We start from the raw sequence: 57,671 nt of genomic DNA, 5'->3' as shown, positions 1-57,671 counted from the left end.
GTGGCACATTCGTTACCCTTTAGCGGATGGATCTGGGCACTTAACGGTAGCGACAACTAGACCTGAAACGATGTTGGGTGATTTAGCTGTTATGGTTCATCCTGAGGATGAGAGATATCAACACCTGATTGGTAAAAAGGTAGTATTGCCTCTATGTGACCGAGAAATACCTATTATTGCGGATGACTATGTTGATCCAGCATTTGGAACAGGTGTAGTAAAAGTTACACCAGCACACGACTTTAACGATTATGCGGTTGGTCAAAGACATCAACTCACACCGATGAGTATTCTCACTTTAGATGCCAAAATTAATGACAATGCACCTCTTACCTACCAAGGTATGGACCGCTTTGAGGCGAGAAAAAAAATTGTTAAAGACTTAGACTCATTAGGTCTGTTAGAAAAAGTGGTTGATCATAAATTGATGGTCCCTAGAGGGGATAGAACTCGCACGATTATCGAACCAATGCTAACAGACCAGTGGTTTGTAGCGATGTCTACGCCCACTCCTTTCAATCAATATAAACCAGGAGAGTCGATTGCTAGCGCAGCACTTCTCGCGGTAACTGAGGGTGATATCAAGCTTGTTCCCGAAAACTGGACTTCAACTTATTCACAATGGCTTGAAAATATTCAGGACTGGTGTATCTCTAGGCAATTATGGTGGGGTCATCAAATTCCAGCTTGGTTTTTAGACGACGGTACTTTTGTTGTGGCTAGGAATGAAGAAGCTGCTTATGAAAAAGCGCGTGCTCAAGGTTATCTTGGCAGCCTTCGGCGCGATGATGATGTCTTAGACACTTGGTTTAGTTCTGCTTTAGTCCCATTTTCATCCTTAGGTTGGCCAAATAAGACTGAACTGCTCGAGCGTTTTTTACCCTCTACTGTCTTAGTAACTGGTTTTGACATCATCTTTTTCTGGGTTGCCCGCATGGTCATGATGACCTGTCATTTCACGGGTAAAGTACCATTTCAAGATGTGTATGTGCATGGCTTAGTTAGAGATGCTGAAGGTCAGAAAATGAGTAAGTCCAAAGGAAATACCTTGGACCCAATTGATTTGATTGATGGTATTTCACTAGAAGATTTACTTGAAAAACGGACTCAAAATTTAATGAATCCGAAGCAAGCAGAATCTATTTCTAAGAAAACGACCAAAGAATTCCCACAAGGTATTCCCTCCTTTGGGACAGATGCCCTCCGCTTTACCTTTGCCTCCATGGCAACCTTGGGTAGAAATATTAATTTTGATTTAAATCGTTGTGAGGGCTATCGTAATTTTTGTAATAAGTTATGGAATGCGACTCGATTTGTTTTAATGAACTGCAATGGTAACGATGAAGACAATGGCTTCGCAAAATGTCTAGGAGACTGTGGACCGGAGGGATATTTAGACTTTTCTCCTGCTGATCGATGGATTGTTTCCCAGTTACAAAGAGTAGAAGCTGATATTGATAGAGCTTACAAAGAGTACCGGTTTGATTTAATCTCTAGTTCAATTTATCAATTTGTTTGGGACGAGTATTGTGATTGGTATTTAGAGTTGGCGAAGGTGCAATTGCAACAGGGCAGTCCGGCTAGTCAGAGGGCAACCCGTAGAACACTTTTAAGAGTTTTAGAAACGATTCTGCGCTTAGCTCACCCAATAATTCCATTTATTACTGAAGAACTATGGCAAACGGTTGCCCCTAAAGCAGGGAAATCATTACAAGATTGTCCGAAACAAAGTATTGCCTTGCAAGCTTATCCAATCTCTCAGCCTAGCAAAATTGATGAGGCTTCAGAGTTATGGGTTAAAAAACTCAAATCTTTAGTTGATGCCTGCAGAAATCTACGCGGAGAAATGCAAATTCCTCCTTCGCAAAAAGTGCCTTTATTGATTCAAGGCCCCACTGATTTCTTAGTACTTGTTAAACCTTATTTAATGAGTCTAGGCAAGTTATCTGATATCCAAATCGACACTACTGGACAACTCATTGATGCAAAGAGCGCGCAGGCACCGGTTGTAATTGTGGATGATATTCGCCTACTTTTAGAAGTCGAAATTGATGTTGAAGCCGAAAAAACGCGTATTAGGAAAGAAATGGTGCGATTGGAATCTGAGATTAAAAAAAGTTATGGTAAATTATCAAATGAAAGTTTCGTAAGTAAAGCGCCTCCTGAAGTACTTTCGCAAGAACAAAATAGGATGGCTGAGTTTAAGTCCAAGTTGGCAAGACTTTCAGATCAATGGGATAAACTATCCCACAATTAATCTATTCTTTCAAAAAACATAAACAATATGAAAAAAATTTTTAAAGCTGTTTTTCCAGTAGCTGGACTCGGTACACGATTTTTACCAGCAACTAAGGCCATGCCCAAAGAAATGCTTACCGTAGTTGATAAGCCCCTGATTCAATATGCGGTAGAAGAGGCAATTGCCTCTGGAATTACCGAACTTATTTTTGTAACAGGTCGCAGTAAAAGAGCGATTGAAGATCATTTCGATAAGGCTTACGAACTTGAAATAGAGCTTGAGAATAAAAAGAAAAACGATTTACTAGAAATCGTACGCAGTATTAAACCAAGCCATGTTGACTGTGTTTATGTTCGTCAATCAGAGGCCTTGGGACTAGGTAATGCGGTACTTTGCGCTGAAAAATTAGTTGGTAACGATCCATTTGCCATTATTCTTGCGGATGACTTATTAACCGGTCCAGTACCAACCTTACAGCAGATGATTGATGTTTACTCGCACTATCATAGTTCAGTAATCGGTGTAGAAAAAATTACCAAAGATCAAAGTCGCTCATACGGTGTTATTTCAGGTAAAAAGCTTGAAAAGAATCTTTTGAAATTAGATGACATTGTTGAGAAGCCAGCACCTGAAGATGCACCTTCTAACCTTGGTGTGGTAGGACGTTATATTTTGACTCCGCAGATTTTTTCTCATATTAAAAATCTAAAACCAGGTTCTGGTGGTGAATATCAATTAACGGATGCAATCCAAACTCTTTTACAAAAAGAGCAAGTATTAGCTTATCAATATGATGGTGTTCGTTATGATTGCGGTAGCAAATTAGGCTACCTAAAAGCAACAGTTGAGTTTGCCTTAAAGCATCCTGAAGTATCTGCTGAATTTAAAGCTTATTTAAAAGCACACAAATCGATTTCAGGCAGAACCTCAGCGGCCAAGTAACTAGCGTCTCGCTAAGTAGAAGATGAAATTTTCATCTTCTACTTCAGAATGAATCAGGTTATTTCCTGTTTGTTTTGCAAACATGGGAATATCATGCTTGGCGCCTGGGTCATTTGCAATTACTTTTAAAATCTTGCCAGTTTGCATATCGGATAGTGCTTTTTTCGTTCTTAAGACGGGCAAAGGACAAATCATCCCAATGCAATTAACTTCTTTATCAATGATGATTGCACTCATAACTTGCCTTCAACATAGTTGTTGACAGAGTTTAAGGCAGCAGGCAGGTTTTCGGGTTCCGTTCCACCTGCCATTGCTAAATCAGGTTTACCGCCACCTTTACCACCTACTTGATTGGCAACAAAATTAACTAACTCTCCCGCCTTGAGTTTGCTAATCAAATCGGGAGTTACTCCAGCAATCAGCTGTACTTTACCGTCTTGCTTACTACCTAAGACAATAACTGCAGACTTCAACTTGTTTTTAAGCTGATCAACCGTTTCTCTAAGTACTTTCGAATCTGAAACATCAAACTGTATCGCTAAGACTTGAATACCTTTGACTAACACTGCTTTCGTCATTAATTCATCGCCTTGACTAGCTGCTAATTTAGATTGAGATTTTTCAAGCTCTTTTTCAACTTCACGAAGTTGATCCAATAATTGTTGGACTCTATTTTCAAGATCGTCTGGGGTAGATTTTAAAATCTGGGCAGCAGACTGCAACTGAGATTCAATCTTTTGCATTCTGGCTAGGCTTAAATTACCCGAGATTGCCTCTATCCGGCGGATTCCAGCAGCTACACCACTCTCAGCGATTACCTTAAACAATCCGATATCGCCGGTTCTATGCACGTGGGTTCCGCCACAAAGCTCCTTAGATGAGCCAATTTCCAGGACACGAACCACATCACCATATTTTTCCCCAAACAACATCATGGCACCCGTTTTTTGCGCATCATCAATCGACATCGATTTCGCAGAGGTAGCTTGATTCTCTAAAATTTCTGCATTGACGATTTGTTCAATTTTTTCTAATTCAGCATCCGTTACAGGGCTTGAGTGGGTGAAGTCAAAGCGTGTTTTTTGTGGGTCAACTAGAGAGCCTTTTTGTTGCACATGCGCACCCAAAACTTCTCTCAGGGCTTTATGCAGTAAGTGCGTAGCACTATGATTTCTCATAATAGCTTGGCGCGAGAATACATCAACTTTGGTCTGTAATTTATCACCAACTTTGATACTACCTTCTAAAACTTTGCCGTGGTGTCCAAATACATCAGCTTGTATTTTTAAAGTATCTTCTACTTGGAACAAAAATTGCTGATTGCGCATTTCGCCACCATCACCAACTTGACCACCCGATTCGGCATAAAAAGGTGTTTGATCTAGGACGATGACAGCGTCCACGCCACTAGAAACCTCATTGACAGAACTGCCATCGATATAAAGAGCCAAAACACTCGACTGTTCAGAGTGAAGGTGTTCATAACCAATAAAGTTCGTAGCCGGACCTTGATACTCGAGACCCTGATTTACTTTAAATTTACCAGCTGCGCGAGCTAGTTCACGTTGATGTTGCATGCATTTTTCAAAGCCAGCCTCATCGACTTGAACATTTCTTTCACGACAAACATCAGCTGTTAAATCGAGGGGAAAGCCAAAAGTGTCGTGTAATTTAAAGGCGATTTCACCATCAAGAATTTGCGATGGTTTAGTCGAATCGATGTCACCAATCGCATTTTCCAAAATCTCCATGCCATTAGCAATTGTTTGAAAAAACCGTTCTTCTTCCAGCCGAATAACCTCTGAAATTTTTTCTTCATTCAGAACAAGTTCCGGATAGGCGCTGCCCATTTCTTGAACTAGGCTTTTTACGATACTAAAGAAGAATGGTGATCTAGCCCCTAATTTATAGCCATGTCGTATAGCTCTTCGCGTAATACGGCGCAGTACATAACCACGCCCTGCATTACCAGGTATGACGCCATCAGCAATCGTAAATGAACAAGCTCTTACGTGATCTGCAATCACCTTTAACGATGGGCTATTTAAATCACAGTTATTTCCTCCAGCTTGATCAACAGCTGTCTTCGCAGCGGCAATTAAGTGGACAAATAAATCAATTTCGTAATTTGAGTGCACGTGTTGCAAAATGGCGGAAATTCTTTCTAATCCCATCCCCGTATCAACGCTCTTTTTAGGGAGGGGATGCATGACTCCATTTTCATCACGATTGAACTGCATGAAAACGTTATTCCAAATTTCAATATAGCGATCACCATCTTCGTCAGGACTTCCAGGAGGACCACCTGGGATTTCAGGGCCATGATCATAGAAAATTTCAGTACAAGGTCCGCAAGGGCCTGTATCACCCATCATCCAAAAGTTATCGGACGCGTAGCGTGCACCTTTGTTATCGCCAATACGAACGACTCTCTCAGGTGGGACACCTACTTTTTTTGTCCAAATATCGAATGCCTCTTGATCTTCGGAATAGACAGTTATCAAGAGTTTTTCCTTGGGTAACTGAAATACTTCTGTCAATAACTCCCAAGCAAATTGAATGGCGTCCTCTTTAAAATAGTCGCCAAAAGAAAAATTGCCGAGCATTTCAAAGAAAGTATGATGCCGAGCTGTATAGCCGACATTATCTAGATCATTGTGTTTTCCACCCGCCCGAATACACTTTTGCGCAGTCGTAGCTCTGGTGTAAGGCCTTTTATCAAAACCTAAAAAAACATCTTTAAATTGATTCATCCCAGCATTTGTGAATAGCAAAGTTGGGTCTTCTCCAGGCACGACGGGGCTAGAGCTCACGACTTGATGGCCTTTAGAGGCAAAAAAGTCTAAATACTTTTGGCGGATTTCATTTACTTTCATAAAATATATTATCTCATCATGGTGCAAAAGGTTAATTATTTCTTAATTTTACGATTACAATTTGCAGTTATTGTTTGTTGCATCTTCATTTGAATTGCTATATGTTAGTAGGTTTTTTACTAAGTAAAAACCCTAAGATCACAATTTGAATAATCCACTTACAATGCACGTTGTTAACAAAATTAGTTAATTTTAAGAAAATAAAAATATTCGAGGAGTTTCGTTTGAAAATACGTAATCAAAAAGATTTCATGTCTGGTTTAATGTTCATAGCTATTGGAGCTTTTTTCTCCATTTTAGCTAGATCATACCAAATGGGTACCCCTGCAAAAATGGGCTCAGGCTATTTCCCTTTCTGGTTAGGAATAGTTCTCGCACTTTTGGGCTTAGCTGTTTTACTTGGTTCATTAAAATCTAGTGCCGAGGAAAGTGGTATTGGTAAATGGGATTGGAAATCTGTTACTTGGGTTACTTGCTCTGTACTCATTTTTGCGATCGCTTTACCTTACGCTGGATTAATCCTCTCATTGGTAGTTTTGATTTTTGTTTCAGCAATGGCAAGTCATGAATTTCATTGGAAAGGCACTTTAGTCAGTGCAGTGATCTTAAATGTCATCGCTTATTTTGCATTCGTATGGGGATTAAAGTTGCAGTTTCCCGTTTGGCCGAGTTTCTGAATCTAGAAAATCACTTACTAACTATTAAACAGATAGAAAAGACATAAAATGGATTTATTAAGTAATCTTTCTCTAGGCTTTGAAACAGCCTTTTCCCTCCAGAATTTAGTCTATTGCTTCATTGGCTGTGTTCTTGGTACTTTAATCGGCGTTTTACCAGGATTAGGTCCAATTGCAACGATTGCTATGCTATTACCAGCAACCTATGCATTGCCTCCAATTGCAGCGCTAATTATGCTGGCAGGTATTTACTACGGTGCACAGTACGGCGGATCAACTACTGCAATTTTGATTAATATCCCTGGAGAGTCATCCTCGGTAGTGACGGCAATTGACGGTTACCAAATGGCCCGAAACGGTCGAGCAGGTGTGGCACTCTTTACTGCAGGTATGGGTTCATTCTTCGCTGGTTGCGTAGCTACTTTAGTATTAGCAGCTTTTGCCGCACCTCTTTCAGAATTAGCTTTTAAATTCGGTCCTGCGGAATATTTCTCACTGATGGTACTTGGTTTAATTGGCGCGGTAGTACTTGCTTCTGGCTCCTTGATTAAAGCCATTGCAATGATCGTTTTAGGATTGCTCCTAGGTTTAGTCGGAACAGACGTTAACTCTGGTACTTCACGTTACGCCTTTGATATTCCTCAACTCACTGACGGACTTGGTTTCGTTGCTGTTGCAATGGGAATGTTCGGCTTTGCTGAGATTATGGGTAACCTAGAGCAAAAAGAAGAGCGTGAAACGTTCTTGAAGAAGGTTACGAATTTATGGCCTACAAAGACTGACTTCAAGAGAATGATTGCGCCGATTTTGCGTGGAACTTTGTTAGGTTCCGTCTTAGGTATTTTACCTGGTGGTGGTGCTGCGCTTGCGAGTTTCGGTGCTTATTCTTTAGAGAAAAAAGTATCAAAGTACTCAGCTGAGTTCGGTAAAGGTGCGATTGAAGGTGTTGCTGCTCCTGAGAGTGCAAACAATGCAGCTGCACAGACATCATTCATTCCATTGTTAACCCTTGGTATTCCACCAAACGCTGTGATGGCCTTGATGGTAGGTGCGATGACGATTCATAACATTCAGCCTGGTCCGCAAGTAATGACAAGTAATCCTGCCTTATTCTGGGGTTTGATTGCTTCAATGTGGATTGGTAACTTAATGTTGATCATTTTGAATTTACCAATGATCGGTGTTTGGGTTAAGTTGTTAACGATTCCTTACAGACATTTATACCCAGCAATCTTAGTATTCTGCTGTATCGGTGTTTACTCTGTAAACAACACAACTTTTGATATTTACCTCACTGCTGCATTCGGTATTATCGGATACTTGTTCAACAAGTTAGAGTGTGAAGCTCCTCCACTATTGTTAGGTTTTGTTCTAGGACCAATGATGGAAGAAAACTTCCGCCGTGCTTTGTTGCTATCAAGAGGTGACTTCACTGTATTCGTTACAAGACCATTATCTGCAAGCCTTTTATTCCTTGCTTTAATTTTAGTTGCGCTTGTTTCAGTACCAGCATTTAAGAAGACTCGTGAAGAAGCTTTCGTAGAAGATTGATATTCATTCCCAAGGCACATTACAATATGTGTCTATGTCTAAGGAATTAATTAAAACCAATGAAACCTCGGCTACCACCGAGGTTTCTAACTTTTTGCGGCAGATAATCGATCACGACTGCCTTTCTCAAACCTATTCAAATCGAGTCGATTCCAATGGCAAACTTCTGCCGTCGGTGATTACTCGCTTTCCGCCTGAGCCCAATGGCTATTTACATATAGGGCATGCTAAAAGTATCTTCCTCAATTTTGGCTTAGCGAGAGATTACGCTCATGCAATCAATGGCGCACGCTGTCATATGCGATTTGATGATACCAATCCTGCCAAAGAAGAAACTGAGTATGTCAACACCATCTTGGAATCAGTTCAGTGGTTAGGCTTCAATTGGACTTACGGTGACCAAACTTGCCTTTACTATGCAAGTGACTATTTTGATCAGTTATATCAATTTGCAGAGTTGTTGATTCAAAAGGATAAAGCTTATATAGACAGTCAGTCGGCAGATGAAATCCATAAAAGCCGTGGTAATTTTGTGGATTTAGGAGTTAATAGCCCCTACCGTAATCGTTCCATTGATGAAAACCTTGCCTTATTTAGAGCAATGAAGGATGGGCAATTTCAGGATGGGGAACATGTCCTGCGTTTAAAAATCGACATGAAGCATCCCAATTTGGTAATGAGAGATCCAGTCATTTACCGAATCCGTCACGCTCACCACCACCGAACAGGTGACAAATGGTGTATTTATCCCCTCTATGACTTTACTCACTGTATTTCTGATGCCATTGAACGTGTTTCCCACTCGATTTGTACTCTAGAGTTTGAAAACAATCGACCTTTGTATGACTGGATCTTAAATGCCCTCTGTGATGCAAGTGTCTTATCTGCTCCTTTACCGCATCAATATGAGTTTGCGCGCCTCAATTTAACCTATGCCATCACGAGTAAACGCAAACTATTACAACTTGTTCAAGATCATCATGTAGAGGGTTGGAATGACCCTAGAATGCCGACTCTTGTTGGTTTGAGACGACGTGGTTACACTGCCAAAAGTTTACAGTTGTTTTGCGACCGAATTGGCGTCTCCAAAGCCGATAGTTGGATTGAGATGAGCGTGCTGGAACAATCATTACGGGATGATCTAGATCCATCTGCCCACCGATCAGTTGCGGTCATGAAGCCCCTTAAATTAATTATTGATAATTTCGATCAAGCTCCTGAGTTGTGTTCAGCTCCCATCCACCCGCATCTTGAAGAGTTAGGTAGACGGCAGTTCCATCTGAGCAAAGAACTTTGGATTGAATCCGATGACTTTATGCAAGAACCCGTTAAAGGATTTTTTAGGCTCTACCCACCAATCAATGGTCAGCCTGGAAGCAGAGTCCGCCTACGCTATGGTTTCGTCATAGAATGCACTGGCTTTGATCTTGATGACCATGGTCAAGTGACTGCTGTTCATGCTAACTATTTTGCAGATAGTAAAAGCGGTACTGAAGGGGCTAACACTTATAAAGTCAAAGGTAATATCCATTGGCTTAGTGCAGAAGAGGCAATTGAAGCAGAAGTTAGAGTTTACGACCGTTTATTTACTGACCCAAATCCAACGGGAGGTGATAAAGATTTTTTAAACTTTTTAAATCCGCACTCCAAATCTGTCATCAAAGCTTACATTGACCCTAGTCTTGCGCTGGCAAAACCAGAGCAAAGTTTTCAATTTGAGCGACATGGTTATTTTGTTGCCGATCAATTCGACCATTCAGTGAATACGCCTGTATTCAATCTGTCAGTCGGTTTGAAAGATACCTGGAAAAAGTAATTACAGTTGTTCTAAAAAGTCTTGAACCGTTGGATAAAGAAACTGAAAGCCTATTTCCTGTAAGCGAGCATTGCTGATGCGGCGGGACTCTTGCATAAAGCTCAGTAATTGCGGACTGACCAAAGTCTTTAAGGTTTCTTTATCAACTCTTGGAGGCCTTGGTAGGTTCATTTTATCGGCCACCAAATCAAAATAATCAGCCATTTTTAGATCGCTATTATCACAAGCATTGATCACCCTTTGCGAACTTGCCCGGTACATCGATAGAATAGTTAAGCGTGCTAAATCATCTGCATGAATATGATTCGTGAACACATCCTCAGACTCTAACAGCGCTGGAGTGCCCTTTTGCAGGCGATCCACCGGTAATCGATTACCTGCATAAATGCCTGGTACGCGCAAAATAACGACACTAACGCCTAGTTTAATTGCCCATGCTCGCAGTTGTCTTTCTGCGTCGACACGGCGCACCGCCCTTAAGTTTTGGGGTTGAACTGCTTGAGTTTCCGAAATCAGTTGACCACCACAATCCCCGTAAACGCCCGTTGTACTAATATAAATAAAACGCTTTACCCTGCGCCCCTTGGAAAGCGCTTGAATTAAGGATTTAGTGCGCAGATCAGTCGTCCCATTCGGATTGGGTGGCGCTAAATGAATGACCGTATCTGCAATTTGCGATAATCTATGCAAAGTAGATTGATCATCTAAGTTACCGAATAAAGGATGCGCTCCTGCTTGTCGAAATAAAGGTAGTTTTTCGGTTTGACTCGTTAAAACATAAACTTTATGAGATTTGACTAAAATAGGTAACATCCGTTGTCCAACATCGCCACAACCTATGATGAGTAATCTGGGTTGATTAAAATGCTGTTTCATCTGGTGCATTGACATATATAGAATTGTATTAACGAAAGGGATTATTTTGGAAGATAAGCAAGTATTTTCAATTACTTTACAAAAAAGTGGCAAATCATTTTTAGTGGCTGAAGATGAGTCAATTTTAGACGCTGCCTTAAAACAAGGCATTATTCTTGCTTACGGCTGTAAAAATGGCGCTTGTGGTTCATGTAAAGCAAAAGTAATTGAAGGTGAATTCGCGATTGGTCCCCATAGTAGCAATGGCTTAACAGCAGAAGAGGAAGCTCGAAATATTGCTCTGCTTTGTTGTACTTCACCCAAAAGTAACTGCATCGTGGATGCCCGCGAAATTGATGGAGCAAGTGACTATCCGATTAAAAAAGTGCCTTGCCGAGTTGCTAGTATTCAAAAACTAACCTCCGATGTGGTTTCATTAAAACTCCAGTTACCCTCTACCGAAAAGTTTCGTTTTATTGCCGGTCAATATGTTGAGTTCTTATTGAAAGATGGAAAACGACGTGCCTACTCTATCGCTACGGCGCCTCATGAAGAAGGACCTTTAGAGTTACATATCAGACATATGCCTGGAGGGCTGTTTACGGACCACGTTTTTGGCGTTAATCCAGATCTATTCTTAAAAGAAAAGGATATATTGCGATTTGAGGGCCCCATGGGTAGCTTTTTCTTGCGTGAGGAAAGTGATAAACCAATCATTTTTATCGCCTCTGGGACGGGTTTTGCCCCTATACAATCCATTATCGAACATATCAAAGCTAACAAGATAAAACGCACAATGCATTTATATTGGGGGGGTAGAAGACCTTCAGATATTTATTATTTAGAAAAATGCGTTTCCTGGACTAAGGAACTGCCTAATTTACAATTTATTCCCGTAGTTTCTGATGCACTTCCCGAAGATCATTGGACGGGTAGAACTGGTTTTGTTCATGCTGCGGCAATGCAAGACATTCCGGATATGAGTGGCTATCAAGTCTATGCTTGTGGCGCACCCATCGTGATTAACAGTGCGTCACGAGATTTTGTTGCGAAATGTAATCTCCCAGAAGATGAGTTTTATGCTGACTCGTTTACTTCTGAGGCTGATTTAGCAAAACAATAATTAAAATTGTAATTTTTTTTAATAAACTTATTTAATTAACATTAATTTCTACTTGGACTCGCCATGATTGATGCACACTCAATAATGTATATAACAAACCGACCAGATATCACGATGGTATCTGGCGAAGGCTCTTGGCTCACTGACAATGAAGGCAAGCGCTATTTGGATTTTATGCAAGGCTGGGCAGTTAATTGTCTTGGTCATAGCAATCCCGGCATGATTGCGGCTCTTGATAAGCAAGCGCGTAAAGTAATGAACCCAAGCCCAGCTTTCTATAACGAACCGATGATTGAGTTAGCTGATTTGCTTACAGCCAATAGTTGTTTCGATAAAGTGTTTTTTGCTAATAGCGGTGCTGAAGCCAATGAAGGTGCCATTAAGTTAGCTAGAAAATGGGGTAAATTACATAAAAATAAAGCATTTGAAATTATTACCTTTGATCATAGTTTTCATGGCCGTACCATTGCCACAATGAGCGCATCCGGTAAACCGGGTTGGGATACGATGTTCGCTCCTCAAGTCCCCGGCTTTCCCAAAGCCCACTTAAATGATATCGCTAGTGTTGAAGCCCTGATTAACGAAAATACGGTTGCTGTCATGTTAGAGCCGGTGCAAGGGGAAGGTGGCGTAATTCCTGCTGAAATAGGTTTTATGCAAGATTTAAGAGCCTTAACCAAAAAACATAATATCTTGTTGATTGTTGATGAAGTCCAAAGTGGATGCGGCCGAACTGGTAAATTGTTTGCACATCAATTATTTGATGTTGAGCCTGACATCATGACACTTGGTAAGGGAATCGGTGGTGGTGTACCTCTCTCTGCCCTTTTATGTACCGATGCAGTCGCTAGTTTTGAACCAGGCGATCAAGGCGGTACTTATAACGGCAATCCGTTAATGTGCGCTGTTGGCATCAGTGTCATCACACAACTGACTGCTCCAGGCTTTTTAACTGATGTGATGGCAAAAGGTGAGTATCTCAAGAGTAAATTATTACAACTGTCTGCTGAGTTTGGCTTCGATGGAGAGCGCGGTGAAGGCTTATTAAGAGCACTCATTATGAATCGAGATATTGGACCAAGTATTGTTGATGCCGCCCGTAACATGACACCTCAAGGCTTGCTCATCAATTCCCCAAGACCTAATTTACTACGCTTTATGCCTGCCTTGAACGTAAGCACTCTAGAGATTGACCTCATGATTGAGACACTACGCACTTTAATTGCTCAAGCTCCTAAGTAAGCTGCGCTGACTCGAGGATCTTTCATGAGATCCTCGGCCCTACCTGTCATGGAAACTTGACCACTTGCTAAAACGTAAGCTCGGTCAGAGATTTCCAAAGCTCGTTGGGCATTTTGCTCTACAAGGAGGATTGTCATCCCATCCTTAGCTATTTTTTCGATAACTTCGAAGATGGTGTCTACTAAGATGGGTGAAAGTCCCATTGAGGGTTCGTCCAATAGTAATAATTTTGGTCTTGTCATTAATGCTCTTGCCATGGCAACCATTTGCTGTTCACCACCCGATAATGTCCCAGCCAATTGACTTAAGCGCTCTTTAATTCTTGGGAAAAATACATACATTTTTTCTAAATCAGATTCAATCATAGAATCTTTGCGTAAATAAGCACCCATTTGCAGGTTTTCTAAAACAGTCATACGAGTAAAAATACCTCGGCCCTCAGGCACTAGCGCCATTCCTCGTGCCAATAACTCATAGGATTTACCTGAACTCAGTACTTCATCAAACATCACCTCACCGCTTTGGTGTGTAATCATGCCAGCAATTGCTTTCAGAGTAGATGTCTTACCAGCCCCATTCGAACCAATTAAACTAACCAACTCTCCTGAATGCACTTCAAGATCAATCCCTTTGACTGCAAGAATTCCACCGTAGGAAATTTTTAATTGTTTTACTTTAAGCATAAGCTACCTAAGCTTTTTCCTTCTGATAACCTAAATAAGCTTTAATGACCGCTGGATTTTGTCGAACTTGATCTGGTAATCCAGATGCAATCACTTGTCCATAATCTAAAACACAAATTTGATCGCATAACCCCATCACAAGACGCACATCATGTTCAATCATCAAAATACTAGTTCCATCCTGTTGAATTTTTTTTAATAAATTATTTAAACTATTTTTTTCAGTTTGATTCATTCCGGCCGCAGGTTCATCTAGGGCAAGCAAGAGCGGATCTGTTGCGAGTGCTCGCGCAATTTCAAGTCGCCTTTGATCACCGTAAGATAGATTTTTCGCTTTCTGCAGAGCGAGTTCCTCACTAATTCCAACATAATCTAAAAGTTCATAAGCCCGTTGTTTGATCTGGTGCTCTTCTTGAATCGTTGAATTTGTTTTCAGAATTGCTCCAAAAAAGCCTGTATTGGTTCTTACATGCCTGCCCACCATGACATTTTCTAAAGCGGACATTTCTTTGAAAAGTCGAATATTTTGAAAGGTTCTAGCGATACCAGCCTTCAGGACTTGCTCCACATTGATAGGGTTATAGGTCTGACCATTAAAGAAGAAATTTCCTGAATCTGCAGTATATAAGCCTGTGATTACATTGAAGCAGGTCGTCTTACCTGCCCCATTAGGCCCAATTAATCCAACAATCTCTCCTTTTTTCACCACTAAATCAACGCTTGTTAGGGCTTGTAAACCGCCAAATCGTTTATTTACATTAGCGATTTTCAGTAACTCTGATGACATAGCTTCGCTCATTTTATCGACCTCTGCCATAGGCCGTTAGGTCTAAAACGGATTACTAAAATTAAAGCACTGGCGTAAAAAAGTTGTCGAATAATTTCCGCATCAATCAGGATTTTTCCGAATACCAATTTTTGTAATGGGTCCATCGAAGATCTTAGTAGCTCCGGGAAACCAGCTAATAAAAAACTACCTAAGATTACTCCTGGAATATGTCCCATACCGCCTAAAACCACCATAGCCAAAATAACAATTGACTCAGAAAGGGAGAAGGACTCAGGGGAAATAAACCCCTGAAAAGAAGCGAATAAGGCGCCAGATACACCACCAAAAGAAGCACCGATAGCAAAAGCTAGTAGCTTTAAATTTCGGGTATTTAAGCCCATTGCCTTAGCAGCAATCTCATCTTCCCGAATCGCAACCCAGGCTCGCCCAATCCTTGAGTCCTGAATTCTGGTGCACATTAAAATCACAATCATGACCAAAAATAAGAACAAGTAATAATTGAGGATGACTGAGGGTACCGACAGCTCCCCAAGATGTAAAGTTTTACCAAAACTAAGATTAGCTACCTGAACAGGATCAATGCCATTAATACCATTTGCACCATTGGTTAAATTTAATGGGCGGTCTAAATTGTTCAAGAATATACGAATAATTTCGCCGAAGCCAAGCGTAACAATCGCTAAGTAATCACCGCGCAGCTTTAATGTAGGAGCACCTAGAAGAGCACCAAAGATTGCCGCAACGAGACCGGCGATTGGGATAATAAAAAAATAGCTTAGATGTAAACCACTCGGTATCGCTTGTTTTATTTCTATAAAAGCATTCGTCAAATGCGGCGATGCTAATAAACCGGCTGCATAGGCACCGACTGCATAGAAGGCAATATACCCAAGATCAAGTAGGCCAGCAAAACCCACCACAATATTTAAACCCAAGGCTAAAAAACAATACAAAAGGGCAAAATCTAAGACCCTTACCCAATAATTACCACCCAATAAAGCGACGAGCCAAGGCATACAGAGTGCGGCAATAAAACAAGCAAGAAGTAATGCGAAACGCACTCTTTGATTGTTCATTTACGCTCTGTCCCCAGACTTTTCACCTAATAGTCCAGATGGCCTAAAGATGAGAACGCAAATCAGCACAATAAAGGCGAAGATATCTTGATAATTGGAGCCAAAAACACCCCCTGATAATTCCCCTATATAACCAGCTCCTAAAGACTCAATTAAGCCCAAAAGTAAGCCGCCTAACATCGCGCCAGGGATATTGCCAATTCCACCCAAAACAGCAGCCGTAAATGCTTTAAGTCCAGGTATAAAACCCATGTAAAAATTGACTGAACCATAGTTACTCGCAATCATTACTCCAGCTAAGGCCGCCAAGGCGCCCCCTAACATAAAAGTATAAGAAATCACACGATTAACATTGACTCCCATAATCCCAGCTACATCTGGATTCTCTGAGGTGGCTCTAATAGCTCGACCAAAGCGTGTTCGTTTAACTAAAATCAATAAGCCGAGCATGGTCACGAGCGAAGTAAAAATAATAATGATTTCTCGTATGTTAATACTCACCCCGCCATCATTGAGGGCGATGGATTTGGCAGGTATCAATTCTGGGAAATTGAGGGGTGTTCTGCCCCAAATAATCATAGCGATTGTTTGTAACAAAATAGACATGCCGATAGCGGAGATTAACGGTGCCAATCGAGGAGCGTATCTTAAAGGGCGGTACGCAATGATCTCAATGTAACGGCTCATACGTGCACAACTGGCGCTAGCGATTACGAGTGCGATCAGCAAAATAAAATAGCCCGGCATTTCAGGGAAATGTACTTGCAAGACTTTAATGACAGTTAAAGCGATGAAAGCACCAAACATCAATACTTCTCCATGAGCGAAGTTAATGATGCCTAGTACCCCATAAACCATCGTGTAGCCAAGTGCAATGAGGGAGTAGATACTCCCTAAGACGAGACCGTTAATAATTTGTTGTAAAAAGGTATCCATAAAAAACGACAGATGAATTATCTGTCGTTCCTTTGATTACTGCATGCGCATCACTTCTAAAGTAGAAATTTTATTATTTTTGTACTCATTTAAAGTAATCGCGCTATTTTTTAAATCACCCTTAGAGTCAAAGGAAACTTGACCAGAGATACCTTCATAGTTGGTATTAGGTAACTCTTTTAGAATGTCAGCGGCCATAGTTGAATTGGCTTTTTTCATTGCTTCTACAATGATCATCACTGCATCATAGGCCATCGGTGAGTAAATTTGCACTTCTACCCCAAAACGCTCTTTGTACTTTTTAAGAAATTCGCCGCCATCTTTGAGGCTTTCTTTTGGCACACCAACGGTTGAACAAATCACATTGCTTACTGCTTCTCCAGCAAGATCGTATAAGGTTGGACTACAGATACCATCACCACCTACAATTTTCGCCTTAATGCCAAGTTCTTTAGCTTGTTTCGCGAACAATCCTCCAGTTGCAGCCATGCCACCAAAAACAATCACATCAGGATTTTTGGCTTTAATATTTGTTAGGATTGCCTTAAAATCAGTAGCTTTATTATTAGTTGCCTCATGTAAAACAATATGGGCATCTTTTGCTTTTGCAGCCTTCTCAAATTCGTCAATTAAGCCTTTACCGTACTGAGTAGAATCATCGACAAGCGCAATTTTCTTACCATTTAATTTTTCAATAACGTACAAAGCTAAAGTTGGCCCCTGTTGCGCATCGGTACCAACTAAACGAAATACATTGTTGAAGTTTTGGTTCGTTAACTCCGGATTTGTTGAGGAAGGAGTAATCTGAGCAATACCGGCTTCGTTATAAATCTTTGAGGCAGGGATGGATACGCCTGAGTTTAAATGACCAACTACCGCAACGACTTTGCTATCAACTAATTTTTGTGCTATCTGAGTACCTTGTTTTGGATCCCCAGCATCATCCTCACCTAAAAGTTCCAACGTAACTTTTTTACCATTAATGGTTAAACCCTTTTGATTAATTTCTTCTACCGCAAGCCTTGCACCATTTTCATTATCTTTACCAAGGTAGGAATCACCGCCTGTTAAAGGCGCTCCATTACCAATTTTGACAATAACAGCATCTGAACCACCTGCGACACTTTTTGAATCATCTTTCTTGCCACAACTGACTAATAAACTCAACGCAAGCATGGTCATACAAAATTTCATACCATTTTTATTAACTATTGATTGATGCATCGTCATACATTTTCTCCTGTGAGATTCGGTCAAACATCTGATTTAAATTGATTTTAATTTGTTTTTAGCCCTTTAGGCAAAGCAAAAACAGTGCTTTCTTGAATACCGTCAAGTGGTCTTACGTGTTTTGGGCCGTATTCTTTAATTTTATCGATAATAGATTGAGCAAGTACTTCAGGTGCAGAAGCTCCGGCAGTTAACCCAACTCTTTTAATGCCCTCAAACCATTTAGGATCAACCTGTTCTGGGGCGTCGACCATGTAAGCAGGCACACCCATTTTTTCTGCAAGTTCTCGCAGTCTATTAGAGTTAGAACTGTTCGGACTACCTACTACGATGACTAACTCAACTAACGGTGCCATAAATTTCACTGCATCTTGCCGATTTTGAGTGGCGTAACAAATATCTTGTTTTTTCGGTTGCGATATCTGGGGATACTTTACCTTTAATGCATCAACAATATCTTTAGTCTCATCAAGCGAAAGTGTGGTTTGGGTTACATAAGCAATTTTTGTACCCTCTACATAATCAAGCTTTTGAACATCCATTAAATTTTCAATCAAGCAAATCCCATCAGGAATTTGCCCCATGGTTCCTTCCACTTCAGGATGGCCAGCATGCCCAATCATCACAATCTTAAAACCCTCTTGATGCATTTTTACCACTTCTACATGGACTTTAGTGACTAATGGACAAGTTGCATCAAAGATTTGGAAACCCAATCTTTTAGCTTCGCTTTTGATGGAAGGGGGAACACCATGAGCGCTAAAAACTAAAGTAGCGCCAGCCGGGACTTGCTTTAAATCATCAATAAAAATCGCACCTCTGGCCCGCAAATCTTCCACCACATATTTATTGTGAACGATTTCGTGTCTGACATAAATTGGCGCACCAAATTGTATGAGTGCCTCATTAACTATAGAAATTGCTCGATCAACCCCAGCGCAAAATCCTCGAGGTTGGGCTAAAAGTATTTCTGCTTCAGTATTGGCTGTAGTCATATTTTTTTACAAAATCGAAATAATTTTTACTTCAAAGGTAATGGTTTTTCCAGAGAGTGGGTGATTAAAATCAATCCAGGCTCCATCAGCATCAAATGACTGTAATATCCCCGCGTAAGTTGCGCCATTAGGTGCATTAAATTCCACCATATCCCCTATAGTATAAGTATCTTCTGGATCACTGTTGTCATTTAATGTTTTAGAAGATACATGTTGAATCAGATCAGGATTACGTAACCCAAAGCCAGCTTCAGGATCAAGGGAAAAGGTTTTATGCTCTCCGTCCTCTAAGCCAATCATGGCATTCTCAAGGGATGGGGCAAACTGCCCAGCCCCCATCAATAAGGTAGCTGGTTTATCGGTAAACGTATTGACAAGATCACCACCTTCGGGAAGGCCAATACGATAATGCAATGTCAAAAAAGAGTCAGTTTTTACAATAATTTTAGTCATCCCTCTATTGTAGCGAGGGCGCCACAGGAACGTAAACCTATTCATGCATGGCCCACAAATATGCGCCCCAGAGAAAAGCTTCTTCTTAGCGGCGCGCAAAGTCTTTCAGACCCTGAGTTATTAGCCATTTTTTTGCGATGCGGTACCAAAAATAGAAATGTTATCGAACTTTCGAGTGATTTATTAGAGCAATGTGGCGGTATTCGCGCCTTACTTCAATGTCAACTCCAGGATTTATCCCGCTTTAAAGGCTTAGGCATTGCTAAATGGGCTCAACTACAAGCAATTTATGAATTAGTGAAGCGCTCAATTGATGAGGAATTAAAAAAAATAGTTGTTATGAATTCTCCGGCAATGGTCAGAGAATATCTACAAACATCAATTGGTCACTTACCACATGAAGTTTTTGGCGTCATGTTTTTAGATCACGCGGGAAAACTCATCGAATTTAAAATCTTATTCAGAGGAACCTTTGATCAGACGACAATTTATCCAAAGGAGGTAATGAAGGAAGCAATTCAACTCAACGCTGCAGCCTTGATCATTAGTCATAACCACCCTGCAGGGCAGGCCCATCCTAGTCAAGCGGACATTGATCTAACCAATCAACTCTACCAAATCATGCAATTGATTGATATTATTTTGCTAGATCACTGCATCGTTTCGCCAAACGGATATTTTTCTTTCTTAGATGCTGGATTACTAAATTCTGCAAATTAAAGAAATTTTACTAATCTACTTGGCAATCTGATAAATAAAATGATACAATTCTCTTCTTTAGTTCAGAACAATGAGGGAGAGTGTCATGGCTCGAGTATGCCAAGTCACCGGGAAAAAGCCAATGGTTGGCAATAATGTTTCCCATGCAAACAATAAAACTAAACGCCGTTTTTTGCCTAACTTGCAAAATCGTCGTTTTTGGGTCGAATCCGAAAACCGTTGGGTAAGCTTACGCTTAACTAATGCTGGACTTCGTTTAATTGACAAAAACGGCATTGATTCAGTATTAGCTGATGTTCGTGCTCGTGGCGAAATATAATCGAGGATTATCATGGCTAAAGGTGGACGCGAAAAAATCAAATTAGAATCGACTGCAGGTACTGGTCATTTCTATACGACAACAAAAAACAAAAGAACTACTCCTGAAAAAATGGAGATTATGAAATTTGATCCTAAAGTACGTAAACACGTTGCTTACAAGGAAACAAAGATTAAGTAATTTTGTTTTACCTATAAAGAAAACCGCATTTTTCAATGCGGTTTTTTATTTGGTGTATACCACCTTGCCCCCCACCATGGTTAATTCTGCTTGAGTTTGATGAATTTGTTCAGTTGGGATGGTGAAAATGTTTTGATTGAGGATGGCTAAATCTGCATATTTACCCACCGATAATTCCCCACGGATGCTAGCATCCGGTAAAAATTGAGCGCTTCCTTTAGTGAATAAATTGAGGGCTTCAAAGGCAGTTAGTAGTTGTGAACTTTGCCGACCATCACGACCATCAATACTTTTGCCAGTGATGAGCCACTCCATCGCAACAAATGGATTAAAGTCCATCACTCGATGAGCATCTGTCCCTAAACCTACCGATAAGTTTAAAGTGATTGCTTGTCGCAAGCGTGGTGATGCTTTTAAAGAATCTTCCCCATATTTTGCTTCAAAATTTTTTGCTTGAAAATATAAAGCATTTTGTGCCAACCATCCCAGATGGTTTGTTTTCATTCTCTTTAAAGTGTTTTCGTCTATGTTATTGATGTGCGCAATAGACCAACGCAGGTCTTCAATAGAATATTTCAATTGGACTTTGTCAATGACGTCTAATAGGCGTGAGATTGATTCATTATTATTCCAATGTAATGTAACGGTAATTTTTTCTTTTGCCGCCCACTCCAGTACCTTTTGTAATGCTTGTTGATCAGACACAGAGGGAGATTCATTGTTATACATTCCCCAAGTTACATTTTCACCAATGCCATTCCACATGAGCATGGCATCGTTTTTTGGAATGACGCGAATGATTTTTTTAAAGTCCGCTAATTCCGTCCCTCTCTTTGGTGCTGAAAGGCTATAAGCAACCCTAATTGAAAGTTCTTTTTGGGACTGTAGTTTCCACAAAGGGGAATATGATTCGAGGGGGAAGTTATAACCACCAGGATCATAAACTCCTGTTACGCCTAAGCGGTTTAATTCCTTAAAAAACAATTTCGTACTTTCGTACTGTGTATTCAAGCTTGTTTTAGGTAAGTAATCAAATAAATCGCTAATGGTTCGCGCATTCCCATTTAGCCAACCGGTGGGTTCTCCTGATTTATCAAGTTCAACCTCCAGGCGGGATAACAACTCTGCATTCGCAGAAGCCGCAAGAGTTTGTAATCCATTTGGCGAAACCAATACCGAAGAGTACAGTTTTTGAATATAAAGTGGATGGCTGCCTGCTGCTTTGAGTAACTGATCCCGAGTTGGAATAATGCCATCTTGAAATTGTTCAGGCACCCATCCACCAGCAATAATGATCCAAGTTCCAGAAGGCTTTTGCTGAGAGGCGATACGAATGCGTTCTAGCCCCCGCTCAACTGTTTTGAAACCATTCCAACTAACTTCACTTTTGAAACTTAATCCGGCCCTGATTGCATGAATATGAGAATCAATTAAACCTGGAATGACTAACTTGCCCTCTGCATTAATTTTCCTAGTTTTTGGGCCAACATAGTTTTGAATTTGATCAACGGAGCCAACCGCAAGAATCTTTTGATCTTTAATTGCCAGCGCACTTACAAAGGTCTCATTATTTTGCAATATTTGAGCATTAAAGATAATGGTATCTGCGTGAGCTGCGATAGATTGAGATAAGACGTTTTGATCAATGCCGATTGACAATAAGCCTATTAGCCAAAAATAGCAAAGGGCTCTCTTACGCATTTACTCTTTTTGCATGATGCAATCAGTTTCAACTAGCTTATTGGTTTTTTGTGTTCGACGGACCAATTTAATCTGTTTATATCCGGCTCTTTCGCATGAAATTACAACAGATTCTATTTTGACATTCAAGCTGATATGCGTTCTATAAACCCCTAAAATATTAGAAACCACTTTTACACTATTAGTTGGGCTCTCTTTAAGGGTAACTGTTGCTTTGGGAAGATGGGAGCCCCGCTCATCGCGCACGAACCCAAAAAATGCTGGGCCATTTACCGAAGTATCGTCAGGGTATCCATCTTCAAGGCCACCTGCTTGAGTTAATTGCACAAAACTCATTAAGCTTAATGTCAAAAAGCAAAGTAATTTTTTTGTGGTGAGTTTTTGCATCGAATATTTCCTCAAATCTATCGCCAGTAAAACTTTAATGAATAGATCATAACCGGTATCAAGGCAACAGGTACTATCCAAGATATTGAAGAAGGTATTCTTTGAACTATTGATATCGGAGCTACTTTACTCAGAAATGAAAGAGTCATTGCAACGATGAATGAAGTAAGTAGCCAGCCATACCAATACATAGCTGGACCATCGTCCGGGGTAGATGGAGTCCACCCTAAATTTACAAGATGAGTTGCCGGGTAGTAACTAAAAATAGGGGCTTTATAGATATCTGCTATTACATAACTAACTGAAAAGCTCACAGAAAAAATAGTTGCAAAAGTCTTAGCCCTTAAGATAGATTCCTCTGCAGCAGATATCGAATCCTTATAATTCATGCGCCGTATCCTCTAACATTATTAACAATATGGCCAATCAAAAAAGCGTACCAACACACAAACGTCAAAAATAATGTGGTGTATTTTCTTAAATTAGCCAAGTCAGCTTGTTGATAATGCTTCCAAGCAAAGTTGTAGATAGGTAGCATTGCTAGGCCGAAAACTACAAGGTGCTCTTTTAATTCGAAAATACCCAAGGTTTTAAAATACTCTTGCTGCTCCATGGGAATCTTGATACTTATCCGATACTCGGTATAAATCCATCCGCCAAATACAAAGCTAATGACCCATAAAAGACAGATAGCCTTCGTATATTTTGCTGCAGCAACGCCGCGAAAATCTTCAAAAAAAGAAATTGCCGGAGCGGTCTTAACTGGACGCATCACAGCCATCAATTGATGCGTTAACGCGCCCAGAAGTGCTACGGATAGTAGCCCATGAATGATTAAAAGAAGTGTCCAAAAGGCATTAATTGAAAAAACATCTGATGTCCAATTCATTCAGAAAAACCTTTAATTCGCTGGAGCACCTTTTAAAATCCAAGCAACAATGGTATTTAGATGAGCATCAGTCGCTTCAGGATGAGCTGGCATCGGGATCTTACCCCATGAACCAGCGCCACCGTTACGAACTTTATTCACTAAAGTTTTCTGGGCATCAGCTTGACCTTGATACTTTTCAGCAATCGATTTAAATGCAGGACCCACCAATTTTTGCGACGCATTATGACAAATCAAGCAACCATTTGAGCCAGCCAGAGCTGCTGGTGATGGTTCATCGGCAGCAATTGCTGAAGTCCAAATACCGGCTAAAGAGATGAGAATGAGTAATTTTTTCATAGTTAAATATTCAATAAAAATTAATTAGCTAAAGGATTTGGACGAATTTGAACTTTAAATATTTTCGGTGGTAATTCTTTGCCGCCGTCGCCACTATGGAAATTGTTACGTGTTCCAGAAGTAGTCCAAACTGCACGACCTTTCCAACCACCATTGATATCATCAATTCGACCATCCACGTTCTTGGTAAAGAAACCTAATGGATATGGAATTCTGAGAGTAACTAACTTTCCATTCACAACCGCAATGAGGGCTTCGCCACCACTCGATGATGCAATCGGTACATCTTTACCAAGTCCAAGTGTGTTGTGTAAATCAACCCAAATATAGTAGGCGCCATCGGCACTTCCTTTAGGATCTTTAACGTTTTTAAATTGAGGGCCAGGCAAGCGATACAGCGTCCAACCTTCTGGACAATGTTTACCCTCTGCAGTAGTAGGCCCGTTTAATGGTCCTTTACATTTATTACGATCAAAACTTGCAATTTGTCCACTCGCGAGAACTGTCCAAGCTACTCCTTTAGAGTCAACATCCACACCTCTAGAACCAAAGGTGCCTTCTGGAGATTGATAGATTTCAGCAAGAGAAGTGTTGCTAGGATCCGATCCAGGCACTAAACGAATTAAATAACCAGGTTGATTTATTCTAGAGAAGCCCACATCCATTGACTGTCCCCAAATTGAATCATCTGCTGGGCTTGGTTGCATACCGTAGAACGCAGCCATCACACGCTTATCTTTAGTTGGATCTAAAGCTTGATTCGCTTCAACATACTCATCGCGCTTGCCATTACCATTGGTATCAATAATCAGCGGTGTCCATCCTTGCGATTTTTGCTCATCTTTAGTTTCTAAATACATTTTTGTATTTAACCAACCTACGACACCAGAGGCAGGAGAACCGGCGCTTGTCCACAAAGTATCATTTTTATCTCTTGCGAAATACACGTGATGCGTTGTAAAGCAGGTGTTAATCATGCTCCATTCTTTTGTTTTGGTGTCATACATTGTTAACTGACGAGCAGACTCGTTCAGTGGAACAACCTTAGCAGAGGGATGATCAGATCCTTTTTTACAAAAATCAGGATTACTACTTGGTCTAATTTTTGCAGCAAACCACAAGTTCTCTTTTTGATCCCAAATTAAATTATGAATACTTGTATGTCCATCCCAAATTTTCTCGTCACCCCAGTAGGCAGACTCTGCCTTAGGTAATTCTAGTGAAGAAGTATTTTTTGGATCAAGATAAGGCATCTTAATTTGACTGACCACATTTGTTTTAGGATCTAGCGTAGGGACTAAATCAGTACTTTCTTCGGGTGATCCGTAAATCAAACCATTTGCATTTAGAGTCGGATTACGTTTATCAGTAGAAATAGCGTCATGGAGATAGTATTTAGCTTCTGACCAGTTCCAAGAGGTATAAACAGCATTTCTTTCGATACCCTGGGGTCTAGATGGTTTTGCGAAGGGGACTTCTCCTTTAGCAATACGATCAGTCCAATCGGCCAAAATCGATAGCGTTCTTTCTGGTCCCATTCTACCTAAACCTAGTGCCATGTTCGCCATCGCTTGACCTGCTTGAGTACGATAAGCCCATGCTAACTCAGAGTCGCCGTTAGCTTTTTTGGTGAATAATTCAGGAACTTCCCGAACTCCTCTAACACCAAACGCATGGCATGACTGACATGAGTTTTTGAGTGTATCAACCCAGTAGTATTGTTTTTGCATTACTTCAGGGATACCGTTACCTTTATCTCCTGTGCCAGGAAACTCACTGGCTTTAGGAACATTAATCATCGAATACCAATACATACCCGGATAATATTGTGCTGCAGCTTTTGCTGTAGGTGCCTGTACAGCTTTAATATTCACAAGCTGCCCAGGTTTAGCATTTTGTTTAACAGAGTCAATCAATCCATAACCTCGAGCCCAAACCTGATAATTACCACTCGGCAATTCAGGAAGCAAAAATCTACCTTTGTCGTCTGTAACAACAATTTTTGCAAATTTTGTTGGTAGATCATTGGTTTCGGCAATCACCCAAACCCCAGCTTCAGGACCATTAGCCCCACTGACCGTTCCACCAATATCAGCCGCACTAATTTTTACTTGCGCTGATGCGCTAAAAGAAAAAATGGCTAGCAAGCAAGTTATAAAAAAAGCTTTAGGATTCCACTTCATGATTGTCTCCGATTTTATTAATTTTTGTAAACTCTAGTTTACTATTCTAATCAATTCACTAGGGGAGTCATCTAGGTTTTTACCCTTATTACCTTTCTAATTGTCACTGTAATTGAACAGTTAATCATCCTCAAAAAGGAGGATTCCTAGAACTAGGTTATGGTTTTATTTTGAGAGTTCGTTGAGATCGTATTAGCAAGGATACTAATTTTTTTCACCTGTTAACGTAATGCGAACAGGTGAGATAGTTGTAAATACTAGTTTAATGAGTAAAAGATAGTTTAAATTAGACTAGTTTAGGCAATTGCTCTTAAACTCATTGAGAAATTTCTTAAATACTCAGATTTACTATGTTCTGCTTTTTTACACCAAGTGTGTAACTGCTCAACTAACTGCTCTTTGGAATGATGCGTTCTAGCCCAAAGTTGAACTAGTTCTCTGCGCATATGAACCAAAGTAGCAATATGCTCATTACTGATGATTAAGCTTTCTAAACGGCACTTTTCCAATGAAGTTAATTTTTCCTCATCCTTATAAAGCCATAAGTGATTATCAGAAAAATCTTTAGCTAATATTTTCACTCCCTCTACTTCTTCAGCAAAAGCTTTGCGAAGGGTTAATGTGTATCTTGCCATTACTTCATAACGATGATGGATGACCGAGGCGAGTAACTCCGCGTTCGGAATTTGCACTGCCTGGGTTTTAATTTTAGGAATACTCTTTTTAACTTTAGCTAAATTACATTTTTCTAAAATCCGAATATATAACCAGCCGATATCAAATTCATACCATTTGCTGGATAGTTTTGCGCTAGTAGCAAAAGTATGATGGTTATTGTGTAACTCTTCCCCACCAATCAAGATGCCAAATGGAACAATATTCCTTGAGGCATCCTCACAATCGTAGTTACGGTAACCAAAATAATGCCCGATGCCATTAATAATACCTGCAGCAGTTACGGGAATCCACATCATTTGAATTGCCCAAATAAGGCCGCCAAAAGCACCAAAAAGAATTAGGTCAATCACCATCATTAAAGCGACACCTTGCCACTGATATTTCGAGTAAACATTTTTCTCTACCCAATCATCAGGTGTACCGTGACCATACTTAGTAACAGTTTCTTGATTTTTACTTTCAATTTTGTATAAATCAGCTCCGCGCCAAAATACACAGTGCAGTCCTAATACTTGCGGACTATGAGGATCTTCTTCAGTTTCGCATTTAGCGTGGTGCTTACGATGAATAGCAGCCCACTCTTTGGTAACCATACCTGTAGTTAGCCATAACCAAAATCTAAAGAAATGAGCCGGAATCGGGTGAAGATCTAAAGAGCGATGGGCCTGGCAACGGTGCAAAAAGATTGTTACGCTCGCGATAGTGATATGAGTCACAATCATCAAGTAGGCAAACATTGACCAACCGGATGCATTTAATAAACCATTTGCTAACCAGTCTGAAACAACCTGTGCTGTTTCAGAAGCCAATTCAAAAAAATTAGAATTACTTAAAATCATGTTTATTTACCTTCAACCATTGATTGCTTAGAGAGAAATTTTACTCGTTATCTTGCTTTTCCTCATGGGGAGGAGTTTTTTCGCTGATTAATGCTGATTTTTTAGTCAGAATAGCAGCAAAAAAGCCATCAGTTTCATGCTTACTTGGCCATAACTGCCACCAAGAATTATCTGCAGATGCACCAACAGGCATATCGTCAATGACTGGGAAATCACCTCGCAAGACCTCTTTGGGGTCCAACAACTCAAAATGAGGGTGATTTTTCAAGAATTCATTCACGATTGTTTGATTTTCTTGTTCCAACAAACTACAAGTAGCATAAACAAGTCTACCGCCCACTTTTAATAGTTTTGCAGCTGAGCATAAGATCGAATATTGTTTCGCTTGCAGCTCAGAAACAGATTCTAAAGTCTGACGCCATTTCAGATCAGGATTACGACGTAATGTTCCTAATCCACTACATGGTGCATCAACCAAGACTCTGTCAATTTTTCCAGAGAGGCGTTTTACTTTTGCATCATTTTCACTATCAATCCAAACTGGATGGACATTGGATAAACCGCTTTTTGCAACACGAGGTTTCAATCTAGCGAGTCTTCTTGCTGATATATCAAACGCATACAGTCTGCCCATTGATTTCATCAAGGCTCCCATGGCTAATGTTTTACCACCAGCGCCTGCACAAAAATCAACGACCATTTCACCACGTTTTGGGGCAAGTAGCATACTCAATAGTTGGCTACCTTCATCTTGTACCTCAAACATGCCATCTTTAAAGTTTTGTAAGTTTTGGAGTGCCGGTTTGCCTAGCATTCTAAAACCCAACTCTGAATAGGGTGTTGGCACGGATTGATAACGCCCACCAAGTTCATTCAGTTGAGCTAAAACATCTTCACGCTTTGCTTTTAGTGTGTTAATACGACAATCCAAGGAAGCTGGTTTTAAAAGCGCATCAGCAAGAAGTTTACGGGCTTTTGTACCTATTTGAGTTTCTAACTCTAACCACAACCACTCTGGTAAGTTAGCACTAACTTGCTCTGTAAGGCTATCCCTTGGGTAGCTTACAAATCGCTGTAACCATTCCACTTCACCAGGATGAGCCACAAAAGCCAGATCAGCTAAAGCACTCTCTAATCGATTCGCCGTTCCTAAACCACCTTCAGATAGGGACAACATCATTCCAAGGAGAGCTAATCGACGAAATAATGGACCATTACCACTTTGTGCATACTGCGCTAACTCTAATTTTCTTCTCAAAACTGCAAAAGTACTCTCAGCTATTAATGCACGATCTCGGTTACCTAATTGACTATTTTCTTTAAAGTACTTAGAAACCGTCATATCGGCTGGTGCATCAAACCGAAGAACATCTGGCAAAAGCCGAATTAAATGTTCTAAGTGAATTGGCAAGGCTTTTGCTTTTGCCATTGCTGGGTTGTAGGGTGTGGTTCTTTTTGGCGTAGAACTGCTATTGGTTTCACTAGAGGTATTTCTAGATGTAGATGCTCTATTTCTGGGATTGGGTTTATTTGCTTTAGTCATAACATTGTGATTGAACTCAATTTTGATGGGCGCATAGGCCTACGAAAAAAACTGAGATTGTGGTGGGATCACACTGACAATACCATCTTGCAGAAAAATTTGATCCTTTAAAAACCATTCAATTGCCTTAGGGTAGATTATATGTTCTATTGCCTGTACGCGGTCAGATAATGTGTCAAGATTGTCATAATTATGGACAGGAACAACACCCTGGGCCACTATTGGGCCAACATCTAGCTCTCGGGTCACAAAATGCACCGTTGCGCCGTGCCACTTGACCCCGGTTGTAAGGGCGGTTTGGTGGGTATTTAAGCCAGGAAAACTTGGTAATAAGGAAGGATGAATATTGATCAATTTACCAGCATAATAATCAACAAATTCGTGACTTAATATACGCATATACCCAGCCAATACCACTAGATCCGGTTGTTCAAGTTGAATTTGTGACAGCAAACACTGATCATAAGCATCGCGATTTATAAAATCTTGCTGATTTAGGACTGTGACAGGGACTCCAAAAGTCTCTGCAATCTCGATGCCAGGCGCATTAGGTCGATTACAAAATACACGAGTTATTTGGGCGTCCCAATGATGGTCACGCTGGGCTTCAAGAATAGCTTTAAGATTCGATCCCTTGCCTGAGATGAGTACGACAATATTTCTCAATTACCTTTTACTTTCACAATCAGTTCGAATATCCAATTTTACTATGCCTATCTGCCAAAAGTGGATTTTAAAAATCAGCAACAAATCGATCACTTCATTCATTTCTAATATAATTACTAGCAATTGTGAAAGTATTCCGCGGAACTCCCCCCTCTATAATTCATGCCCCTTGCGCTTTAACCATTGGCAATTTTGATGGTGTGCATCAGGGACATCAGGCATTATTAAAAAGACTGAGTTCTTACGCAGAGGACAATGATTTAAAAACTTGTGTTTTAACTTTTGATCCGCACCCTAAGGAATTTTTTACACCAAGTCATGCACCTAGTCGAATCTATAGTCTGCGCGATAAGCTGTTAGCTCTCAAAGATTGTGGGATTGATCAGGTGGTAGTTGAGCACTTCAATGCTAATTTTGCAAAAATCACCGCCGATGAGTTTGTGGAAAAAATCCTAATTCAAGGCCTGAATGCTAAATACATTGTGGTGGGCGATGATTTTCATTACGGCTCTAAAAGACTAGGAAATTTTGAAACATTGAGTGCTGCAGGGAAAATTTTTGGTTTTGAAGTCCAGTCTGTTAATTCCGTTTTGGATAATCAGAAGCAGAGAATCTCTAGTACCGCGATTCGAACGGCACTTAAACTGGGTGATTTAGAAACTGCAAGAAAATTACTCGGAAGGCCCTATGCTTTTACTGGTCATGTGCAGCATGGTAAAAAACTAGGCAGAACAATTGGCTTCCCTACCCTTAATTTGGCGGTCTCTAAGGAGAGTCATAAAACACCTCCGGCAACAACGGGTATTTTTATCGCTCAAGTACATGGTTTGCATGAAAACCCTTTGCCAGCCGTTGCGAGCTTGGGGGTTCGCCCGACGGTTGAGGATCAAGGTCGAGTTTTACTTGAGACACATATTTTCAATTTTAATGAAAATGTCTATGGCAAATTAATCAAAGTAGAATTGATAGAGAAATTGCGTGATGAAGCAAAATACCCCAATTTAGAAGCATTGCAAGAAGCCATTCATGCAGATGCTCAAGCTGCAATTAATTACTTTAAGAATATTTAAATGTCTGAAAACCAATACCCCGTTAATCTTCTCGATACCGAATTTCCAATGCGAGGCGATCTCCCCAAAAGAGAGCCTAAATGGATTCAAGAGTGGCAAGAAAAAAAGATTTATCAATTAATTAGAAAAGCGCGGGCGGGTAAGACGAAGTTCGTTCTGCACGATGGTCCGCCTTACGCAAACGGTAATATTCATATCGGTCATGCTGTTAATAAGATTCTAAAAGACATGATTGTTAAGAGTCGTACCTTAATGGATTTCGATGCGATCTATGTACCCGGGTGGGATTGCCACGGTATGCCAATCGAAATTCAAATTGAAAAAAAGTTTGGTAAGAACCTAGCAACCGCTGAAGTGCAAGCAAAAGCGAGAGCTTACGCTACTGAGCAGATTGCCTCTCAAAAAGAAGACTTTAAACGCTTAGGCGTGCTCGGAGATTGGGATCATCCTTATCTCACAATGGACTTTGTCAATGAAGCCAATGAGTTACGCGCACTTGCGAAGATTATGGAAAAAGGCTATGTTTTTCGTGGCTTAAAACCGGTCAACTGGTGTTTTGATTGCGGCTCTGCACTTGCCGAAGCTGAGGTGGAATATCAAGACAAAACGGATCCAGCAGTTGATGTTGGTTTTGAATTTCAAACTGAACAGTTTTCAGAAATTGCCCGTATCTTTGGTTTAACTAGTTTGCCTGAAAAAAAGGGCTCGATTGTTATTTGGACAACTACTCCATGGACCATTCCTTCGAACCAAGCATTAAACGTTAACCCAGAAATTGAATATGCATTAGTTGATACGCCCGCTCAAATGTTGATCTTAGCGAAAGATCGCGTTGAGCATTGTTTAGAAACTTATGGCTTGACAGGAGAGGTACTAGGGGTATGTAAGGGTAACGCTTTAACAACTCTTCAATTTAAGCATCCATTGTTTAATAGTGATCCAGGCTATCAAAGAATTGCTCCCGTATATTGCGCCGACTATGTTACAACCGAAAGTGGCACGGGGATTGTTCACTGTGCTCCGGCCTATGGTGATGAAGATTTTAAATCCTGTAAGGCAAATGGTATGGTTGATAAAAACATCATTAATCCGGTAATGGGTAATGGTGTTTATGCGTCAACTCTCCCTTTATTTGGCGGTCAATTTATCTGGAAAGCAAATCCAATCATCGTTGAGGCTTTAAGTGCAGCAGGATCACTAATCCACGTATATCAATTTGCGCATTCCTATATGCATTGCTGGCGTCACAAGACACCCATCATTTATAGAGCTACCTCCCAATGGTTTGCCAGCATGGATAAAACTCCAATGGATCATGGAAAATCCCTAAGAGAAGCTGCACTTGCTGGGATTGAAGCAACGAACTTTTTTCCTGCGTGGGGCAAACAACGCCTTCACAGCATGATTGTGAACCGTCCTGACTGGACATTGTCACGTCAACGTCAATGGGGTGTACCAATGGCGTTTTTTGTACACAAGGAAACGGGTGAGCTTCACCCAGATACTCCTATACACATGGAAAAAATTGCCCAACTCATTGAAAAAAATGGCATTGAGGCTTGGCAAACTGTCCACACAGAAGAGTTTTTAGGAAGTGATGCGGATTTATATGAAAAAAATAGAGATACGCTCGATGTTTGGTTTGATTCCGGGACAACCCATTGGCACGTTTTAAGGGGATCACACGCCGACACCTTTGCGGATGAAAGCCAGTCTCAACCTGAAACACGATTGGCAGATCTTTATTTAGAAGGTTCTGATCAGCATCGTGGTTGGTTTCATTCATCACTGCTAACCGGTACGATGTTAGATGGCAAACCTCCATACAAAGCCCTTTTGACGCACGGCTTCACAGTGGATGGTCAAGGTAGAAAGATGAGTAAGTCCTTGGGTAATGTCATCGTACCCCAAGAAGTTGCAAACAAGATGGGTGCTGAAATCATTCGCTTATGGACTGCATCTACGGATTACTCTGGTGAGATGACTATCTCGGATGAAATTCTCAAACGTGTGGTTGAAAGTTATCGTCGCATTCGGAATACTCTGCGTTTTTTACTTGCCAACTTAAGTGATTTTGATCCGAGTAAAGATACGATTAAACTTGAAAATCTACTCGAAATTGACCAGTACATGTTGAGTCTAAATGCACAAGTTCAAGAAGAGATTATTGATGGGTTTTTAAGATACGATTTCCATCATGTAGTTACAAGACTGCTTTCCTATTGCTCTGAAGATCTCGGTGGCTTTTATTTAGACATTCTGAAGGATCGTTTGTACACCTCAGCCCCTAACTCAGTCGCTAGAAGATCAGCACAGACCGTTCTATATCAAATAACGGCATCTTGTTTACGCTGGATGGCGCCAATTCTTTCCTTTACTGCTGAAGAAGCTTGGCAAGTCTTTCATCCGAGTACTGCTAAAGAATCTACGATCTTTACAGAAATCTATGAAAAACTTTCTATTCCAAATAATTCTGCAGAATTAATTACGAAGTGGCAAATCATTCGCGAAGTTAGGCAAGAAGTCACTAAATCGATTGAATTAGAAAGATCTGCGGGAAAAGTTGGATCTTCCTTACAAGCCGAAATCGAAATTCATGCGCCTAAAGAACAAGCAAACGTTTTGAGTTCTATCGCAGATGACTTAAAGTTTGTAATGATTACCTCTGCCGCAAAAGTGCAAGTTCAGGACGATGTTGGCACTCCTTTATCTGTTGCAGTAAGAGCTTCAGCACATCAAAAGTGTGACCGTTGCTGGCATTACAGAATTGACGTTGGGCAAAATAAAGAGCATCCTACCCTGTGTGGTCGTTGTGATGAAAACTTATTTGGTCAGGGTGAAAAGAGGGTTTTTGCGTAATTGTCGGCTAGCAAGTAATTTATTCCATTAAAGGTATTTTAGGTAGAAAATGGCAAAAAGAGGTTATCAGTCCAATCAAAGTAAGCCCTTCCTGTTGTGGATTGGGTTATCTATTGTCGTGATTATCCTCGACCAAATTAGTAAGTTAGTTGTTCTAGATACAATTCCGCATCGAAGTAGTATTCGAGTCAATGACTTTTTAAATTGGGTATTAGTTTTCAATCCTGGGGCGGCATTTTCTTTTCTGGCTGATGGCGCTGGATGGCAGAAGTGGTTTTTTATAGCAATCGGAATCATAGCGACCATCGTCATGATTTGGTTATTGTTTCGACATGCTCAGCAAAGCATTTTTTGCTTTTCTATCTCCATGATTCTGGGCGGAGCGGTAGGTAATCTTATTGATCGTTTTACCCACGGCGCGGTAGTCGATTTTATTGATGTTTATTATCGCCAGTATCATTGGCCGGCTTTCAACGTGGCCGATAGTGCTATTACTTTAGGAACTATCTTGTTAATTCTTGATGAGTTAAGAAGAGTTATTAAACAAAGGTAAACATGCTTGATACCCCAAATGAATTCTCTCTTCATCAGAAAAAAATTCTCTTAGGTATCACTGGTGGGATTGCGGCATACAAAACCCCTGAGCTCGTCAGAGCATTAATCAAAGAAGGGGCAACCGTACAAGTAGTCATGACTAGGGCGGCAACACAATTTGTGACGCCAACGACGCTGCAAGCAGTAAGCGGCTTACCTGTATTTGTTAGCCAATGGGATGATCGAATCTCAAATGGCATGCCCCATATTGAATTATCCAGAGATGCCGATTTAATTCTAGTCGCTCCTGCGAGTGCTGATTTCATGGCAAAACATTCACTAGGTCTAGCGGATGACCTTTTATCCACGTTATGTCTAGCAAGAGGCCATGAAATAAATGGCATCATTAAAGACTGTCCTTTGGTCATGGTACCCGCGATGAACCGACAAATGTGGGAACATCCTGCAACACAAAGAAGCGTTGATCGATTAAAAATTGATAACGTAACGTTATTAGGTCCAGCTAGTGGTGCTCAGGCTTGTGGTGAAGTGGGTATGGGGCGAATGCTTGAACCCTCTGAGATTTTAGAGGGTGTTATTGCCTTTTTTCAACCCAAGTTACTCAATGGTTATAAAGTCCTCATAACGGCTGGTCCAACCTATGAACCGATTGACCCTGTCAGAGGTATTACCAACTTAAGTTCAGGGAAAATGGGCTTTGCTATTGCAAGAGCGGCCCTAGAAGCAGGCGCTCAAGTTCACTTGGTGAGTGGGCCAGTATCACTGGCCACACCTCTTGAGTTTACTGGTAAGGTAATCCGAACCAATGTTCAAACCGCTAAAGAGATGATGACTGTGGTGGAAAATTCACCATGTGATATTTTCTTTAGTGTCGCAGCTGTAGCGGACTGGACAATTAAAAATAGACAGTCACAAAAAATTAAAAAAACTTCGGATTCGAGCCTACCCGTTCTGGAGTTTGAATTAAATCCTGATATTTTGGCAACTATCGCCAACTCAACTAACCATCCAAAGCCATTTTGTGTTGGCTTTGCGGCTGAATCTGAAAATATTGAAGAGTACGCCCAACAAAAACGACTTAAAAAAAATCTCCCAATGTTAATTGCTAACCATGGTCCGAGTACCTTTGGTAAAGACGAGAACCAAGTCAGTTTAATTGATGAGAATGGCATAAAGCCAATCCAAGCAAGGGATAAACTATCGATTGCAAGAATTATTATTTCAGAGTTGTCCTTAAGATTGCACCGCAAAAATAATTGATATAAAAAAATTTGACTAAAAATCACTATTTCATACAAATCACTTAGGATATAAAGATGCAAAAATTGCAAGTCAAAATACTAGATGAAAGAATGCGTGAAATGCTTCCTACCTACGCAACCAAAGGTAGTGCAGGCTTAGACCTACGCGCATGTCTTGATGAGGCAGTGGAAATACAGCCTGGTCAAACAATTCTTGTGCCAACAGGCTTGTCTATTTTTGTAGCGGACCCTAATTATTGTGCCCTAATCTTACCTCGTTCGGGTCTTGGTCATAAGCACGGTATTGTTTTAGGTAACTTAGTAGGCTTAATTGACTCTGACTATCAAGGACAGTTAATGGTCAGTACTTGGAACCGGGGTCAGCAGCCCTTTAAATTAGAACCCATGGAAAGATTAGCTCAGTTAGTTATCGTCCCGGTTGTTCAAGTGGAGTGGGATTTGGTTGACGAGTTTGAGTCGAGTGATCGTGGAGTTGGAGGTTTTGGTAGTACCGGTAAAAAATAATTAGAAATTCGTTAAGTGTATTTCAAAAAAATAATCAGAGACAGGATGAATAAATGAAGAAAATATCAGCAACGGCTTGGATTTTAATTTCCATGTCCTTAGGAATTGTCGTTGGATATTTAATCAATTCCCAAATTCAAGATAAAGATCAGATTAAATTATTAGCCGATAACTTCTCTATTCTTTCAGAAGTTTTTTTAACGCTTATCAAAATGATTATTGCCCCCCTTGTATTTTCAACCCTAGTGGTTGGTATTGCACATATGGGAGACGCGGCAGCGATTGGTCGAGTATTTTTTAAGTCCTTAGCTTGGTTTTTGAGTGCTTCACTGATTTCTTTAATATTAGGCTTAATCTTTTCCAATATTATGCAACCAGGTGCTAATTTAAATTTCCCGATACCTGATGCGCATTTGAGTGCGAATTTAGCAACTTCAGAATTCACTTTTCATGACTTTATCAAGCATCTAATCCCTAAATCATTTATCGATGCGATGGCCAAGAATGAGATTTTACAGATCGTCGTATTCTCCATTTTCTTTGGTATTGCCATGGCTTCATTGGGTGAAAAAATGAAATATCTGGTCAAAAGCATCGATGAGCTCTCTCATGTGATGCTGAAAATCACGACCTATGTCATGAAGTTTGCCCCGATCGCAGTCTTTGCCGCGATGGTCTCAACAGTAGCTGTCAATGGCCTCGGAATTCTGGCTGATATGGCTATTTTCATGGTCGATTTTTACGTTGCATTATTCTGTTTGTGGCTCGTCTTAATTTTTGCAGGTTTTATCTTTTTAGGGCCCAGAATCAAAGATTTACTGATCAATATCAAAGAAGCATTTTTGATTTCATTTGCCACGGCAAGCTCTGAAGCCGCTTATCCTAAAATTCTGGATGCATTGGATCGTTTTGGTGTGAATCGTAAAATTTCTAGCTTTGTAATGCCATTAGGATATTCCTTTAACCTTGACGGCTCGATGATGTATTGCACTTTTGCCACGCTATTTATCGCTCAAGCTTACGGTATGCACATTCCAATCGGCACACAAATCACTATGTTACTCGTGCTCATGCTCACATCAAAAGGCATGGCGGGCGTTCCTAGAGCATCGTTAGTAGTCATTGCAGCAACTTTAAATCAATTTGGTATTCCAGAGGCAGGATTGTTGATGATCCTAGGGGTTGACACTTTTCTGGATATGGGTCGTTCTGCAACCAATGCAGTCGGTAACTCTATCGCATCAGCAGTGGTTGCAAAATGGGAAGGCGGACTATTATCTAAAGAAGATGCTGCAATTAATGCCCAATTAATTGAAAATGAGGCGCAAAGCAAAGTCCATTCCATGCCTAACGAAGTATAGGTATTTTGAAGGATTAACAGTGCATTTCTTAAACGCCCCCTAAATGGAATTTAATCCTATCTAGGGGGATTTCAAACTAGTTTTCTTCTGTGATCTCAGGCGTTGCAATCTTACCCTTAGAAGTTGCTGAGCGAATATCTAGTTGAACTTCATCTTTATCATTGATATCAACCGTCACTGTTCCACCTTGCACTAGACGTCCAAATAACAACTCATCAGCTAAAGCTTTACGAACTGTATCTTGGATGAGACGTTGCATTGGTCGGGCACCCATGAGCGGATCAAAACCTTTTCTCGCCAAGTATTCACGCAGTCCAGTTGAGAAGGTTGCATCCACTTTCTTTTCATGCAATTGCTCTTCAAGTTGCATGAGGAACTTATCAACAACTCTCAGAATAATCGATTTATCTAGGGCTCTGAAAGAAACGATTGCATCAAGACGATTTCTGAACTCAGGCGTAAACATCCGCTTGATATCAATCATCTCATCTCCGGCTTCACGTGGATTTGTAAAGCCAATCGTTGACTTATTCATCGTCTCTGCGCCAGCATTAGTCGTCATGATAATGATGACGTTTCTAAAATCTGCTTTACGTCCGTTATTATCAGTTAAGGTGCCATGGTCCATTACTTGTAATAAGATGTTGAAAATATCCGGATGGGCTTTTTCAATTTCATCGAGTAAAAGAACACAATGTGGCTTTTTATTGATGCCTTCGGTTAGCAATCCACCTTGATCAAATCCAACATATCCTGGAGGGGCACCAATTAAACGGCTGACAGCATGACGCTCCATATATTCTGACATATCAAAGCGCATTAGTTCTACACCCATGATGAATGCTAACTGTTTCGCTACTTCTGTTTTACCAACGCCCGTAGGTCCAGAAAATAGGAAGGAACCAATCGGCTTATCAATATTTCCTAGACCAGCTCTAGCCATCTTAATCGATGCAGCAAGTGCTTCGATAGCGGGGTCTTGACCAAAGACAACACTCTTTAAATCACGATCTAAAGTTTGTAATTTACTGCGATCATCTACGCTAACTGACTGTGGAGGGATCCTAGCAATTTTCGAAACGATATCTTCAATTTCTACACGGCTGATTGTTTTCTTTTGTTTGGACTTTGGCAATATGCGTTGTGCCGCTCCCGCTTCGTCAATCACGTCAATCGCTTTATCAGGTAGTTGACGATCATTAATATAACGAGCAGAAAGTTCAGCAGCAGCACTTAAAGCACTTTGAGAATATTTAACACCGTGATGTTCTTCAAAACGCGATTTTAAGCCACGTAAAATTTGCACGGTTTGATCAATTGTTGGCTCTAGTACGTCAATCTTTTGGAAACGTCTTGAGAGTGCAGCGTCTTTTTCAAAAATACCACGATACTCAGTGAAAGTAGTTGCACCAATACACTTCAACTGACCGCTAGACAATGAAGGTTTTAGTAAATTACTTGCATCCAAAGTACCCCCAGATGCTGCTCCAGCGCCAATCATCGTGTGAATTTCATCGATGAATAAAATTCCGTGCGGATTTTCTTTTAATGCTTTTAAAACACCTTTTAAGCGCTGTTCAAAATCACCGCGGTATTTAGTTCCAGCGAGCAATGCTCCCATATCTAAAGAATAAACTGTCGCTTCTTTTAGAATATCTGGCACCTCTTTTTGCGTAATTCTCCAAGCTAATCCTTCAGCAATCGCAGTCTTACCAACACCTGCTTCGCCAACGAGCAAAGGATTATTTTTTCTTCTACGGCAAAGAATCTGAATTACGCGCTCTACTTCATGCTCGCGCCCAATTAACGGATCTATTTTCCCTTGTTTAGCTAATAGATTCAGGTTTTGCGTAAATTGTTCTAAAGGACTATCTTTACCATTAGCAGTTGCTGACTCTTCAGTATCACTTTGGTGTTCTTGCTTAGCCGGTTCAGCTTGATCTTTTCGAATACCATGACTAATAAAATTCACTACATCGAGTCGAGTAATTCCTTGTTGTTGCAAATAATAAACTGCGTGAGAATCTTTTTCACCGAAAATAGCCACTAATACATTGGCTCCTGTAACTTCCTTTTTTCCACTTGAAGTAGATTGCACGTGCATAATTGCGCGCTGAATAACCCTTTGAAAACCCAAAGTTGGTTGTGTATCCACTTCATCTGAGCCAGGCACGATAGGCGTATTATCGTTAATAAAATTTTTGAGGAGTGTTCTTATATCGCCAACATTTACAGCACAGGCCTTTAAAACCTCCACTGCAGTGGCATTATCAAGTAATGCGTAAAGTAAGTGTTCAACCGTAATAAATTCGTGTCTAGCAGCTCTAGCATCCACAAAAGCCATATGCAAACTTACTTCTAATTCTTGCGCGATCATACTTCCTCCATCATGCACTGCAAAGGGTGACCCGATTTACGGGAAATTTCTACTACTTGATCAACTTTAGTCGCTGCTACATCGTGTGTGTATATTCCACAAACCCCTTTACCTTCCATATGTACCTGCAACATAATTCGGGTGGCAGTTTCTTGATCCTTATGAAAGAACTCCTGAATAACCATCACTACAAATTCCATTGGCGTAAAGTCGTCATTTAATAAAACAACTCGATACAATGAAGGCGGCTCTACTTTTTGTACTTCACGGTCCATTACAACGGAACGACTATCATCCCCGTTGGGCTTCATGGGTATTGCGGCGTAGATTAAATTTTTACTCAATTTCATATTCATACATCAATTCTACTCATTTATCTATTTGCTAGTATTTTTCAGCCTATTTGTAGTACTTTTTATCAAAAATATTACTTTTTTCTTATTTAATCTACTTTAAATAAAAAAACCTTTTGAAGAGATTATATTCGTAGATACTATTAAAAATAACCTAGGAATTCAACACCTACAGAAATTTCAAAAACTCCAACTTGCTCCGCTAGAACATCAAAAACATCACCACTATTTAGATGTCAGGAATCAAAACGAGCCACAAAATATCTTTACAAATTATAAAATTAATAACGTAATATTACAGTTCCAAACTTTGGGTTTTTTACCAGTCGTAAGTATTTGTTTTACATTAATCAATATATTAATCCTTTCATTCCCATAAAATTAAAAAATGATCCCTCATCTCAAACAAATTAAAGTTCTCTTACCATTAATTGGTTTTATTTTTATAAAGTCTCAGGCAGTTGCTGCTGCTCTCCCTGTAATTGAGTTAAAAATTGGTAAAACAGCTATTCAAGCAGAGGTTGCTTCTACTCCGTCGTCTCAACAGTTGGGCTTAATGTACCGGAAAGAATTAGCTACCAATGCTGGAATGTTGTTTATATTTAATGAAAAAGCGGGTCACTGCTTTTGGATGAAAAATACTTTAATCCCTCTATCCATTGCTTTTTTAGAAGATGATGGAAAAATTATTAATATCGAAGAAATGTTACCGCAGACCGAAGAAAATCATTGCCCCATAAGGCCAACTCGATTTGCTTTAGAAATGAATAGTGAGTGGTTTAGTAATAGAAAATTTATGCCTGGCATGGTGGTAAATGGCTTACCTAAATTCTAACTAAGGCGAAACAATAAACTACTTACCTCAAAGAATTATCAACCTTTCTTTGAGGTATTGGTTCTGAAAGTCTTATCCGAAATGACACACGTAGTGCACTGGCTCTTCAGCACGAATCGTGAAATAACCGCCTGCTTCAACTTCCCAACTTGATGCTGGAGCGTATGCTTGTTCGGAACCACCATTAATACTTACAAAAGCAGTACCGTCAATTACTTCCATGACTTCTTTAGTAGATAAATCAAAGCGAAGGGTACTTGGCAAAATAACTCCGACTGATTTTCTAGTTCCGTCAGCTAAGGTTACGGTGTGCGAAACACACTTGCCATCAAAAAAAACATTCGCTTTTTTTCCAACTGTAACTTGTTCAAAATTCATTTTTTTAGTTCCTCTTTTATTATTTCAATCTTTTACGTCTAGCAATTTCGGCAATCCGCATTCTGAGAGCATTGAGTTTAATAAAACCTCCCGCATCAGCCTGATTGTATGCTCCGCCATCATCATCAAAAGTTGCAATGTTCATATCGAATAAAGTATTAACTGAATCTCTAGAAACCACAGAAACAGATCCTTTATAAAGTTTCAGTCTTACAAAACCATTGACCATTAATTGGGTATGATCAATTAAAGTTTGAAGAGCAATTCTTTCTGGTGACCACCAATAGCCGTTATAAATGAGGCTTGCGTAGCGCGGCATGAGATCATCCTTTAGATGTGCAACTTCACGATCTAATGTGATACTTTCGATGCCACGGTGCGCTTTTAAAAGAATTGTACCGCCAGGTGTTTCATAACAGCCGCGGCTCTTCATGCCCACAAAACGATTTTCAACCAAATCTAAACGCCCAATCCCGTGCTTACCACCGAGACTATTAAGCTGGGTTAGCATTTCTTTTGGTCCTAATGCTTGGCCATTGATGGAGACAGGATCGCCCTTTGAAAATTCAATATCAATAAATTCCGGTTGATCTGGTGCACTTTCTGGTGAAACTGTCCAACGCCACATCGACTCTTCAGCTTGTGCATTTGGATTCTCAAGGTGTCTACCTTCAAAGCTAATATGTAATAAATTCGCATCCATTGAATAAGGTGCACCACCTTGCTTATGCTTCATTTCCACCGGAATATCATGTTTTTCAGCGTATGCTAATAATTTCTCTCTAGACAATAGATCCCACTCTCGCCATGGAGCGATCACTTTAATACCGGGTTCTAAGGCGTAGTAGCCAAGTTCAAATCGAACCTGGTCATTACCCTTGCCTGTCGCACCGTGAGAAACTGCATTAGCATTGGTTAAACGAGCAATTTCTATTTGGCGCTTAGCGATTAATGGCCTGGCAATTGAAGTACCTAATAAGTACTCGCCTTCATAAATAGTATTGGCACGGAACATCGGAAATACAAAGTCACGAACAAACTCATCTCGTAAGTCATCAATAAAAATGTTCTCTGGTTTGATACCAAATTTAATTGCCTTTGCGCGAGCTGGTTCTAATTCCTCACCTTGGCCAAGATCTGCTGTGAACGTAACGATTTCACAATGATAGGTATCTTGTAACCATTTAAGAATAACGCTGGTATCTAAACCACCTGAATATGCTAATACAACTTTTTTAATATCTTCCATCGTCTTTACCAATTAATTTAATTTGCCACACAATAAAAATTCCATCAAAGCCTTCTGAACATGCAAACGGTTCTCAGCCTCTTCCCAAACAATACTTTGCGGACCATCAATGACCTCCGCTGACACTTCCTCACCACGGTGGGCAGGTAAACAGTGCATAAACAGTGCATCTGGTTGAGCCGCTGCCATCTTTTCTGAATCAACGATCCAATTTGCAAATGCGGTTAACCGGACACTATTTTCTTGCTCATATCCCATGCTTGTCCAAACATCAGTTGTCACTAAGTGCACACCAACGCAAGCATCTTTGGGATTTTTAAATTGTTTTAAGTGACTTTTTTCCAAATCACTGAGTCTAGTTGTATCTATCTCATATCCAGGAGGGCCTGAGAAATGCAAATCAAACCCTAAAATTGCAGCGGCCTGTATCCATGTATACGCCATATTGTTTGCATCACCAATCCATGCAACCTTTTTACCTTGGATTGTCCCTCTTGTTTCATGAAAGGTAAAAACATCCGCTAACACTTGGCAAGGATGATATTCATTTGTCAAACCATTGATCACCGGCACCCTTGAATTAGCAGCAAAGCGCTCCAAAATTTCTTGGCCAAAAGTACGAATCATAATAATATCCGTCATTCTTGAGATGACTTGCGCAGCATCTTCAACGGGCTCGCCTCGACCAAGTTGTGTATCTCTGGTGTTCAGGTAAACAGCATGTCCCCCTAACTGGTGCATTCCCGCCTCAAAAGATAACCTTGTTCTTGTAGAGTGCTTCTCAAAAATCATGGCAAGTGTTCTATCATGTAAAGGATGCCATGTTTCATAGGCTTTGAATTTGTCCTTTAAAACCTTTGAACGATTTAAAATATACTCGTATTCACTTGCATTGAAGTCAGAAAATTGAAGGTAATGACGCAGGGGTAAAGAAACTTTGGGCAAGTGGTTGTCAGCTGATGTATTCATTTTGTATCCAAAAATCTATTGTATTCAATCGTAAATTTACCCAGAATTTCTTAAGATTAACCTTAAATTCATTACCTATTCTAATTTGAAAACTATACTTCGATTAAACCTTAATCTCTAATATCTGGAAGAACTAAAAAAATCCATGACGACCAAACAATATTTAATTCATGGTGTAACTATTCATGGTAAAACTTTTAGGCCTAGCGATTGGGCTGACCGTTTATGCGGAGTAATGTCTAGATTCAGACCATCAACAGACCATAACGATCCTAAGTACACCTATTCACCCTACGTTTGCCCTGAAATGATTGCAAATATTAAGTGTGTTGTTGTCGATGAAAGGCTTCGAGATATTGATCCGAGAGCCTTGGACTTTGTTCTTAACTTTGCAAAAGATAACGAACTAGTTTTAACAGAAATGTGCGAAATTCCCATTAAATAACGATAAAAAACCCAACTGAAACTAAAAAGTCCGCATGTGCGGACTTTTTCAGTTTATCCAAGCCAATTTAACCGTTAGCAACAGCCATTGATTTAATTGCTGCAGATAAACGTGATTTTTGACGGGCTGCAGTATTCTTGTGAACAATTTTCTTGTCCGCAATCTTATCAATCGTGGATTGAGCTGCTAAAAATACTTTAGCTGCAGTTTCCTTGTCGCCAGCTTCTACTGCTTTGCGAACTGATTTAATTGCTGTTCTTAAACGTGAACGTAAGCTTGAATTGTGAGCGTTTAATTTGACTGCTTGACGTGCACGCTTACGAGCTTGAGCTGTATTTGCCATAGTTAACTCTTATTTCTCTTAAAAAATCTAATGTAAGTAATTGATAAATTCAAAATCTTGCTGATTTATTAGTTCTCTTACGATTTTAATTAAAATAATCGCTGGAAAACTTGTAATCCACAATTATATATTAATAAATAGTATTTGACTACTCCCTTTAATTAAAGGGAAAATAACTCGTGAATCTTTTAACCTCCGCCGCAAAAGTTAGTAGTATGACCATGTTATCCCGGGTTTTGGGATTGGTCAGGGAAACCCTCATAGCCAGGGCGTTTGGTGCATCGGAAATGACTGACGCATTCAATGTGGCGTTTAGACTACCAAACTTACTTCGCAGATTATTCGCCGAGGGCGCTTTTTCTCAGGCTTTTGTACCCATTCTGAGTGAATCCAATACAAAATTTGGTCCAAAAAGAAGTAAACAGATCATTAATGTGGTCTCTACCCTCTTATTTTGGGCACTGTTACTAGTCGTTTTACTTGGAGTTGTTTTTACGCCTTTTTTAGTTTTATTCGTTGCTTCAGGCTTTAAAAATCAGGGAACTTTCGAATTAAGCGTAGTTTTAACCAGAATCATGTTCCCATATATTGGCTTTATTTCGATGGTTTCACTTGCGGCAGGCATTCTTAATAGCAATAAGCGGTTTATGATCCCTGCCTTTACTCCAGTTTTACTCAATTTGGGGATGATTTTAGGTGCTTTATATATTGCACCTCAACTATCTACCCCAATTTATGGTCTCGCAATTGGTGTCATGGTAGGAGGTGTTCTTCAACTACTCTTGCAAATACCAGCGCTGCTGAAGATAGGCATGCTCCCGCAAATTGGTATTTCTTACAGAGCAGTGAAGTCAGCGATGTGCGATCCCGATGCTAAAAGAGTTCTTAAATTAATGGGACCTGCCGTTTTTGCGGTTTCGGTTAGTCAAATATCCCTCATTATTAATACGAATATTGCATCCCATTTGGCTACTGGAAGTGTCTCTTGGCTTACTTACGCAGATCGATTGATGGAATTTCCTACAGCACTTTTAGGTGTGGCTGTTGGCACAGTATTGCTACCTAGCCTCAGCAAAGCGAACGCAGCAGCTGATTATGAACAAGCCGGAAAGTTGATTAACTGGGGAATTCGTTTAACTTTTTTGATTGCAACTCCGGCCGCGATTACCCTTTTTATTTTTGGCGAACCTCTCGCGACCTCACTTTATCATTATGGAAAGTTTAGTAGTCACGATGTTGCGATGACCACTGTTGCTCTTCAAGCATATGGAGTTGGCTTAATCGGGTTGATTCTAATTAAAGTATTAGCCCCAGGTTTTTACGCCAGACAAGATATTAAAACGCCAGTCAAAATTGGCTTACTCGTTCTTGTAGTAACTCAAATATCCAATTATATTTTTGTGCCATACCTCCAACATACTGGGCTTGCTTTATCGATTGGTATTGGTGCATGTATTAACGCACTCTTACTTTGGGTGGGCCTTTATCGGCGAGGCGTAATGCAATATGGTGAGCAGCAGTGGGGGCGATTCTTTTTGAGATTATCCATTGGCGTTGGCATGTTTGGGGCTGTATTGCATGTTGGGGCTAATTATCATGATTGGATCGATCTTCAAGCAAATCCGCTCAGCAGAATTTTCTTAATGATGGGCTGGGGTACTTGTGCCGTTATTGTTTATTTCTTTACTCTGTGGATAATAGGCTTTAAGTTCAAAGAATTTTTACGCCATTCTCACTAAATTTATGCCGACAACACACTTAGATTATTTTACGTCTTTGGTCGCGGAAGATTCTCACTTCCCATTGACTGAAGCAACAATTGCTATAGGTCAACACGCCTTTCCGGATTTGGATGTCCAAGCAGTCATGGATAACATCGATACGATGGTAGTAAAACTGCAACAAAGATTTACTCCTGAAACGAGTAATTTGCAAAAGTTACAACATCTAAAGCATTTCTTTTTTACAGAAATGGGTTTTGGGCTAAATACAAATGATTACTATGATCCAGAAAATTCTTATTTACACAGCGTTCTACGAAGCCGTCGTGGAATTCCAATTTCATTAGCGATCATCATCATTGAATTAGGGACACAAATTGGATTAACCATCAAAGGGATTTCCTTTCCTAATCACTTTCTAGTTCGTATTTCATTACCTCAAGGTGAAGTAGTCATGGACCCAACAACAGGTTCGTCATTATCAAAAGTTGAATTACAAGCGATGTTAGACCCCTATTTAGAGGCACAGGGATATCGCAATGAGTTAAGCTTGCCATTAAGTCTATTTCTAAGAAGTTCTGGACCCCGTGAAATTCTGTCTAGATTTTTACGAAATTTAAAAGCTATTTATAGTCATGCAGACCGATGGGAAAGATTACTTAGCATTCAACAACGAATCGTAATTTTATTGCCGAATGAAATCGAAGAAATTAGGGATCGTGGTTTAGCTTATGCCCAACTAGATTACTTAAGGCCAGCGGTTGCAGACTTAGCAAAATATTTAGAGAGCATACCAGATGCGAAGGATGCATCTGAAATCAGAGAGCAACTAGCTGATATCGAGAAAAGCCTCAAATTCCACTAAATAATTTCAGTAAAACTGAATTTTAGTAGATAACTTTATCTTTTTTGATTAAAAATGGATTTGATAATCTTAAAAAATCCGGCTATGGTCAAAGGTACTACCGCCGCACCAATCCCTATAACCACAATTAAATCTAAATTGTCACGGATACCAGGTAAATTTCCAAAAAAGTAACCGCAGATAGTTAAGCTAAGACTCCAAAGACAGGCTCCAGCAACGTTAAATAGCTGAAACTTCGTAAAAGTCATGCCAGAAATCCCTGCCACAAACGGTGCAAATGAGCGCACAATTGGCAGAAAGCGAGCTAGGATAATTGTTTTCCCACCATGCTTTTCAAAAAATCCATGCGTTCGTAACAGCGCTTTTTGGTCAATCCATTTGGCGCTGGTAATGTCAATCTTAGTAACCAAGTATTGACCAACCCAATAATTGACTGTGTTACCTGCAATCGCCGAACCAATAATTAAAGCATTTAAGAGGACGATATTTAATTGTCCTGAGGCGCAATAAGCCCCGGCTGTAAAGAGAAGGGTATCACCTGGTAAAAAAGGGAAAATAACAAAACCAGTTTCAGCAAAAATAATACCGCTAAGAATACCGTAAGTCCACGTACCATACTCACCAATGTGATCACCGATGTGCATAATAGTTTGAAAGATTGAGATGATTTGTTCCACCGCACGATAATAACATTTAAGTATTAAATGTCCACAATCATGAGAAAATAATCTTATGGATATAAAACCGATAGAAGAACTTTCCGATCGCTTAATCAGTCAGATTGCTGCTGGTGAAGTGATTGAACGTCCTAGCGCAGTAGTCAAAGAACTTTTAGAAAATTCCGTTGATGCTGGCTCTCTAGCAATAGAGATAAGGTTAGAAGAAGGTGGTATTCAGCGTATTGTGATTACAGATGACGGGCAAGGAATTCCCGCCAAAGAGTTATTACTGGCCGTGAAACGACACGCTACTAGTAAGATCACCAGTCTAGAAGATTTAGAATCCGTTCTAACTATGGGATTTCGGGGAGAAGCATTAGCGTCCATTGCCTCAGTGTCCAAGTTAAGTATTACAACAAAAACGATCCTAGACGATCATGCTTGGAAATTAACCCACCCCAGTCACGAAATCTTGCCAGCGGCAGGAACTCAGGGATGTCGGATTGATGTTGAAGACTTGTTTTACAACACACCAGCTCGCAAGAAGTTTCTAAAATCGACGACGACTGAACTAGGCCATTGCATTGATGCAATTAAACGCGTGGCTTTAGCCAATCCGCAAATTGGTTTTGCGGTTTGGCACAACGGGAAGCCACTCCATCGATGGTTAATTGGTAGCTTAGAAACGAGAGCTAATGAAATTCTTGGCGCAGAATTCCAAGCGGCACAACTTGCTGTCGAAAACAGTTCTGAAATCATTTCTTTAACTGGTTTTATTGGGGCTCCCACTGCAAGTAGGGCCAGAGCTGACCAACAATTTATTTTTGTTAATCAACGCTTCGTCAAAGATAAGTTAATTAACCATGCTATCCGAAGTGCTTACCAAGATGTTTTACATGGTGATCGGCAACCTATCTTAGTTCTTTGTTTAAACATCCGTCCTGAATTAGTAGATGTGAATGTTCACCCTGCGAAAACAGAAGTTCGTTTCAGAGATAGTCGAGCCGTACATCAATTTATTTATCACAGTATTAAGGACCGTTTAGCTCGAGGTGCTGGACAGTCTCGTGACTCCAATCCCTCGGCATCTTCGCAAGTTAATGGGGCTAGTAGCGAGAGCATGGCTCCCACTCAATTACAAGCTGTGCCTACGCCCTACACTTTCAAAAATCTTTCGCAACCCCAATCTGTACAAATGTCTCTTTCCGTCAAAGATTCGATGCGGCAATTATTTTCCATACCTAATCCTGCTTTACAAAATACGATTGATCCTCAGTTTTCACAAGTTCATCAGGTCATCAGCCCTTCTCAAAATCTTTCCTCAGAAGATGAGTTTCCTTTAGGCAACGCCATTGCTCAATTGGCTGGAATTTATATTCTTGCTCAAAATAAGGCAGGTTTAGTGCTCGTGGATATGCACGCTGCCCATGAACGTGTTTTATATGAGCAGTTTAAAAAAGACATCGATCAACAAGTATCTATTCAAAACTTACTAGTGCCAATTGTTCTAAATATTAGCCAAGTTGAAATGGCTGCTGTAACTGAAAACCAAACTTTATTAAGTGATTTAGGTTTTGATATTAGTCCCATTGGTCCGGAGCAAATTAGCATTCGTAGCTTGCCAGCTTTGCTAAGTAGGTCAGAGCCAGCCATGCTGATGAAAGGTTTAATTACAGATTTGCATGAAATTGGTTCGGCACAACTAGTTGAGGCAGCAAAACATGAGCGATTAGCTTCTAAAGCCTGTCACAGTGCAGTAAGGGCGCATCGATTATTAACGATTCCAGAGATGAACGGCTTACTTCGGGAGATGGAAAATACAGATCGAGCCGACCAATGTAATCATGGCAGACCCACTTGGATTCAATTAAGTATCAATGATTTAGATAAATTATTTTTACGAGGAAGATAAGGTTGGAGTTACATCCGGAGCAAAATCCCGAGTCACACCCTCTAGCCAATTTAATCGCTATTGTTGGACCCACTGCTAGTGGTAAAAGTGCTTTTTCAATGAATCTTGCTCACCAAGCAAGCAAGCAAGGTCAGGCGGTTGAAATCATCAGTATGGACTCAGCCTTAGTTTACCGAGGGATGGATATTGGGACTGCAAAACCTTCAATAGAAGAGCGTCTCATAGTTCCACATCATGGGATTGATATTTTGCACCCGTGGGAATCTTACTCAGCTGCGCAATTTGCTAAAGATGTCTTGATATGGGTACAAGAAATTCGTCAGCGTGGTGCAATACCTATTATCGTTGGCGGTACGATGCTGTACTGGCGAGCCCTTATTCAAGGTTTGAGCCAACTTCCTGCAACCACGCCAGAAATCAGACAATTAATCGAAGCAAGGGCTCTTGAACTAGGCTGGGCAGGCATGTATGAGCAATTAAAAAAAGTCGACCCCATTACTGCCAATCGTTTACCGGTCGGCGATACCCAAAGGATTGGTCGCGCCCTAGAGGTATTTGAAATAACCGGGTTACCCATGTCGGAGTTGATAGCAAAGTCGCCCTATAGTGAGTCAAGGGACGATGGACGGTTTCCGCATATGCTGGTTTCTTTTGAACCAATTGATCGTACTTGGCTTCACCACCGAATTTCTGAGCGTTTTGACCTCATGTTAAAAAGTGGTTTCCTAGATGAAGTGAGGACTTTGATGCAAATTCCCCAAGTTCATCCCGATTTACCCTCTATGAGATCAGTAGGATATCGGCAAGCTTGGGAATATCTCAGTGAGCAGATAAGTTATGAGCAGTTTGTTGAGGCTGGGACTGCAGCAACGAGGCAGTTAGGGAAGCGACAATTAACTTGGTTGAGAGCAATGCCTAGTAGGCATCTAGTAAATGCCCAAGATGTCAAAGCAATCCATCAAGCGACGATAGATTGCTTAGACTATTTGAGAATTAAAACCTAAATTACGATTGTTTGATGTGCGTCAATTGGTCTTTCAACAATGTCACCAATCGACCAAGCAGTTAAACCTGATTGTTTTAAGAATTGCAGGGCTTGATTCACATGGTCAGCACTCACCACAATTGCTAAGCCAATCCCACAGTTAAATACGCGGTGCATTTCTTCATCTGCGACATTACCACCCTTTTGTAACCAACTAAACAGAGCTGGCATTTGCCAAGCATCACGTTGAAGCACTGCTTGCACGTTATCAGGTAATACTCTAGGAATATTTTCAACTAGGCCACCCCCCGTAATATGTGCCATGCCTTTTATGTTTACATTTTTTAAAAGTTCTAAAACTGGTTTGACATATATTTGGGTAGGTTGCATAACTACTTCACGCAGTGTCTTGCCATCAAAACTATCCTCTGGCTTGGCATTGGTTCTTTCGATGATTTTACGAATTAATGAATAGCCATTTGAATGGGCTCCGCTTGAAGCCACACCGATAATTTTATCTCCAGGTAGTATTTGCTTACCGGTAATAATTTTTGATTTTTCAACTACACCGACAGCAAAACCAGCCAAATCATACTCTCCTTCAGGGTACATGCCAGGCATTTCAGCAGTTTCACCGCCAATCAAAGCACAACCAGCAATTTCACAACCCTTTGCAATACCACCAATCACCCGGGTTGCAACATCGACAGAAAGTTTGCCACAAGCAAAATAATCGAGGAAAAATAAAGACTCCGCACCTTGTACCAAAATATCATTCACACTCATGGCAACCAAATCTTGACCAACGGTGTCGTGAGCTTGCCACTCAAAGGCTAACTTCAATTTGGTACCTACCCCATCGGTGCCAGAGACTAAAACAGGCTCCTGGTAGCGTTTAGGTATTTCAAATAATGCTCCAAAGCCGCCAATGCCGGCCAAAACACCCTCGCGCATGGTTTTCTTTGCAAGGGGCTTAATTCTTTCAATTAAGGCATCGCCAGCATCAATATCAACCCCAGCATCCTTATAAGATAGCCCTTGGGCTTCATTTGCATTTAAATTTGATGGATTTGTCATAAAATTCCTCAGTACTCAGTAGAATGTAGAGATTCTAATGGAAGGTTGTGCTCATGTCCGAAATTTTGATGCCTTTTTTGGCAGCTTTTATATTTGCCTATATTTTGGAACCCTTAAAGGTTCGTTTAACAATTGCCAAAATCCCTGAGGGATTAGCAGCTTTAATCGCGGTACTCATTGGTATTCTTGCTGGGGCAATGATTGTCATTCTGCTATTAAACCTACTGCAACACGAAATACCTCAAATTAGGCAGCAGTTTCCCCAATGGATCGAAAGTTTTAAGTTGTGGGTTGCTCCAAAACTCGCTACGTTTGATATTGAACTAGATTGGAAAGATATTCAAGAACAAGCGACGGCTCAAATTACGACACAACTTTCCGATAATGCCAATACCGTTGTGACCAAATCTCTAAGTACTTTAATGAGATCCTCTGGTTCTATTCTTGGCTTTCTTGCCAACATTGTTTTAGTTCTTTTTGTGCTTTTCTATTTACTTTTAGAGTGGGATCACTTTTTTAAGAAGCTTGGACGTATCATTCCGAAGAAATTACAATCCACTATTTTTCCACTTGCCATCGAAGTTGACACTTTACTTTCTCAATACCTGCGTGGTCAAATTTTAGTAATGTTATTACTTTCAGTACTTTATAGTCTGGGTCTTTATCTGATCGGCGTTAAGAGCGCTATAGCCCTCGGCACTTTTACGGGGCTAGTTGCCTTTATTCCTTACGTGGGTTTCATGGTAAGTTTATGCTTGTCTTTGCTTGCTGCGCTATTGCAATTTGGGGGCGGCAATGAAATTTTATTGGTGCTACTACTATTTTCAGTCGGGCAAGTATTGGAAGGGTTTTACTTAACACCTCGCCTAGTGGGAGAGAGGATTGGATTGCATCCGGTTGCAGTTCTGTTTGCATTGATGGTTTTTGGTAAATTATTTGGCTTTTTAGGAATTTTGTTGGCTTTTCCAATGTCTGCAATTTGTTTGGTAGGGTTGCGTTTTTTAAAGCAGAAGTACTTAAGTAGTCAATGGTATAAAACAAATTAGACCTTTGACTTTTCTATGAACTCTCCGCAATTTACTTTAGATATATTGACTTCACCTGAGCCAAGCTTAGATAATTTTATTCTGCCGGCCTTAATAGACTCGCCTCAAGTTAGCATTCTTGAGGTTTTAAAACAGATTCAAGCATTTTTAAAAGTGCACCAACCAGTTTCAGTTGATTGGAATTTAATTTATGTTTGGGGCCCCTCAGGTAGTGGCAAATCGCACTTACTCATGGCCATGCAAAAATTTTATGCTGCTTTAGGATTGCCCCATCTTTACCTAACAAGTCAGCATCATGATTGGCAATTTGCTGATATTCAAACAGGACCTAATTGCTCTGCTTATTTCATTGATGATGTCGAAAGCCTGAATACTTCTGAGGTCAACCAGTTATTTAAATTACTGGTTGATCATAAAAACGTCCCAGAAAAATTAATTTTTGTGAGTGGTTCCAAATCAAGTCATCATTTAAAAATTCGTGACGATATTTCCTCTAGATTATCAAGTGGTCTGAACTTTGAACTGAGCTTTTTAACGGATGCTGAGAAAATTTTTGCGCTTCAAGAGCTCATCAAAGCAAGGGGTTTAAACATCGCTCCAGACCTACCTCATTGGTTGTTAACCCACTTTTATCGGGATCTCCCAAGTTTAATCAGTATCATAGAGGCTGTAGACCATTACTCTTTACAAACAAAAAGACCAATAACATTACCATTATTAAAAGAATTACTCCATTCAACAACTTAAAAATGTCTTCTGTATATCACTCCATTGCCCTTTTTGACCTCGATCACACCTTGTTACCGATCGATAGTGATCATGAATGGGGTCGGTTCTTGGTTCGCCTTGGAGTGGTTGATGGCGCCTATTATGAACAAGAAAATGAGCGTTTTTATAACGATTACAAAGCTGGTAAGCTCGATATTTATGGCTTTTTGCAATTTGCCTTAAAGCCTTTGGCTAGCCATTCTAAAGAAACTCTCGATCAATGGCATCACCAGTTTATGCAAGAGGTGATTGAGCCTAATATTCGTTCAGAGGCACTTTCATTGGTGAAAAAACATCAGGACTTAGGCGATCTATGTTGTGTTGTAACCGCCACCAATAGTTTTGTTACTAGACCCATTGCAGAGCGTTTCGGAATTTCACATTTAATTGCTACGGAACCTGAAATCACGTCACCTCATCAACCCATTGCCTTCACTGGAAATGTCTCAGGCCTGCCAAATTTTAGAGAAGGCAAAGTTACCCACGTAGAGTCTTGGTTAACACGTCATGACCTATCCTGGGATACTTTGCAGAAAAGTTATTTTTATTCCGACTCAATGAATGATCTGCCATTGCTTGATAAGGTTCAAGTCCCTATAGCCACAAATCCAGATGCGAGATTACGACAGCTTGCGATAGACCGGAATTGGCAAATATTAGAATTGTTTAACCAATGATTTCAAAAATAATTCGAAAAATTCTTGGTAAACCCGTCAAAAAGTCTGTAAATGGTCCAACGAGTGGTAACGACTTACAACCTAAAAAAATCACTGTAAAAGTCCACCAGATTGATCCAAAGCTTATTTCACCGAATGCTATTAAGGTCACCCAAACCCTTCAACAAGCTGGATACAAAGCATATATCGTGGGTGGGGCTGTACGCGATCTAATTCTTGGCATTAAGCCGAAGGATTTTGATGTTGCGACTAATGCTACCCCAGATCAAGTTCAAGCTCTATTTAAAAAATCTCGTGTCATTGGTAAACGCTTTCAAATTATTCATGTCACTTTTTACAATAATTCCAGTCATGCTAGAGATCGAATGGAAATTATCGAAGTTTCAACTTTTAGGGCTTTATTAGTGGAAACTGGCAAACATATTGCCAACTCTGGACGTGTATTAAGTGACAATGTATGGGGCTCCCAAAGTGAAGATGCAACTCGCCGAGATTTTACAATTAATGCCATGTTTTACGATCCAAGCACCCAAGTAGTGCTCGATTACCATGGTGGTATGGCCGATATCGCTTCTAGAGTTCTGCGAATGATTGGGGATCCGGCGACGCGATATCGAGAAGACCCTGTAAGGATGCTCAGAGCGGTTCGTTTTGCTGCAAAAACCGGATTTACTTTAGAACAAAACACCCTAGAACCGATTTCTCAATCCGCTAGCTTAATCCATGATGTGCCGGGAGCTAGATTATTTGATGAAATGTTAAAGCTATTAATGTCTGGTCATGCTTGGTCAAGTATGACCAAATTAAGAGAGGTTGGACTAGATCAAGGTCTGTTACCCATGCTCGATGTCATTTTGGAACAGTCTGATCAAACCAGTTTTGCTAAGCTTGCTTTAGACAGAACGGATGAACGGATTCTGCAAGGAAAATCGATCTCACCAGGATTTTTATTTGCTGCTCTTTTATGGCATCAGGTTGAGCAACAATGGAAGCTCAATATAAAAGGTGGTAAACCCAGTATTGTTTGTCTTAACGAGGCAATTGATGAAGTACTGAGTGCGCAAAGAGAGGTTTTTGCCATTCAGCGTCGATTTGAAACAGATATGCGTGAAATTTGGAGTTTGCAACCTCGCTTTGAAAAACGGGTGGGGAAAATGCCCTACCGATTATTAGAATCAGCTCGTTTTAGAGCTGGCTATGATTTTCTTTGTTTGCGATGTCAGGTAGGTGAATTGCCAAGTGAGCTTTCTACATGGTGGGAAAACTTTCAAAATGGCTCACTGGAAGATCGTGAAAAACTCTTAGTTGATGTAAAAAGTGAGCGATCACCTTCAACAAGTGACATGCCAGGCAAGTCTCGTCGACGCCGACGCCGAGGTGTTAAGGGTAAAGAGGCCTTAGAAAATGATGACCAGTCTCAGCAATCTTTTTAGAAATTGATTAAAGTAGTAAGTTGGTAAGATTATAGGATTTAAATTATGGCAAGAGCCTACATAGGACTTGGTGGAAATATCGGGGATTCGAGACAAATACTGACAGATGCCGTTGTCTGCCTCGCTCAGTTTCCTTCGATTTCAATCACTGCCAGAAGTTGTTTTTATATTAGCGCCCCTGTACAAGCTTTAGGTGGTGACTATGTAAATAACGTTATTTCAGTGGATACTGATCTTGATCCTCTCGTTTTACTTCGGCTTTGTCAGTCTGTGGAACAACGTTTTGGTCGTGAACGTCCGTACGAAAATGCTCCTCGAACATTAGATATTGATATCTTAATGTATGACAATATCACGCACAATACACCTGAGTTAATTCTCCCCCATCCTCGCATTACCGAACGGATGTTTGTCCTACTGCCTTTACTTGAAATTGATAGTGAAATTGAATTGCCAAATCATGGTAAGTTGAAGGATAAATTACCAGATCTTTCCTGGCAAAAAATCGAAAAACTCCCTAATAAATATTGCCCAAATTCTATGGGGTCTAATTTGTCACACTAGTAAAAATTTTAGGTATAGTGGTGTTTTAATGTAATTAGTGTGTTGTTTGCCCATGAGCTATATCAATTTATCTGAAAACCTTGTTCCTTTGACTATTTCGAAACTCATGCAAATGAAGCTTGAGGGTCAAAAAATCACCTCACTCACTGCATACGACGCTAGTTTTGCCGCGTTATTCGATCGGGTTGGTATTGAGATTATCTTGGTTGGTGATTCTTTAGGTAATGTAATTCAAGGTCATACTTCGACCATCCCCGTTACGATACGCGATATGGCTTACCACACCGAGTGTGTTGCTAGAAGTGTAAGACGTGCATTTATCATCGGTGATTTACCTTTTGCTTCCTACACCAGTGTTGCACAAGCAGTTCAAAGCTCAACAGCTTTGATGCAAGCAGGTGCACAAATGGTCAAAATGGAAGGCGGCAGTCATTTACAGGAGATGATTAAAGTTTTAACCGATCACGGTATTCCTGTTTGTGGGCATTTAGGCTTAACTCCTCAATCTGTTAATACCCTTGGAGGCTTTAAGGTTCAAGGTAAAACTGCAGATGCGGCCAAAAAAATTCTCGAAGATGCTCTCGCATTAGAGGCTGCGGGAGCTCAGTTATTAGTCCTCGAAGCCATTCCAAGTTCATTAGGGGCTCAGATTACAGAGGCGTTAACCATTCCAACCATTGGCATTGGTGCCGGGCCAGATTGTTCTGGTCAAGTCCTAGTTATGCATGATGCGTTAGGTGCTTTCCCGGGACGTAAACCAAAATTTGTTAAGGATTTCTTAGCGACTACAGGCACCATTGAAAAAGCAATTGCACTGTATATTGAAGAAGTAAAAAAAGGGGCCTTTCCAGCCCCTGAGCATTGCTTTATATCGAACTAATTAATTAAAAAACTGTTTTACCCGATCAAACCAACCCTTTTCTTGGGGGTTATGTTTGAAGCTATCGGACTTTAAACTAGAGTCAAAATCCCGAATGAGTTGACGTTGCTGGTCATTGAGCTTGATTGGAGTCTCAACTTGAACATGCACATACAAATCACCAGGAATAGTTGATCGAATTCCCTTAATACCTTTCCCTCTCAGACGGAAAGTTCTGCCAGTTTGAGTTCCCTCGGCAACATCAAAGCTAGCTTTACCAGCTAAAGTTGGGACTTCCACAGTACCACCTAAACAGGCAGTCGCAAAAGAAATTGGCATCTGGAAATGTAAATCATCACCATCACGTTCAAATACAGGGTGCGCTTTGATATGCACTTCCACATATAAGTCGCCCGGCGGGCCTTGATTGACACCAGGCTCTCCATGACCAGACAAACGAATACGCATGCCATCTTCAATACCAGCAGGAATTTTGACTTCTAAAGTTTTTTGCTGTTTAATTTTTCCTTCGCCATTACATTTCTTGCAAGGTTTTGGAATAAATTGACCATGTCCACGACATTTTGGACAGGTCTGTTGCATTGAGAAAAATCCCT

55 protein-coding genes (2 of these 55 only partly in view) are annotated in these 57,671 nt (G+C 40.3%); 28 read left to right on the top strand and 27 right to left on the bottom strand.

The features are described from left to right. Both AOC35_RS15280 and galU read left to right on the top strand, forming a co-directional pair. On the top strand, positions 1–2,257 hold the 3' portion of the coding sequence (locus AOC35_RS15280) for a valine--tRNA ligase (protein ID WP_108648617.1). It extends 617 nt beyond the left edge of the window; 2,257 of the gene's 2,874 nt are visible here — the last part of the coding sequence; its start codon lies beyond the left edge, outside the window; its stop codon occupies positions 2,255–2,257. 27 nt (positions 2,258–2,284) lie between these two features. Next, complete coding sequence (gene galU / locus AOC35_RS15275) at positions 2,285–3,181, top strand: UTP--glucose-1-phosphate uridylyltransferase GalU (RefSeq protein ID WP_108648614.1); 897 nt, start codon at positions 2,285–2,287, stop codon at positions 3,179–3,181. On the opposite strand, the gene AOC35_RS15270 is transcribed toward galU, so the two are convergent. Then, positions 3,182–3,418: a sulfurtransferase TusA family protein gene (locus tag AOC35_RS15270; protein WP_425440634.1), complete on the bottom strand. Its 237-nt coding sequence runs from the start codon at positions 3,416–3,418 to the stop codon at positions 3,182–3,184. Next, positions 3,415–6,057, bottom strand: coding sequence for an alanine--tRNA ligase (gene alaS / locus AOC35_RS15265; protein WP_108648613.1), 2,643 nt, complete (start codon positions 6,055–6,057; stop codon positions 3,415–3,417). The genes AOC35_RS15270 and alaS overlap by 4 nt, the downstream gene beginning before the upstream one ends. 224 nt (positions 6,058–6,281) lie before the next feature. Between alaS and AOC35_RS15260 the strand changes: the two genes are divergently transcribed. Genes AOC35_RS15260 through AOC35_RS15250 form a run of 3 tightly spaced genes read left to right on the top strand, consistent with a single transcriptional unit; the run spans position 6,282 to position 10,101 of the window. After that, on the top strand, positions 6,282–6,734 hold the full coding sequence (locus tag AOC35_RS15260; RefSeq protein WP_108648611.1) for a tripartite tricarboxylate transporter TctB family protein: 453 nt from the start codon (positions 6,282–6,284) through the stop codon (positions 6,732–6,734). Positions 6,735–6,782: 48 nt separating this feature from the next. Beyond that, complete coding sequence (locus AOC35_RS15255) at positions 6,783–8,285, top strand: tripartite tricarboxylate transporter permease (RefSeq protein WP_108648609.1); 1,503 nt, start codon at positions 6,783–6,785, stop codon at positions 8,283–8,285. Between the two features lie 34 nt (positions 8,286–8,319). Further along, positions 8,320–10,101 carry a glutamine--tRNA ligase/YqeY domain fusion protein gene (locus AOC35_RS15250; RefSeq protein WP_108648607.1) on the top strand — a complete coding sequence of 594 codons (1,782 nt, stop codon included), beginning with the start codon at positions 8,320–8,322 and terminating at the stop codon, positions 10,099–10,101. Here the strand turns inward: AOC35_RS15250 and AOC35_RS15245 are convergent, their stop codons facing one another. Continuing rightward, positions 10,102–10,992, bottom strand: a complete 891-nt coding sequence (locus AOC35_RS15245) for an SDR family oxidoreductase (protein WP_342749913.1) — start codon at positions 10,990–10,992, stop codon at positions 10,102–10,104. It lies immediately after the preceding gene. Positions 10,993–11,023: 31 nt separating this feature from the next. Between AOC35_RS15245 and AOC35_RS15240 the strand changes: the two genes are divergently transcribed. Together AOC35_RS15240 and AOC35_RS15235 are read left to right on the top strand one after the other, a co-directional pair. Next, entirely contained in the window at positions 11,024–12,079 is a 1,056-nt protein-coding gene (locus tag AOC35_RS15240; protein ID WP_108648603.1) for a CDP-6-deoxy-delta-3,4-glucoseen reductase, read from the top strand. Positions 12,080–12,142: 63 nt separating this feature from the next. Next, entirely contained in the window at positions 12,143–13,321 is a 1,179-nt protein-coding gene (locus AOC35_RS15235; protein ID WP_108648597.1) for an acetylornithine transaminase, read from the top strand. Here the strand turns inward: AOC35_RS15235 and AOC35_RS15230 are convergent. Genes AOC35_RS15230 through AOC35_RS15200 form a run of 7 tightly spaced genes read right to left on the bottom strand, consistent with a single transcriptional unit; the run spans position 13,306 to position 19,484 of the window. Then, positions 13,306–14,004 (bottom strand): ABC transporter ATP-binding protein, encoded by a 699-nt coding sequence (locus AOC35_RS15230; protein WP_108648595.1) that lies wholly within the window; start codon positions 14,002–14,004, stop codon positions 13,306–13,308. The two genes, AOC35_RS15235 and AOC35_RS15230, sit on opposite strands and share 16 nt — an antisense overlap. A 7-nt stretch (positions 14,005–14,011) precedes the next feature. Continuing rightward, on the bottom strand, positions 14,012–14,791 hold the full coding sequence (locus tag AOC35_RS15225) for an ABC transporter ATP-binding protein (RefSeq protein WP_108648593.1): 780 nt from the start codon (positions 14,789–14,791) through the stop codon (positions 14,012–14,014). Between the two features lie 8 nt (positions 14,792–14,799). Beyond that, a complete protein-coding gene (locus tag AOC35_RS15220) occupies positions 14,800–15,870 on the bottom strand; it encodes a branched-chain amino acid ABC transporter permease (RefSeq protein ID WP_108648590.1) in 1,071 nt (356 codons plus the stop codon). Beyond that, positions 15,871–16,806, bottom strand: a complete 936-nt coding sequence (locus tag AOC35_RS15215; RefSeq protein WP_108648588.1) for a branched-chain amino acid ABC transporter permease — start codon at positions 16,804–16,806, stop codon at positions 15,871–15,873. 36 nt (positions 16,807–16,842) lie between these two features. Then, positions 16,843–18,036, bottom strand: a complete 1,194-nt coding sequence (locus AOC35_RS15210) for a branched-chain amino acid ABC transporter substrate-binding protein (protein ID WP_108648587.1) — start codon at positions 18,034–18,036, stop codon at positions 16,843–16,845. A 47-nt stretch (positions 18,037–18,083) separates the two neighbouring features. Continuing rightward, positions 18,084–19,031, bottom strand: a complete 948-nt coding sequence (gene ispH, locus AOC35_RS15205; protein ID WP_108648585.1) for a 4-hydroxy-3-methylbut-2-enyl diphosphate reductase — start codon at positions 19,029–19,031, stop codon at positions 18,084–18,086. A 6-nt stretch (positions 19,032–19,037) separates the two neighbouring features. Next, positions 19,038–19,484: an FKBP-type peptidyl-prolyl cis-trans isomerase gene (locus AOC35_RS15200; protein WP_108648583.1), complete on the bottom strand. Its 447-nt coding sequence runs from the start codon at positions 19,482–19,484 to the stop codon at positions 19,038–19,040. Positions 19,485–19,544: 60 nt separating this feature from the next. Between AOC35_RS15200 and radC the strand changes: the two genes are divergently transcribed. The 3 genes from radC (at position 19,545) to rpmG (ending at position 20,703) form a co-directional block, all read left to right on the top strand. Continuing rightward, the gene (gene radC / locus AOC35_RS15195) at positions 19,545–20,204 is read left to right on the top strand and encodes a RadC family protein (RefSeq protein WP_108648581.1); all 660 of its coding nucleotides are present in this window, start codon (positions 19,545–19,547) and stop codon (positions 20,202–20,204) included. 85 nt (positions 20,205–20,289) lie between these two features. Beyond that, positions 20,290–20,523: a 50S ribosomal protein L28 gene (gene rpmB, locus AOC35_RS15190; protein WP_108648579.1), complete on the top strand. Its 234-nt coding sequence runs from the start codon at positions 20,290–20,292 to the stop codon at positions 20,521–20,523. Between the two features lie 12 nt (positions 20,524–20,535). Then, complete coding sequence (gene rpmG, locus AOC35_RS15185) at positions 20,536–20,703, top strand: 50S ribosomal protein L33 (RefSeq protein WP_084282762.1); 168 nt, start codon at positions 20,536–20,538, stop codon at positions 20,701–20,703. Between the two features lie 45 nt (positions 20,704–20,748). On the opposite strand, the gene AOC35_RS15180 is transcribed toward rpmG, so the two are convergent. From AOC35_RS15180 to purN, 8 genes are all read right to left on the bottom strand, one after another. Continuing rightward, positions 20,749–22,404, bottom strand: coding sequence for an amidohydrolase (locus AOC35_RS15180; protein WP_108648577.1), 1,656 nt, complete (start codon positions 22,402–22,404; stop codon positions 20,749–20,751). Further along, positions 22,405–22,791, bottom strand: coding sequence for a carboxypeptidase regulatory-like domain-containing protein (locus AOC35_RS15175; RefSeq protein ID WP_108648575.1), 387 nt, complete (start codon positions 22,789–22,791; stop codon positions 22,405–22,407). Positions 22,792–23,176: 385 nt separating this feature from the next. Then, positions 23,177–23,680, bottom strand: a complete 504-nt coding sequence (locus tag AOC35_RS15165; protein WP_108648571.1) for a hypothetical protein — start codon at positions 23,678–23,680, stop codon at positions 23,177–23,179. A gap of 12 nt (positions 23,681–23,692) precedes the next feature. Further along, positions 23,693–24,019: a c-type cytochrome gene (locus AOC35_RS15160; RefSeq protein WP_108648569.1), complete on the bottom strand. Its 327-nt coding sequence runs from the start codon at positions 24,017–24,019 to the stop codon at positions 23,693–23,695. Between the two features lie 20 nt (positions 24,020–24,039). Beyond that, complete coding sequence (locus tag AOC35_RS15155) at positions 24,040–26,202, bottom strand: carboxypeptidase-like regulatory domain-containing protein (RefSeq protein ID WP_108648567.1); 2,163 nt, start codon at positions 26,200–26,202, stop codon at positions 24,040–24,042. A gap of 296 nt (positions 26,203–26,498) precedes the next feature. Further along, positions 26,499–27,719 carry a DesA family fatty acid desaturase gene (locus AOC35_RS15150; RefSeq protein ID WP_108648565.1) on the bottom strand — a complete coding sequence of 407 codons (1,221 nt, stop codon included), beginning with the start codon at positions 27,717–27,719 and terminating at the stop codon, positions 26,499–26,501. Between the two features lie 40 nt (positions 27,720–27,759). Then, on the bottom strand, positions 27,760–29,262 hold the full coding sequence (locus AOC35_RS15145; RefSeq protein WP_108648563.1) for an RsmB/NOP family class I SAM-dependent RNA methyltransferase: 1,503 nt from the start codon (positions 29,260–29,262) through the stop codon (positions 27,760–27,762). Between the two features lie 39 nt (positions 29,263–29,301). Beyond that, positions 29,302–29,928 (bottom strand): phosphoribosylglycinamide formyltransferase, encoded by a 627-nt coding sequence (purN, locus tag AOC35_RS15140; protein ID WP_108648561.1) that lies wholly within the window; start codon positions 29,926–29,928, stop codon positions 29,302–29,304. A gap of 125 nt (positions 29,929–30,053) precedes the next feature. Here purN and AOC35_RS15135 point away from each other — a divergent pair, with 125 nt between their 5' ends. The 6 genes from AOC35_RS15135 to AOC35_RS15110 are packed head-to-tail and all read left to right on the top strand — an operon-like array spanning position 30,054 to position 37,539. Further along, positions 30,054–30,998, top strand: coding sequence for a bifunctional riboflavin kinase/FAD synthetase (locus AOC35_RS15135; protein ID WP_108648559.1), 945 nt, complete (start codon positions 30,054–30,056; stop codon positions 30,996–30,998). After that, positions 30,999–33,857 (top strand): isoleucine--tRNA ligase, encoded by a 2,859-nt coding sequence (ileS, locus tag AOC35_RS15130; protein WP_108648557.1) that lies wholly within the window; start codon positions 30,999–31,001, stop codon positions 33,855–33,857. Between the two features lie 49 nt (positions 33,858–33,906). Continuing rightward, a complete protein-coding gene (lspA, locus tag AOC35_RS15125) occupies positions 33,907–34,410 on the top strand; it encodes a signal peptidase II (protein WP_108648555.1) in 504 nt (167 codons plus the stop codon). 2 nt (positions 34,411–34,412) lie between these two features. Further along, positions 34,413–35,672: a bifunctional phosphopantothenoylcysteine decarboxylase/phosphopantothenate--cysteine ligase CoaBC gene (coaBC, locus tag AOC35_RS15120; protein ID WP_108648553.1), complete on the top strand. Its 1,260-nt coding sequence runs from the start codon at positions 34,413–34,415 to the stop codon at positions 35,670–35,672. Positions 35,673–35,728: 56 nt separating this feature from the next. Beyond that, entirely contained in the window at positions 35,729–36,178 is a 450-nt protein-coding gene (gene dut / locus AOC35_RS15115; RefSeq protein ID WP_108648551.1) for a dUTP diphosphatase, read from the top strand. Between the two features lie 53 nt (positions 36,179–36,231). Further along, positions 36,232–37,539 (top strand): dicarboxylate/amino acid:cation symporter, encoded by a 1,308-nt coding sequence (locus tag AOC35_RS15110; protein WP_108648549.1) that lies wholly within the window; start codon positions 36,232–36,234, stop codon positions 37,537–37,539. A gap of 76 nt (positions 37,540–37,615) precedes the next feature. Here the strand turns inward: AOC35_RS15110 and clpA are convergent, their stop codons facing one another. Both clpA and clpS read right to left on the bottom strand, forming a co-directional pair. Next, the gene (clpA, locus tag AOC35_RS15105) at positions 37,616–39,916 is read right to left on the bottom strand and encodes an ATP-dependent Clp protease ATP-binding subunit ClpA (protein ID WP_108648548.1); all 2,301 of its coding nucleotides are present in this window, start codon (positions 39,914–39,916) and stop codon (positions 37,616–37,618) included. Beyond that, positions 39,913–40,266, bottom strand: a complete 354-nt coding sequence (gene clpS / locus AOC35_RS15100; RefSeq protein ID WP_108648875.1) for an ATP-dependent Clp protease adapter ClpS — start codon at positions 40,264–40,266, stop codon at positions 39,913–39,915. Before clpS ends, clpA begins: the two co-directional genes overlap by 4 nt. 391 nt (positions 40,267–40,657) lie before the next feature. Here clpS and AOC35_RS15095 point away from each other — a divergent pair, with 391 nt between their 5' ends. Beyond that, a complete protein-coding gene (locus AOC35_RS15095) occupies positions 40,658–41,104 on the top strand; it encodes a DUF192 domain-containing protein (protein WP_108648546.1) in 447 nt (148 codons plus the stop codon). 72 nt (positions 41,105–41,176) lie between these two features. Here the strand turns inward: AOC35_RS15095 and ppnP are convergent, their stop codons facing one another. From ppnP to argF, 3 genes are read right to left on the bottom strand one after another with little or no spacing between them, the layout of a single operon-like run. After that, complete coding sequence (gene ppnP, locus AOC35_RS15090) at positions 41,177–41,482, bottom strand: pyrimidine/purine nucleoside phosphorylase (RefSeq protein WP_108648544.1); 306 nt, start codon at positions 41,480–41,482, stop codon at positions 41,177–41,179. A gap of 19 nt (positions 41,483–41,501) precedes the next feature. After that, a complete protein-coding gene (locus AOC35_RS15085) occupies positions 41,502–42,731 on the bottom strand; it encodes an argininosuccinate synthase (protein WP_108648542.1) in 1,230 nt (409 codons plus the stop codon). 12 nt (positions 42,732–42,743) lie between these two features. Continuing rightward, positions 42,744–43,700: an ornithine carbamoyltransferase gene (argF, locus tag AOC35_RS15080; protein ID WP_108648540.1), complete on the bottom strand. Its 957-nt coding sequence runs from the start codon at positions 43,698–43,700 to the stop codon at positions 42,744–42,746. Between the two features lie 145 nt (positions 43,701–43,845). Between argF and AOC35_RS15075 the strand changes: the two genes are divergently transcribed. Then, the gene (locus tag AOC35_RS15075; RefSeq protein WP_108648538.1) at positions 43,846–44,145 is read left to right on the top strand and encodes a DUF3579 domain-containing protein; all 300 of its coding nucleotides are present in this window, start codon (positions 43,846–43,848) and stop codon (positions 44,143–44,145) included. 67 nt (positions 44,146–44,212) lie between these two features. On the opposite strand, the gene rpsT is transcribed toward AOC35_RS15075, so the two are convergent. After that, positions 44,213–44,488 carry a 30S ribosomal protein S20 gene (gene rpsT, locus AOC35_RS15070; RefSeq protein WP_108648536.1) on the bottom strand — a complete coding sequence of 92 codons (276 nt, stop codon included), beginning with the start codon at positions 44,486–44,488 and terminating at the stop codon, positions 44,213–44,215. Positions 44,489–44,667: 179 nt separating this feature from the next. Here rpsT and murJ point away from each other — a divergent pair, with 179 nt between their 5' ends. Together murJ and AOC35_RS15060 are read left to right on the top strand one after the other, a co-directional pair. After that, positions 44,668–46,227, top strand: coding sequence for a murein biosynthesis integral membrane protein MurJ (gene murJ / locus AOC35_RS15065; RefSeq protein ID WP_108648534.1), 1,560 nt, complete (start codon positions 44,668–44,670; stop codon positions 46,225–46,227). A gap of 4 nt (positions 46,228–46,231) precedes the next feature. Beyond that, the gene (locus AOC35_RS15060; RefSeq protein ID WP_108648532.1) at positions 46,232–47,074 is read left to right on the top strand and encodes a SirB1 family protein; all 843 of its coding nucleotides are present in this window, start codon (positions 46,232–46,234) and stop codon (positions 47,072–47,074) included. Positions 47,075–47,109: 35 nt separating this feature from the next. On the opposite strand, the gene AOC35_RS15055 is transcribed toward AOC35_RS15060, so the two are convergent. After that, positions 47,110–47,751: a VTT domain-containing protein gene (locus tag AOC35_RS15055; RefSeq protein WP_245898534.1), complete on the bottom strand. Its 642-nt coding sequence runs from the start codon at positions 47,749–47,751 to the stop codon at positions 47,110–47,112. A gap of 55 nt (positions 47,752–47,806) precedes the next feature. Here AOC35_RS15055 and mutL point away from each other — a divergent pair, with 55 nt between their 5' ends. Together mutL and miaA are read left to right on the top strand one after the other, a co-directional pair. Then, positions 47,807–49,645 carry a DNA mismatch repair endonuclease MutL gene (gene mutL / locus AOC35_RS15050; protein ID WP_108648528.1) on the top strand — a complete coding sequence of 613 codons (1,839 nt, stop codon included), beginning with the start codon at positions 47,807–47,809 and terminating at the stop codon, positions 49,643–49,645. Between the two features lie 2 nt (positions 49,646–49,647). After that, positions 49,648–50,649, top strand: coding sequence for a tRNA (adenosine(37)-N6)-dimethylallyltransferase MiaA (gene miaA, locus AOC35_RS15045; RefSeq protein WP_108648527.1), 1,002 nt, complete (start codon positions 49,648–49,650; stop codon positions 50,647–50,649). Here the strand turns inward: miaA and purM are convergent. Further along, on the bottom strand, positions 50,646–51,707 hold the full coding sequence (gene purM / locus AOC35_RS15040) for a phosphoribosylformylglycinamidine cyclo-ligase (protein ID WP_108648525.1): 1,062 nt from the start codon (positions 51,705–51,707) through the stop codon (positions 50,646–50,648). The genes miaA and purM overlap by 4 nt on opposite strands. 53 nt (positions 51,708–51,760) lie before the next feature. On the opposite strand from purM, the gene AOC35_RS15035 reads away from it, so the two are divergent. From AOC35_RS15035 to panB, 6 genes are read left to right on the top strand one after another with little or no spacing between them, the layout of a single operon-like run. Next, positions 51,761–52,753, top strand: coding sequence for an AI-2E family transporter (locus AOC35_RS15035; RefSeq protein WP_108648523.1), 993 nt, complete (start codon positions 51,761–51,763; stop codon positions 52,751–52,753). A gap of 15 nt (positions 52,754–52,768) precedes the next feature. After that, the gene (locus AOC35_RS15030) at positions 52,769–53,500 is read left to right on the top strand and encodes an HdaA/DnaA family protein (protein ID WP_108648521.1); all 732 of its coding nucleotides are present in this window, start codon (positions 52,769–52,771) and stop codon (positions 53,498–53,500) included. A 2-nt stretch (positions 53,501–53,502) separates the two neighbouring features. Beyond that, a complete protein-coding gene (locus AOC35_RS15025; protein WP_108648519.1) occupies positions 53,503–54,198 on the top strand; it encodes a histidinol-phosphatase in 696 nt (231 codons plus the stop codon). Further along, positions 54,195–55,631, top strand: a complete 1,437-nt coding sequence (pcnB, locus tag AOC35_RS15020; RefSeq protein WP_108648517.1) for a polynucleotide adenylyltransferase PcnB — start codon at positions 54,195–54,197, stop codon at positions 55,629–55,631. The genes AOC35_RS15025 and pcnB overlap by 4 nt, the downstream gene beginning before the upstream one ends. 45 nt (positions 55,632–55,676) lie before the next feature. Then, positions 55,677–56,195 (top strand): 2-amino-4-hydroxy-6-hydroxymethyldihydropteridine diphosphokinase, encoded by a 519-nt coding sequence (gene folK / locus AOC35_RS15015; protein WP_108648515.1) that lies wholly within the window; start codon positions 55,677–55,679, stop codon positions 56,193–56,195. A gap of 52 nt (positions 56,196–56,247) precedes the next feature. Continuing rightward, positions 56,248–57,075 (top strand): 3-methyl-2-oxobutanoate hydroxymethyltransferase, encoded by an 828-nt coding sequence (panB, locus tag AOC35_RS15010; RefSeq protein WP_108648513.1) that lies wholly within the window; start codon positions 56,248–56,250, stop codon positions 57,073–57,075. On the opposite strand, the gene dnaJ is transcribed toward panB, so the two are convergent. Beyond that, a protein-coding gene (dnaJ, locus tag AOC35_RS15005; RefSeq protein ID WP_108648511.1) for a molecular chaperone DnaJ crosses the window boundary here: on the bottom strand, positions 57,076–57,671 show its 3' portion. Its footprint extends 535 nt past the window's final position; 596 of the gene's 1,131 nt are visible here — the last part of the coding sequence; its start codon lies beyond the right edge, outside the window; it ends in the stop codon at positions 57,076–57,078.

The organism is Polynucleobacter rarus (assembly GCF_003072505.1).
GTDB lineage: Bacteria > Pseudomonadota > Gammaproteobacteria > Burkholderiales > Burkholderiaceae > Polynucleobacter > Polynucleobacter rarus.
The sequence above is the reverse complement of the archived record's forward strand: the minus strand, read 5'-3'. Positions and strand labels throughout refer to the sequence as shown.

Bases quoted from the DNA above. Each gene is read 5' to 3' on its own strand.
- AOC35_RS15160 (WP_108648569.1), bottom strand. From the start codon at position 24,019: ATGAAAAAATTACTCATTCTCATCTCTTTAGCCGGTATTTGGACTTCA.
- pcnB (WP_108648517.1), top strand. From the start codon at position 54,195: ATGATTTCAAAAATAATTCGAAAAATTCTTGGTAAACCCGTCAAAAAG.
- clpA (WP_108648548.1), bottom strand. From the start codon at position 39,916: ATGATCGCGCAAGAATTAGAAGTAAGTTTGCATATGGCTTTTGTGGAT.
- AOC35_RS15270 (WP_425440634.1), bottom strand. From the start codon at position 3,418: ATGAGTGCAATCATCATTGATAAAGAAGTTAATTGCATTGGGATGATT.
- rpmG (WP_084282762.1), top strand. From the start codon at position 20,536: ATGGCTAAAGGTGGACGCGAAAAAATCAAATTAGAATCGACTGCAGGT.
- ileS (WP_108648557.1), top strand. From the start codon at position 30,999: ATGTCTGAAAACCAATACCCCGTTAATCTTCTCGATACCGAATTTCCA.
- AOC35_RS15095 (WP_108648546.1), top strand. From the start codon at position 40,658: ATGATCCCTCATCTCAAACAAATTAAAGTTCTCTTACCATTAATTGGT.
- AOC35_RS15085 (WP_108648542.1), bottom strand. From the start codon at position 42,731: ATGGAAGATATTAAAAAAGTTGTATTAGCATATTCAGGTGGTTTAGAT.
- galU (WP_108648614.1), top strand. From the start codon at position 2,285: ATGAAAAAAATTTTTAAAGCTGTTTTTCCAGTAGCTGGACTCGGTACA.
- AOC35_RS15035 (WP_108648523.1), top strand. From the start codon at position 51,761: ATGTCCGAAATTTTGATGCCTTTTTTGGCAGCTTTTATATTTGCCTAT.
- AOC35_RS15155 (WP_108648567.1), bottom strand. From the start codon at position 26,202: ATGAAGTGGAATCCTAAAGCTTTTTTTATAACTTGCTTGCTAGCCATT.
- argF (WP_108648540.1), bottom strand. From the start codon at position 43,700: ATGAATACATCAGCTGACAACCACTTGCCCAAAGTTTCTTTACCCCTG.
- AOC35_RS15110 (WP_108648549.1), top strand. From the start codon at position 36,232: ATGAAGAAAATATCAGCAACGGCTTGGATTTTAATTTCCATGTCCTTA.
- mutL (WP_108648528.1), top strand. From the start codon at position 47,807: ATGGATATAAAACCGATAGAAGAACTTTCCGATCGCTTAATCAGTCAG.
- AOC35_RS15225 (WP_108648593.1), bottom strand. From the start codon at position 14,791: ATGTCATCAGAGTTACTGAAAATCGCTAATGTAAATAAACGATTTGGC.
- radC (WP_108648581.1), top strand. From the start codon at position 19,545: ATGCGCCCCAGAGAAAAGCTTCTTCTTAGCGGCGCGCAAAGTCTTTCA.
- coaBC (WP_108648553.1), top strand. From the start codon at position 34,413: ATGCTTGATACCCCAAATGAATTCTCTCTTCATCAGAAAAAAATTCTC.
- AOC35_RS15060 (WP_108648532.1), top strand. From the start codon at position 46,232: ATGCCGACAACACACTTAGATTATTTTACGTCTTTGGTCGCGGAAGAT.
- clpS (WP_108648875.1), bottom strand. From the start codon at position 40,266: ATGAAATTGAGTAAAAATTTAATCTACGCCGCAATACCCATGAAGCCC.
- rpmB (WP_108648579.1), top strand. From the start codon at position 20,290: ATGGCTCGAGTATGCCAAGTCACCGGGAAAAAGCCAATGGTTGGCAAT.
- lspA (WP_108648555.1), top strand. From the start codon at position 33,907: ATGGCAAAAAGAGGTTATCAGTCCAATCAAAGTAAGCCCTTCCTGTTG.
- AOC35_RS15250 (WP_108648607.1), top strand. From the start codon at position 8,320: ATGTCTAAGGAATTAATTAAAACCAATGAAACCTCGGCTACCACCGAG.
- AOC35_RS15030 (WP_108648521.1), top strand. From the start codon at position 52,769: ATGAACTCTCCGCAATTTACTTTAGATATATTGACTTCACCTGAGCCA.
- AOC35_RS15210 (WP_108648587.1), bottom strand. From the start codon at position 18,036: ATGACGATGCATCAATCAATAGTTAATAAAAATGGTATGAAATTTTGT.
- folK (WP_108648515.1), top strand. From the start codon at position 55,677: ATGGCAAGAGCCTACATAGGACTTGGTGGAAATATCGGGGATTCGAGA.
- panB (WP_108648513.1), top strand. From the start codon at position 56,248: ATGAGCTATATCAATTTATCTGAAAACCTTGTTCCTTTGACTATTTCG.
- AOC35_RS15255 (WP_108648609.1), top strand. From the start codon at position 6,783: ATGGATTTATTAAGTAATCTTTCTCTAGGCTTTGAAACAGCCTTTTCC.
- dut (WP_108648551.1), top strand. From the start codon at position 35,729: ATGCAAAAATTGCAAGTCAAAATACTAGATGAAAGAATGCGTGAAATG.
- AOC35_RS15200 (WP_108648583.1), bottom strand. From the start codon at position 19,484: ATGACTAAAATTATTGTAAAAACTGACTCTTTTTTGACATTGCATTAT.
- AOC35_RS15075 (WP_108648538.1), top strand. From the start codon at position 43,846: ATGACGACCAAACAATATTTAATTCATGGTGTAACTATTCATGGTAAA.
- AOC35_RS15230 (WP_108648595.1), bottom strand. From the start codon at position 14,004: ATGCTTAAAGTAAAACAATTAAAAATTTCCTACGGTGGAATTCTTGCA.
- AOC35_RS15215 (WP_108648588.1), bottom strand. From the start codon at position 16,806: ATGGATACCTTTTTACAACAAATTATTAACGGTCTCGTCTTAGGGAGT.
- AOC35_RS15165 (WP_108648571.1), bottom strand. From the start codon at position 23,680: ATGAATTGGACATCAGATGTTTTTTCAATTAATGCCTTTTGGACACTT.
- AOC35_RS15245 (WP_342749913.1), bottom strand. From the start codon at position 10,992: ATGTCAATGCACCAGATGAAACAGCATTTTAATCAACCCAGATTACTC.
- rpsT (WP_108648536.1), bottom strand. From the start codon at position 44,488: ATGGCAAATACAGCTCAAGCTCGTAAGCGTGCACGTCAAGCAGTCAAA.
- AOC35_RS15220 (WP_108648590.1), bottom strand. From the start codon at position 15,870: ATGAACAATCAAAGAGTGCGTTTCGCATTACTTCTTGCTTGTTTTATT.
- alaS (WP_108648613.1), bottom strand. From the start codon at position 6,057: ATGAAAGTAAATGAAATCCGCCAAAAGTATTTAGACTTTTTTGCCTCT.
- AOC35_RS15175 (WP_108648575.1), bottom strand. From the start codon at position 22,791: ATGCAAAAACTCACCACAAAAAAATTACTTTGCTTTTTGACATTAAGC.
- ppnP (WP_108648544.1), bottom strand. From the start codon at position 41,482: ATGAATTTTGAACAAGTTACAGTTGGAAAAAAAGCGAATGTTTTTTTT.
- AOC35_RS15150 (WP_108648565.1), bottom strand. From the start codon at position 27,719: ATGATTTTAAGTAATTCTAATTTTTTTGAATTGGCTTCTGAAACAGCA.
- purM (WP_108648525.1), bottom strand. From the start codon at position 51,707: ATGACAAATCCATCAAATTTAAATGCAAATGAAGCCCAAGGGCTATCT.
- ispH (WP_108648585.1), bottom strand. From the start codon at position 19,031: ATGACTACAGCCAATACTGAAGCAGAAATACTTTTAGCCCAACCTCGA.
- AOC35_RS15025 (WP_108648519.1), top strand. From the start codon at position 53,503: ATGTCTTCTGTATATCACTCCATTGCCCTTTTTGACCTCGATCACACC.
- AOC35_RS15145 (WP_108648563.1), bottom strand. From the start codon at position 29,262: ATGACTAAAGCAAATAAACCCAATCCCAGAAATAGAGCATCTACATCT.
- AOC35_RS15180 (WP_108648577.1), bottom strand. From the start codon at position 22,404: ATGCGTAAGAGAGCCCTTTGCTATTTTTGGCTAATAGGCTTATTGTCA.
- AOC35_RS15235 (WP_108648597.1), top strand. From the start codon at position 12,143: ATGATTGATGCACACTCAATAATGTATATAACAAACCGACCAGATATC.